The sequence below is a fragment of the Franzmannia pantelleriensis genome (assembly GCF_900102875.1).
Lineage (GTDB): Bacteria > Pseudomonadota > Gammaproteobacteria > Pseudomonadales > Halomonadaceae > Franzmannia > Franzmannia pantelleriensis.
The window spans coordinates 1-57,671 of sequence record NZ_FNGH01000015.1 but is presented as its reverse complement, the minus strand read 5'-3'; the positions used below and the strand labels follow the sequence as shown (position 1 = coordinate 57,671).

The 57,671-nt window shown below is 65.3% G+C and carries 50 protein-coding genes (1 of these 50 running past the window's edge); 14 read left to right on the top strand and 36 right to left on the bottom strand.

The window, feature by feature from the left end; genetic code table 11:
• From BLT16_RS17420 to BLT16_RS17405, 4 genes are all read left to right on the top strand, one after another.
• A protein-coding gene (locus BLT16_RS17420; RefSeq protein WP_089659865.1) for a bifunctional diguanylate cyclase/phosphodiesterase crosses the window boundary here: on the top strand, nucleotides 1-1,663 show its 3' portion. 635 nt of this gene lie to the left of the window's left edge; the window shows 1,663 of its 2,298 coding nt (coding positions 636-2,298); its start codon lies off the left edge, out of view; its stop codon occupies nucleotides 1,661-1,663.
• Between the two features lie 13 nt (nucleotides 1,664-1,676).
• Nucleotides 1,677-2,537, top strand: a complete 861-nt coding sequence (locus BLT16_RS17415) for a DUF3034 family protein (protein WP_089659863.1) — start codon at nucleotides 1,677-1,679, stop codon at nucleotides 2,535-2,537.
• A gap of 11 nt (nucleotides 2,538-2,548) precedes the next feature.
• Nucleotides 2,549-2,992 carry a group I truncated hemoglobin gene (locus BLT16_RS17410; protein WP_245701744.1) on the top strand — a complete coding sequence of 148 codons (444 nt, stop codon included), beginning with the start codon at nucleotides 2,549-2,551 and terminating at the stop codon, nucleotides 2,990-2,992.
• 80 nt (nucleotides 2,993-3,072) lie between these two features.
• Complete coding sequence (locus tag BLT16_RS17405) at nucleotides 3,073-5,130, top strand: putative bifunctional diguanylate cyclase/phosphodiesterase (RefSeq protein WP_089659859.1); 2,058 nt, start codon at nucleotides 3,073-3,075, stop codon at nucleotides 5,128-5,130.
• A gap of 85 nt (nucleotides 5,131-5,215) precedes the next feature.
• Here BLT16_RS17405 and ccoM read toward each other — a convergent pair whose 3' ends face one another.
• From ccoM to rfaH, 3 genes are all read right to left on the bottom strand, one after another.
• Nucleotides 5,216-5,359 carry a cytochrome c oxidase subunit CcoM gene (gene ccoM / locus BLT16_RS20865; RefSeq protein WP_176817267.1) on the bottom strand — a complete coding sequence of 48 codons (144 nt, stop codon included), beginning with the start codon at nucleotides 5,357-5,359 and terminating at the stop codon, nucleotides 5,216-5,218.
• 137 nt (nucleotides 5,360-5,496) lie between these two features.
• Entirely contained in the window at nucleotides 5,497-6,006 is a 510-nt protein-coding gene (locus BLT16_RS17400) for an FKBP-type peptidyl-prolyl cis-trans isomerase (protein WP_089659858.1), read from the bottom strand.
• 36 nt (nucleotides 6,007-6,042) lie between these two features.
• On the bottom strand, nucleotides 6,043-6,591 hold the full coding sequence (gene rfaH / locus BLT16_RS17395; protein WP_089659855.1) for a transcription/translation regulatory transformer protein RfaH: 549 nt from the start codon (nucleotides 6,589-6,591) through the stop codon (nucleotides 6,043-6,045).
• A gap of 154 nt (nucleotides 6,592-6,745) precedes the next feature.
• On the opposite strand from rfaH, the gene BLT16_RS17390 reads away from it, so the two are divergent.
• Nucleotides 6,746-8,113: an AmpG family muropeptide MFS transporter gene (locus BLT16_RS17390; protein WP_089659853.1), complete on the top strand. Its 1,368-nt coding sequence runs from the start codon at nucleotides 6,746-6,748 to the stop codon at nucleotides 8,111-8,113.
• 7 nt (nucleotides 8,114-8,120) lie between these two features.
• Here the strand turns inward: BLT16_RS17390 and BLT16_RS17385 are convergent, their stop codons facing one another.
• Nucleotides 8,121-9,941: an SEC-C domain-containing protein gene (locus BLT16_RS17385; RefSeq protein WP_089659850.1), complete on the bottom strand. Its 1,821-nt coding sequence runs from the start codon at nucleotides 9,939-9,941 to the stop codon at nucleotides 8,121-8,123.
• 54 nt (nucleotides 9,942-9,995) lie between these two features.
• The gene (locus BLT16_RS17380; protein ID WP_089659848.1) at nucleotides 9,996-11,255 is read right to left on the bottom strand and encodes an ABC1 kinase family protein; all 1,260 of its coding nucleotides are present in this window, start codon (nucleotides 11,253-11,255) and stop codon (nucleotides 9,996-9,998) included.
• Between the two features lie 98 nt (nucleotides 11,256-11,353).
• Here BLT16_RS17380 and BLT16_RS17375 point away from each other — a divergent pair, with 98 nt between their 5' ends.
• Nucleotides 11,354-13,291 (top strand): DNA topoisomerase III, encoded by a 1,938-nt coding sequence (locus BLT16_RS17375; protein WP_089659846.1) that lies wholly within the window; start codon nucleotides 11,354-11,356, stop codon nucleotides 13,289-13,291.
• On the top strand, nucleotides 13,288-14,166 hold the full coding sequence (locus tag BLT16_RS17370; protein ID WP_089659844.1) for a ketopantoate reductase family protein: 879 nt from the start codon (nucleotides 13,288-13,290) through the stop codon (nucleotides 14,164-14,166). Before BLT16_RS17375 ends, BLT16_RS17370 begins: the two co-directional genes overlap by 4 nt.
• On the opposite strand, the gene BLT16_RS17365 is transcribed toward BLT16_RS17370, so the two are convergent.
• Both BLT16_RS17365 and BLT16_RS17360 read right to left on the bottom strand, forming a co-directional pair.
• On the bottom strand, nucleotides 14,148-15,551 hold the full coding sequence (locus tag BLT16_RS17365) for an ATP-binding protein (RefSeq protein WP_089659842.1): 1,404 nt from the start codon (nucleotides 15,549-15,551) through the stop codon (nucleotides 14,148-14,150). The genes BLT16_RS17370 and BLT16_RS17365 overlap by 19 nt on opposite strands.
• Nucleotides 15,551-16,210 (bottom strand): response regulator, encoded by a 660-nt coding sequence (locus BLT16_RS17360; protein WP_089659841.1) that lies wholly within the window; start codon nucleotides 16,208-16,210, stop codon nucleotides 15,551-15,553. The genes BLT16_RS17365 and BLT16_RS17360 overlap by 1 nt, the downstream gene beginning before the upstream one ends.
• A gap of 128 nt (nucleotides 16,211-16,338) precedes the next feature.
• Between BLT16_RS17360 and BLT16_RS17355 the strand changes: the two genes are divergently transcribed.
• Entirely contained in the window at nucleotides 16,339-16,941 is a 603-nt protein-coding gene (locus BLT16_RS17355) for a CBS domain-containing protein (protein WP_176817266.1), read from the top strand.
• Nucleotides 16,942-16,944: 3 nt separating this feature from the next.
• Here BLT16_RS17355 and ppc read toward each other — a convergent pair whose 3' ends face one another.
• Genes ppc through cysM form a run of 5 tightly spaced genes read right to left on the bottom strand, consistent with a single transcriptional unit; the run spans nucleotide 16,945 to nucleotide 25,046 of the window.
• The gene (ppc, locus tag BLT16_RS17350; RefSeq protein WP_089659836.1) at nucleotides 16,945-19,593 is read right to left on the bottom strand and encodes a phosphoenolpyruvate carboxylase; all 2,649 of its coding nucleotides are present in this window, start codon (nucleotides 19,591-19,593) and stop codon (nucleotides 16,945-16,947) included.
• Complete coding sequence (mazG, locus tag BLT16_RS17345) at nucleotides 19,586-20,458, bottom strand: nucleoside triphosphate pyrophosphohydrolase (protein ID WP_089659834.1); 873 nt, start codon at nucleotides 20,456-20,458, stop codon at nucleotides 19,586-19,588. The genes ppc and mazG overlap by 8 nt, the downstream gene beginning before the upstream one ends.
• Nucleotides 20,455-22,734, bottom strand: a complete 2,280-nt coding sequence (gene relA / locus BLT16_RS17340) for a GTP diphosphokinase (RefSeq protein ID WP_089659832.1) — start codon at nucleotides 22,732-22,734, stop codon at nucleotides 20,455-20,457. Before relA ends, mazG begins: the two co-directional genes overlap by 4 nt.
• 27 nt (nucleotides 22,735-22,761) lie before the next feature.
• Nucleotides 22,762-24,150, bottom strand: coding sequence for a methyltransferase domain-containing protein (locus tag BLT16_RS17335; protein WP_089659829.1), 1,389 nt, complete (start codon nucleotides 24,148-24,150; stop codon nucleotides 22,762-22,764).
• A complete protein-coding gene (gene cysM / locus BLT16_RS17330) occupies nucleotides 24,150-25,046 on the bottom strand; it encodes a cysteine synthase CysM (RefSeq protein WP_089659827.1) in 897 nt (298 codons plus the stop codon). Before cysM ends, BLT16_RS17335 begins: the two co-directional genes overlap by 1 nt.
• 118 nt (nucleotides 25,047-25,164) lie before the next feature.
• On the opposite strand from cysM, the gene BLT16_RS17325 reads away from it, so the two are divergent.
• Complete coding sequence (locus BLT16_RS17325) at nucleotides 25,165-27,852, top strand: ATP-binding protein (RefSeq protein WP_089659965.1); 2,688 nt, start codon at nucleotides 25,165-25,167, stop codon at nucleotides 27,850-27,852.
• Here BLT16_RS17325 and acpS read toward each other — a convergent pair.
• From acpS to rpoE, 11 genes are all read right to left on the bottom strand, one after another.
• Nucleotides 27,792-28,169: a holo-ACP synthase gene (gene acpS / locus BLT16_RS17320; RefSeq protein ID WP_089659825.1), complete on the bottom strand. Its 378-nt coding sequence runs from the start codon at nucleotides 28,167-28,169 to the stop codon at nucleotides 27,792-27,794. The genes BLT16_RS17325 and acpS overlap by 61 nt on opposite strands.
• Nucleotides 28,170-28,175: 6 nt before the next feature.
• Entirely contained in the window at nucleotides 28,176-28,973 is a 798-nt protein-coding gene (gene pdxJ / locus BLT16_RS17315; protein ID WP_089659823.1) for a pyridoxine 5'-phosphate synthase, read from the bottom strand.
• A gap of 61 nt (nucleotides 28,974-29,034) precedes the next feature.
• A complete protein-coding gene (recO, locus tag BLT16_RS17310; RefSeq protein WP_089659821.1) occupies nucleotides 29,035-29,748 on the bottom strand; it encodes a DNA repair protein RecO in 714 nt (237 codons plus the stop codon).
• 50 nt (nucleotides 29,749-29,798) lie between these two features.
• Nucleotides 29,799-30,698 carry a GTPase Era gene (gene era, locus BLT16_RS17305; RefSeq protein ID WP_089659819.1) on the bottom strand — a complete coding sequence of 300 codons (900 nt, stop codon included), beginning with the start codon at nucleotides 30,696-30,698 and terminating at the stop codon, nucleotides 29,799-29,801.
• Entirely contained in the window at nucleotides 30,695-31,384 is a 690-nt protein-coding gene (rnc, locus tag BLT16_RS17300; RefSeq protein ID WP_089659817.1) for a ribonuclease III, read from the bottom strand. Before rnc ends, era begins: the two co-directional genes overlap by 4 nt.
• Before the next feature lie 101 nt (nucleotides 31,385-31,485).
• Nucleotides 31,486-32,289, bottom strand: a complete 804-nt coding sequence (gene lepB / locus BLT16_RS17295; protein WP_089659815.1) for a signal peptidase I — start codon at nucleotides 32,287-32,289, stop codon at nucleotides 31,486-31,488.
• Nucleotides 32,290-32,303: 14 nt separating this feature from the next.
• A complete protein-coding gene (gene lepA, locus BLT16_RS17290) occupies nucleotides 32,304-34,121 on the bottom strand; it encodes a translation elongation factor 4 (RefSeq protein ID WP_089659814.1) in 1,818 nt (605 codons plus the stop codon).
• Between the two features lie 182 nt (nucleotides 34,122-34,303).
• Nucleotides 34,304-35,731, bottom strand: a complete 1,428-nt coding sequence (locus tag BLT16_RS17285; protein ID WP_089659812.1) for a DegQ family serine endoprotease — start codon at nucleotides 35,729-35,731, stop codon at nucleotides 34,304-34,306.
• Between the two features lie 112 nt (nucleotides 35,732-35,843).
• A complete protein-coding gene (locus BLT16_RS17280) occupies nucleotides 35,844-36,944 on the bottom strand; it encodes a MucB/RseB C-terminal domain-containing protein (protein WP_089659810.1) in 1,101 nt (366 codons plus the stop codon).
• Nucleotides 36,945-36,956: 12 nt separating this feature from the next.
• The gene (locus BLT16_RS17275; protein ID WP_340148268.1) at nucleotides 36,957-37,631 is read right to left on the bottom strand and encodes a sigma-E factor negative regulatory protein; all 675 of its coding nucleotides are present in this window, start codon (nucleotides 37,629-37,631) and stop codon (nucleotides 36,957-36,959) included.
• A gap of 233 nt (nucleotides 37,632-37,864) precedes the next feature.
• Nucleotides 37,865-38,470: an RNA polymerase sigma factor RpoE gene (gene rpoE, locus BLT16_RS17270; RefSeq protein ID WP_089659806.1), complete on the bottom strand. Its 606-nt coding sequence runs from the start codon at nucleotides 38,468-38,470 to the stop codon at nucleotides 37,865-37,867.
• Between the two features lie 311 nt (nucleotides 38,471-38,781).
• Here rpoE and BLT16_RS17265 point away from each other — a divergent pair, with 311 nt between their 5' ends.
• Nucleotides 38,782-39,861: a 3-deoxy-7-phosphoheptulonate synthase gene (locus BLT16_RS17265; protein ID WP_089659804.1), complete on the top strand. Its 1,080-nt coding sequence runs from the start codon at nucleotides 38,782-38,784 to the stop codon at nucleotides 39,859-39,861.
• Nucleotides 39,862-39,927: 66 nt separating this feature from the next.
• On the opposite strand, the gene dinG is transcribed toward BLT16_RS17265, so the two are convergent.
• Entirely contained in the window at nucleotides 39,928-42,069 is a 2,142-nt protein-coding gene (dinG, locus tag BLT16_RS17260; protein WP_089659802.1) for an ATP-dependent DNA helicase DinG, read from the bottom strand.
• A 12-nt stretch (nucleotides 42,070-42,081) separates the two neighbouring features.
• A complete protein-coding gene (gene rhlB, locus BLT16_RS17255; protein ID WP_089659800.1) occupies nucleotides 42,082-43,356 on the bottom strand; it encodes an ATP-dependent RNA helicase RhlB in 1,275 nt (424 codons plus the stop codon).
• Nucleotides 43,357-43,525: 169 nt separating this feature from the next.
• Between rhlB and BLT16_RS17250 the strand changes: the two genes are divergently transcribed.
• Both BLT16_RS17250 and xthA read left to right on the top strand, forming a co-directional pair.
• Nucleotides 43,526-43,762, top strand: a complete 237-nt coding sequence (locus BLT16_RS17250) for a hypothetical protein (protein ID WP_089659798.1) — start codon at nucleotides 43,526-43,528, stop codon at nucleotides 43,760-43,762.
• Entirely contained in the window at nucleotides 43,762-44,577 is an 816-nt protein-coding gene (gene xthA, locus BLT16_RS17245) for an exodeoxyribonuclease III (RefSeq protein ID WP_089659796.1), read from the top strand. The genes BLT16_RS17250 and xthA overlap by 1 nt, the downstream gene beginning before the upstream one ends.
• On the opposite strand, the gene BLT16_RS17240 is transcribed toward xthA, so the two are convergent.
• From BLT16_RS17240 to BLT16_RS17195, 10 genes are all read right to left on the bottom strand, one after another.
• A complete protein-coding gene (locus BLT16_RS17240; RefSeq protein WP_089659794.1) occupies nucleotides 44,569-45,669 on the bottom strand; it encodes a tetratricopeptide repeat protein in 1,101 nt (366 codons plus the stop codon). The genes xthA and BLT16_RS17240 overlap by 9 nt on opposite strands.
• A 3-nt stretch (nucleotides 45,670-45,672) precedes the next feature.
• Complete coding sequence (locus BLT16_RS17235) at nucleotides 45,673-46,434, bottom strand: energy transducer TonB (RefSeq protein WP_089659792.1); 762 nt, start codon at nucleotides 46,432-46,434, stop codon at nucleotides 45,673-45,675.
• On the bottom strand, nucleotides 46,431-46,838 hold the full coding sequence (locus BLT16_RS17230; protein WP_089659790.1) for an ExbD/TolR family protein: 408 nt from the start codon (nucleotides 46,836-46,838) through the stop codon (nucleotides 46,431-46,433). The genes BLT16_RS17235 and BLT16_RS17230 overlap by 4 nt, the downstream gene beginning before the upstream one ends.
• Entirely contained in the window at nucleotides 46,831-47,367 is a 537-nt protein-coding gene (locus BLT16_RS17225; protein ID WP_089659788.1) for a MotA/TolQ/ExbB proton channel family protein, read from the bottom strand. Before BLT16_RS17225 ends, BLT16_RS17230 begins: the two co-directional genes overlap by 8 nt.
• Nucleotides 47,348-48,724, bottom strand: a complete 1,377-nt coding sequence (locus BLT16_RS17220) for a MotA/TolQ/ExbB proton channel family protein (RefSeq protein WP_089659786.1) — start codon at nucleotides 48,722-48,724, stop codon at nucleotides 47,348-47,350. The genes BLT16_RS17225 and BLT16_RS17220 overlap by 20 nt, the downstream gene beginning before the upstream one ends.
• Complete coding sequence (locus BLT16_RS17215; RefSeq protein ID WP_245701742.1) at nucleotides 48,721-49,530, bottom strand: DUF3450 domain-containing protein; 810 nt, start codon at nucleotides 49,528-49,530, stop codon at nucleotides 48,721-48,723. The genes BLT16_RS17220 and BLT16_RS17215 overlap by 4 nt, the downstream gene beginning before the upstream one ends.
• Nucleotides 49,531-49,647: 117 nt before the next feature.
• A complete protein-coding gene (locus BLT16_RS17210) occupies nucleotides 49,648-50,448 on the bottom strand; it encodes an ABC transporter ATP-binding protein (RefSeq protein ID WP_089659784.1) in 801 nt (266 codons plus the stop codon).
• A complete protein-coding gene (locus BLT16_RS17205) occupies nucleotides 50,445-51,557 on the bottom strand; it encodes a FecCD family ABC transporter permease (RefSeq protein ID WP_089659782.1) in 1,113 nt (370 codons plus the stop codon). The genes BLT16_RS17210 and BLT16_RS17205 overlap by 4 nt, the downstream gene beginning before the upstream one ends.
• 19 nt (nucleotides 51,558-51,576) lie before the next feature.
• Complete coding sequence (locus BLT16_RS17200; protein WP_281243321.1) at nucleotides 51,577-52,536, bottom strand: FecCD family ABC transporter permease; 960 nt, start codon at nucleotides 52,534-52,536, stop codon at nucleotides 51,577-51,579.
• A 53-nt stretch (nucleotides 52,537-52,589) separates the two neighbouring features.
• On the bottom strand, nucleotides 52,590-53,510 hold the full coding sequence (locus tag BLT16_RS17195) for an ABC transporter substrate-binding protein (RefSeq protein ID WP_089659777.1): 921 nt from the start codon (nucleotides 53,508-53,510) through the stop codon (nucleotides 52,590-52,592).
• 216 nt (nucleotides 53,511-53,726) lie between these two features.
• On the opposite strand from BLT16_RS17195, the gene BLT16_RS17190 reads away from it, so the two are divergent.
• Both BLT16_RS17190 and BLT16_RS17185 read left to right on the top strand, forming a co-directional pair.
• A complete protein-coding gene (locus BLT16_RS17190; RefSeq protein WP_089659775.1) occupies nucleotides 53,727-54,656 on the top strand; it encodes a LysR family transcriptional regulator in 930 nt (309 codons plus the stop codon).
• A gap of 114 nt (nucleotides 54,657-54,770) precedes the next feature.
• A complete protein-coding gene (locus BLT16_RS17185; protein ID WP_089659773.1) occupies nucleotides 54,771-56,930 on the top strand; it encodes a TonB-dependent receptor domain-containing protein in 2,160 nt (719 codons plus the stop codon).
• A 137-nt stretch (nucleotides 56,931-57,067) separates the two neighbouring features.
• Here BLT16_RS17185 and BLT16_RS17180 read toward each other — a convergent pair.
• Nucleotides 57,068-57,671: electron transfer flavoprotein subunit alpha/FixB family protein (locus BLT16_RS17180; protein WP_218124386.1), on the bottom strand; the 604-nt coding region annotated here is incomplete at its 5' end.

The following is a 57,671-nucleotide window of genomic DNA, read 5'->3' as shown; positions in this document are numbered from 1 at the left end:
GGTGCCAGACACCAACGCCATCACCAACGATCCTGACTACCTGACCCGTGAACTGGCTCTCAATGAGGCCGGCCCACAGCAGACGCTCGCCCTGGTTCAAGTATCGCGGGCGAGTCTCTTGGCCGCCTACCGCAACCTGCAGTGGCAACTGCTGGCCATTGTCGGATTGATCCTGCTGCTGACTACCGCTGCAGCGGCCTGGAGCGCCCGCAGCATGAGCCTGCCACTGACCCGACTGACCGATGCTGCGCGACGCATAGGCCTTGGCCAACGCCTCGAGACAATTGGTGTATCACCTCGCGGCGAGATAGGCTTGCTGGCCGGCACTTTACTGTCGATGCAGGCCGATATTGACGAGCGCGAACGCACGCTGCTACACCGTTCCCGCCACGACCCCTTGACCGACTTGCCCAATCGCAGCAGCGCACAGGAGTGCATCACGGCACTGATCGGGCAAGGGCAACCCTTCTCACTGTTGCGTCTCGCCATCGACCGGTTTCGCGATATCAACGACACCTTTGGCTATGCCCTCGGGGATAGAGCGTTGGTCACCTTGGCGCAACGGCTGGCAAACCTGCCATCTTCTGACTTCCAAGCGTTTCGTCTCAGCGATAACGAATTCTTGCTATTGGTACACAATGTGGCCCTGCCCGATGGTTGGGAGGACAGGCTACTGAACGACCTGAGCGATCCCATTGAACTGGACGCTTCGCCATTTCGCCCGTCGCTTTCGGCCGGCGAGGCGCATAGCCCTGCACACGGTGAAGACGCTCATCTGCTGCTGCGGCGTGCCGACATCGCCCTCGAGACGGCGCGTCGCCAGCGCAGCCCCTGGCAGTGCTACCAGCCGGGACAGGACGAGCAGCACTTCCGCCAGCTGACACTGATTCGAGACCTGCAGGAAGCGGCCAGAGAGTCCCAGCTGTGGATGGCCTATCAGCCCAAGATCGACGCCAGCACCGGGCGGGTATGTCAGTTCGAGGCGCTGATGCGCTGGCAGCATCCCAGCCTGGGATTCATCCCGCCGGATGAGTTCATTACCCTCGCCGAGCGCTCGGGCAACATCCGCCTGCTCACTCGCTGGATGATCGATAGCGTCTGCCACCAGCTTGCCGAATGGCGTCGCGCCGGGCAGCCCCATTCGGTCGCGATCAATCTCTCGGCCGAAGACGTTATCGATCCTCAGCTGGGGCAGCATCTGCTCAGCGTGCTGGACCATTATGGCCTCGACGTCGAGCAGCTGAGTCTCGAGGTAACAGAGAGCGCCGTAATGCAGGACCCTGCACTGGCCAACCGTTGCCTGAACGAGCTCAGACAAGCGGGGTTGACGGTGGCAATCGATGATTTCGGCACCGGCTACTCGTCGCTGGCCCAGCTCAAGCAGCTGCCGGTGGCCGCCTTGAAGATCGACAAGTCGTTCGTTATGTCGCTGGATACCCAGCCGGACGACGTTGTCATCGTGCGCTCCACCATCGAGCTGGGACATCGCCTGGGGCTGCGGGTTATCGCCGAGGGGGTAGAAACCGCTGCCATCGCCGCCATGCTGTGTGAGTTCGGCTGTGACGAGCTGCAGGGCTATTTGATTGCTAAACCGCTCCCGGGTCATGAGGTCGCCACCTGGCTCGCGCACTATCGTCCCCGCGACATCCTCCCCCTGGCATAGACTGGAGACTTTGATGCGCGTCATCCGCTCGCTACGACATATTCTATGGCGTTTCGTGTGCGCCGCTCTACTCGCCGCACTCTCTCTCAACGTTTCGGCCGGCAGCCGCTTGCTCGCCACCGGAGGCGTCACTCAGATCGAAGGCGCCGCAGGCGGTGGGCTCTCGCCCTGGGCGGTGCTTGCCGGCACGGCCAGTAGTGGCGAGGTGGGCCTGACCGCCATGGGGACCCGCGCCTGGTTGAACGACTATCGCCTCAGCGTCGGCGGCGTCGGACTAAACCTACATGACCATCTCGAGTTGTCACTGGCGCGGCAGCGGCTGGATTTAACCACCCTCGGGGGCGAACTCGAGCAGACTATCGTTGGCGGCAAACTGCGACTCTTTGGGGATCTGCTGTACCACCCCTGGGGCATCTGGAGTCTTGGCGTCCAGCACAAGTGGTTGGAGGATGGAGCCCTCCCCCGCGCGGTGGGAGCCACGGACACCCGCGGCACCGATCTCTATCTAAGCGGCAGCAAGCTGTGGTTTTCCGCCATCGCCGGCCGCAACCTGGTGACCAACCTCACCCTGAGACACTCGGCCGCCAATCAGGGTGGGCTGCTCGGCTACGGTGGTGATGCGAAGGATTCGGCCTCGCTGCTCGTCGAGGGCTCACTGGGGGTCTTCATTACACCGAACTGGATCATCGGGGCAGAGTACCGACAAAAACCCGATAACCTATCCTTTGCCGAAGAGGACGACTGGCAGAGTCTCTATAGCGCCTACTTTTTCAGCAAGCAAGTATCGCTCACCGCGGCCTGGCTGGAGCTCGGCTCCATCGCCGGTCTCGCCGATCAGCGCGGCGGATATGTGTCACTTCAGTTCGCCTACTGAGGAGAAATATCGTGCGTCACCGTTCTCGCGTCATGATGCTAGCAGCCCTCTTGAGCGCCATGCTGATGGCCGCAGGCTGCAGTCAGCGACAGTCGTCTCAAGCCCTTTTTGCCGAGTTGGGCGGCGAGCCTGGAATTTCGGCGGTGGTCGAGAACTTGATGTACCGGGTTGCCGATGACTCACATATCGTCGGCTTCTTCGCCAACACCAATATCGACCTCTTCGTTGCGTCACTGGAGCAGCAGCTATGCGACATTAGCGATGGTCCATGCGACTACCAGGGCCCACCCATGGATCGCGCGCATCAGCATATGGGCCTCGATGACAGCCACTTCAATCGCCTGGTGGAACACCTCGATGCCGCCATGATCGAAGAAGGCCTCCCATTACGGACACGCAATCGGTTATTTGCACGACTTGCCCCATTACACGCCGAGATAATGCGCTTGCAATAGACAGCACATTGGCAAAATCTCTCAGCGCACCTCTTGACGGCTAGCTACACTGAAGTTGCCGGGACGCTTCAGGATGCACCATGCCCGATCATTCCGATCAACACCGCTCTCGACGCCCGCTGGCCCAGCGCCGCCTGATGGGCTTGCTGTCAGGAGCCTTAGCCGTCGGTGCCACCCTGACCCTGGCCGTCAGTTGGCAGGTATCGCGTCACGCCGGTACGAGCACTGCTCTGGCTTGGCTAGCTGCCGGCGTGACCGTGCTGCTTGGCGTATCGTGGCTGCTGATCCGGGAGCTCGACCGCCAGCGCCATGAACACCGCCGCATGCAGCAAGCACTACATGATTCACGCCAGCGCCTGCTCGCCCAACAGCAAGCCTGGCACGAGTTACGCGATCTTCAGCATGAGGCGCGAGATAGTGATTTCTATACCAGTGTCCTGGCCTCTACCGCGCGTCTGATGAACGTGCCACGGGTCAGCATCTGGCTGCTGGACGATGACACCATGACCTGTCAGGCCAGCCTCGATGCAGCCCAGGTCGGCGAGCAGCTGCCCATCGCGGACCTCGACGGCTACCTTGGGGCACTCCGAGAATCCCCCAGCCTGGCCAGCGGCGAGGCGCAGCAGGACCCGCGCCTGGCCTGCCTCAATGACTACCTGTTAAAGCACGAGGTGGTCTCGATGCTCGATGCCGGTGTGTTCGTCGGCGGTGAGTTGCGCGGTATCCTGTGCTGCGAATCCCTGACCCCGCGTCGTTGGCAAGCCGAGGAAGTTAGCTGCCTACTGGCGGTCTCGGGATTGATCTCGCAGTTCGCAGAATCCCTCCGCCGCCGAGCGGCGGAGCAGGATCTGCACCGCTATCTGCACAACGACGATGTGACCGGCCTGCCGACCCTGCGCGGTCTCGACGCGCCATTGGAACGCCACCTCGACACCGGTCGCTTTTATCTGGGCGTGCTGCGCATCGGTGGCCTCAGTCAAATCAACGAAACCCTCGGCCAGCGCGGTGGCGACGAAGCGTTGAGCCTGATCGCCCAGCACCTGCAGCGCTACATGTCAGAGGCACTACCGGGTATCGATCTGGCACGCCTGCCCTCCAACCGTCTGGTGCTGGTCATACCGGATACCAGTCGCGATGTCGTGCACCAGCTGCTGGCCGAGCTGCTCGAGACCCTCAATGCCCACCCCTGGTGGGTGGCCAACCAGGCCTTTCAACTGCAGTTCGCCCTGGGCATTGCCAGCTATCCGGACCACTCTGACAGCGTCGAACAGCTGCTACAGCGCGCCGAGCTGGCACTCAAGGAGGCGCGCCATGATACCCGTCATTTCGTGGCCTTCTACGCCAGTGAGCTGAGTGAGTGGCAGCAACAGCAAAATCTGCTCGAGCGGGAGCTGCGCGAGGCCATCCGCAGCCAACAGTTCTGCGTCTACCTTCAGCCACAGTTCGACCATCACGGAACCCTCAGTGGGGCCGAGGTGCTGCTGCGCTGGCAGCACCCCGAGCGTGGCCTGCTCGTCCCCGGGGGCTTCATTCATGAGGCCGAGCGCAGCGGCCTGATTCGACCGATCGGCAACTGGGTACTGGAGCAGGCCGGGCAACTGCTGGCAGGCCCACTGGCCAATACCCCGCTTAGCCTGTCGGTCAACGTCTCGGTCCAGCAGCTACGCGACGAAGATTTCGTACCACGCATCGCCCGGCTGATGCACAGGCATGCCATTGCGCCGGGCCGGCTGACCCTCGAGGTAGTGGAATCGCTGCTGCTGGCACCTGGCATCAACCTGCAGCTCAAGGCGCTTCGCGATCTGGGGGTGGAACTGTCACTTGATGACTTCGGTACCGGCTACTCCTCGCTGCGCTATCTGCATGACTTCCGGGTCGACGAAGTCAAGCTCGACAAGGTGTTCATCGATGTGCTGCAGCATTGCGACGATGCCCCACTGGCGCGTTCTATCATCGCCTTGGCCAAGACGCTGGGACTCAAGCTGGTGGCAGAAGGCGTGGAAACCCCGTTCCAGCTAGACTATCTAAGCCGCCACGGCGTCGATCTGATTCAGGGCTACCATCTGGCCCGCCCCGAACCGGTCGCAGACTTCGTGGCACGACTCGAGTGTTCGCCGTCGCTGGTCGACCACGGCTGAGTCGAGGCGTAAAAAAGCCGGCCCAAGGGGCCGGCCACAGGGGGCAAGGCCCCCTACCCTGACGACGCGGTGAAGCGCGCGGCGGTTAGTCCGCGCGGCCTTGATCCGATTTACCGTGCTTGCCGTGACGCTTGTGATCATGAATCACGAAGCCCACCCAGCCGGCCATGAAAGCGACCATCAAGCCGACGGTCACCAGTCCGAAGATTACGGCGTCATCCCAGTACATGGCGTGTCTCCCGTGGCGTATGTGATGGCCTTACTGTAGCCAGCGAGAGAGGGAGCGGTTCTGATCTGGATCAAGTTTGCTCGGCCGCCAGGGCCGGGCGCGCAGCAGACTTGATCCAGATCAGTTTCAACGGCGAGTCAGGGCTGCTTGCGATCCTCGACCTGGGTGTGGTCGACGTCCTCGTCCAGCGGATGGCCCTTGGCTAGCTCGGCGCGACTGGCCTCGCGCACGCTAAGCACCTCGAGCTGGTAGCTGAGACGCTCGCCGGCCAGCGGATGGTTGGTATCGATGGTCACGCGCTCTGGGCCTACCTCGACCACGGTGACGACCTGCGGACCGGCATCGCCCTGGGTCTGGAAGCGCATCCCCGGGGCCAGATCGTCGACCGGAAACGCCCCTCGCGAGACCTCCTGGACCAGCTCCTCGCGGCGCACACCGTAGGCCTCGGCTGGCATCAGCGTGACACTCAACTCGGCGCCCACGGCCTGGCCATCGAGGGCACGCTCGAGGCCGGCGACGATATTGCCGTGGCCGTGCAGATACTCCAGTGGCGTGCCTCTGGCACGGGAATCGTCAAGCGCTTCGCCATTGGCATTCTTGAGCACGTAGTGCAGGCGAACCACACGCTGGGGGGCGATGGTGGTCATGGCGTCTCCTGTGAAGCGAAAAGTAAGCGTCGGCGTTCAGCCATCGCGGCGCAGTTGCCCAACCGGCATCTCCAGGCGCTGCTGCTTGTGCAACATGGTCAACAGCACGATGGCGCGCTCCTCGCCCTTGTGGGACTCGAACACCGCCTTGAGGTCACGGAAGGGGCCCTCGGTGATCTCGACGGTCTCGCCGGCGCGGAAGTAAACGTTGACCTGTGGTGCATCATCACCACTACGCGCTGCCTGATCGCGCAGCAGCTGCACCAGGGCGTCATCCACTGCCAGCGGCTCGTGACCGAAGCTGACCAGCTTGAGTACGCCGCGTGTGGAGCGAATTGGCCGCCAGTTGCTGGCCAGTCGATCGAGGCGAATGAACAGGTAGTAGGGGAACAGCGGCTCAGCCACCCAGACCAGCTTATCGCGGCGCTTCTTCTGCACCTCGAGAACCGGATGGAAGACCTCATAGCCCTGATTGTCGAGATGCTCGGCGGCGCGAAACGATTCACCGCCCTTGCACTGAATAATGTACCAGCGCGGAATAGCGTCAGTGGACACATCGCTAGGGGCATCGTTGGATTCGTGCATGGGACTCCTGGGATTACCGGCCGAATGTGGCTGGCGTCAACTCTGCGGCTCTGCAACAATCGCCGCTAGTGTTCGGCTGCCACAGCGTGAGTTTACCACTCCTAACAGCCGTCTTCCGCCCTGCACCGTGACCCATGGATCGGAGAGACTGCCCATGCCCACGCCCACCGCTCAGCGCAGCTGGCGCGCCGCCCTCGGCATCTTCCTGCGCGCCCCGGTCATCACCATGCTGTTTCTGGGTTTCTCCGCCGGGCTACCGTTCCTGCTGGTGTTTTCGACGCTGTCGGCCTGGCTGCGCAGCGATGGCGTGGAAGTGGCCGCCATCGGCTTCTTCTCGTGGATCGGTATTCTCTATTCGATCAAGTTCTTCTGGGCCCCGGTGGTCGACCGTCTGGCCCTGCCACTGTTGACGCGCACCTTCGGTCAGCGACGCGGCTGGATGCTGCTGGCCCAGGCGCTGATCGCCACTGGCCTGATCGGCCTGGCCAGCCTCGACCCTACACAGAATCTGGTGATCGTGGCTGCCTTTGCGCTGCTGGTGGCCTTCGGTTCGGCCACCCAGGACATCGCCATCGATGCCTTCCGCATCGAATCGGCGCCGGACGATGTCCAGGCCGCCATGGCCTCGACCTATATCATCGGCTATCGCGGCGGCCTGCTGGCCGCTGGCGCCGGTGCACTCTACGTCGCCTCGGCCTACTCCTGGGAGATCGCCTACCTGACCATGGCCGCATTGGTGGGTGTCGGTGTGATCACGGTGCTGCTACGCCCCGAGCCGGCCCGGCTATCGCTCAACACTCAACTCATTCATGAACCCCGGGTGCGCGCCTTCCTGCGTGCCAGCCGCGGCAAGCCCAAACCGCTGCGCCGTTTGGGTGCCTGGCTGATCGGCGCGGTGGTCTGCCCGTTCACCGACTTCTTCACTCGCCATCGCCTCAAGGCGCTATGGCTGCTGGTGTTCATCGCGGTATTCCGCATCAGCGACCTGGCCATGGCGTCGATGGCCAACCCGCTGTACATCGACCTGGGGTTTTCGCTGGCTACGATCGCCAACGTCACCAACGTGTTCGGCATCGCCATGAGCATCAGCGGCGGGATTCTCGGCGGACTGCTGGTGGCGCGCTATGGCATCGGCCCGATTCTGGTGCTTGGCGCCACGGCGGCGACCCTGACCAACCTGCTGTTCGCCGCCCTGGCACTGGCCGGCGAGAGCCTGCCCTTCCTGGTGATGGCGATCATCGGCGACAACCTGGCCAACGGCCTGGCCAGTGCGGTCTTTATCGCCTTTCTCTCGAGCCTGACCTCGAAGGCCTATACCGCCACCCAGTACGCGCTGTTCTCGTCGCTGATGACCCTGCCGGGCAAGTTCCTGAGCGGCTTCGGCGGCTTGGTAGTGGCCGCTGAGGGCTATGCCACCTTCTTCGTGATCGCCACTGCCCTGGGCCTGCCGGCGATCCTGCTGGCGATCTGGATCAGTCGCGACCGCGATCTGGTACCCAGGCCGACGCCCCGCGCCGCCTGACCCGAGCCTAGTCGCGCGGTGACTCGGGATCGCACAGCCAGACCAGTGCTCCGCGGGTATTGGCCCACTGGTCGCGCATCAGGGTGCGATACTGCCAGGCCTCGGCGCGACTGCCCGGCGCCGGCAGCCCCGAGGCCGGCAAACTGACCGCCCGGGCCTGCTCGTTGCAAAGCATCTCGAGCACATGGCCGTTGATCGCCTGTGCCTCGCGCAGCGCTTCCCGGGCTTCGTCAAAGCGCTCGAGACGATACAGCGCCAGCGCCCGCCCCATCATGACACCCAGCAAGGCTGTCTCCATGGGTTGGTAGCTGACCTCCAGGGCACGCTGGTCGCTGCCTTCGCGCAGTAGTTGGTCGAGCACCAGCTCGCGCAGCCCGAGGCTGTCCTGAGCATCGAGCGTCAGCAGCCGTTCGGCCAGCTCGCGGGAGTGCTCGCGGGCACCACGCTCCATGCCCACCACCAGCGCCAGGCCGGTACGCAGCAGCACGGCGTTGTCGGCAGCGTCCCACACGAAGGGGCCATCGCCCACGCCATCGAGCTGGGTCAGCCAGCGCTCGAGGCGCTGCGCCAGCGGCTCGAACAAGCTCGGCGCCATCCATGGGAGGCTGCCGAAACGGCTGGTCAGGGCCAGGGTCAGCGCCTGCATCACCTGCGGTGAGTCAAGCCACTCGGGGTGGGCACACAGCTCGGCGAGCCAGTCGCTGGCATGGGGCCAGGGGTCATCTTCGAAACCCAGCGCTGCGTCTTCGTCGACCAGCACCTGAAAGTGCTTCTGCCAGGCGGCAAACAGCGTGGCCTCGCGGGCACTGCGATGATATTCGCGGCTGCCATCCTCGGCGCTGACGAAGTCCAGCAGCGGCGCCGTAGGCAGCGCCTCGAGCAGCGCTTGAAGCGCTGCCAGCGGGTCGGCCAGATCCTCCTCGGAGTTGACCATCTGCTCGGCCAGGGTGGCGCCGGGGTTCTCGGCCAGATCGGCGAGGAACTGCAGCTGCTCGGGATCGAGATCACCCTGCCGCGACAGCCGCCGGAACCAGAACCGTGCACGCTCGCCGGCCTCTTCGACGTTGCCTTCGTGGAGCAGCAGCATGGCTTCGATATAGGCCAGGGTCGGCGAGTCGGGCAGCGCCTGCTGAGCGCGCACGAAGGCTTCGCGGGCGCTGGCCAGGTCGTCGTTGTCGAGGTGCATCAGACATAGCCGCTCCAGCGCCACGCCGCGCAGGAACAGTGGCCCACGGTCGAGCACCTCGTCGAGCAGCGCGGTACGCTTGCGATAGAAACCACGCTCCTGATAGAGATCGACCAGCAGTTCGAAGGCCGGCTCGGCCTGCTCCGGCATCCGCGCCCAGTCGGCGCCCTCGAACAGCGCCTCGAGAATCTGCTGGGCGCGGCCACGCTGCCCGCTCTCGGCAGCAATCAGGCCGGCCTCGAGCAGCGCCTGGGCCGGCGCATGGCCGCTGGCCAAGGCTGCCTTGAGGACGGGCCCCTTCCACTCGCGCAGCGACAGCATCCACATCAGGTGGCTGGGAATCGGCCCAGGAATCTCCACCGCGCCGCAGCAGTGCTTGGTCTTGCGCCCCGAATCGCACCAGCAGGGCTCATTGCGCCCCGGACGCGCCAGCGGCTCGCAGTTGAAATCAGCGCGCGCGAGTGGCGTTTGTGACCACAGCTCGGGCGCCAGCGCCTGGGCCAGCGCCAGGTCGTCACCGACCAGCGCACGGCCCTCATCCCGGGCCCAGGCCATGAACGACGGATAGTGCTCATTGTCACGAATCGCGCCGAGGGCTCCCGATGCAAAGCCCAGCAGCTGTTCTACCCATACCGCCAGCATCGCCATCTCCGCCGAAAAAAATCGCGATAGTCTAACACGCCGGCAAGCGCAGGCTCACCCTTCGACGCGTCGCCGACGCGCCCACTCCAGTAACGGCTGGCTACGCGCGTGCATGTCGAGCCGCGCACCGAGTCGCACCAGATTCCAGTAGTGGCCGTTGAGTGCCCGCGACAGCAGCAGGGTATCCGCCGGCGGCTGCAGGCGATCCATCGCCGCCCAGACCCGTGGGCTCAGTTCACGCAGGCGACGATGCACGCGCACATCGCCAAAGTCCTGCTCGCCAGGCGCGAACAGCGGCGCCACCGCCTCGGCGGATTCTCGATACAGCGCCAGCGGCGCGCCCTCGCCCTGGCGTCCGCCCATCTTGAGCAGCGCAGCATCCATCGCCAGCGGGTCGTGCACCAGGGTGGCATCGAGCAACTCAAGCATTTGCGCCAGCCGCTCCTCGGGTACCGCGATCACCGCCCCCAGGTCGTAGATCACCAGTCGGCCCTGGTCGTCGCAGGCGAAGTTGCCGGCGTGGGGATCGGCATGCAGTTCGCCGAAGCGAAACAGCTCCTCGGTCAGCCAGTCGGCAAGCGCCTCGGCGATGTGCTGACGACACGCCATGTCGGCCTGCTCCAGATCGCGCAGCGGCGTGCCCGACACATACTGCATGGCCAGCACTCGCGGGCCGCAGAAGTCCATCACCGGCGCGGGAATCACCACCTCCTCACGCTCGGCATAGCGCTGCCGATAGCGCGCCAGCGCCGCCGCCTCGGCGCGATAGTCGAGTTCGCCACGCAGGCTGTCAGCGAGCTCCTCGAACAGCGCATCGAGGCGCGCCTGGGGCACCTTGAACCAGCGCCCCAGGCGCATCATGCGACGCACCTGCGCCAGATCGCTCTCCAGCACCTCGGCCAACCCCGGATACTGCACCTTGAGTACCAGGGTCTCGCCGGCATGGGTCACGGCGCGGTGCACCTGGCCCATGGAGGCGCTGGCGAAGGGGCGCTCCTCGACCTCGCGGAAGTGGCTGTCGAGATCGCCGTACTCCTCGACCAGGGTGCGACGAATCTGCGCCCAGGGCATGGGTTCGGCCTGGCGCTGCAGCCGCGCCAGCTCGTCGGCCAGATCCGGTGGCAGCAGGTCGTCCCACTGCGACATGATCTGGGCCAGCTTCATGGCCGGCCCCTTGAGCTCTGAGAGCCCGGCAAACAGCGCCTCGCCCAGCGCCCGCCAGTCGCTGCTACCGCCCAGCCGACTCTTGAGCATAGCGCCGCCGGTGCGTGCCCCCAGGCCGAGTAGTCGTCGTGTTCGTCCGCGCTCGCGCATATCGATACAAACCTTATACATTCAAAACCAAGGGTACACCTGGCGAGACCGTCGCGATACTGGAAGAATATCCACTACCTACGACCATGAGTCACGCCATGCGCCTGATCATCGCCGAAAAACCCAGCCTGGCCAGGGCGATTGCCGACGCCCTGCCCGGCCAGCCGCGCCGCAGCGACGGCGCCATCGAGGTAGGCACCACTACCGTGACCTGGTGCCTCGGCCATCTGCTCGAGCAGGCACCGCCCGACGCCTACGACCCGCGCTACAAGCAGTGGCGGCTCGACCACCTGCCGATCGTGCCCGATCCCTGGCAGTTGATGCCTCGCCCCAAGGCCCGCGGCCAGCTGGCGGTAATCCGGCGGCTACTAAAAGCGGCCAGCGAGGTGGTGCATGCCGGCGACCCAGATCGCGAAGGCCAACTGCTGGTGCAGGAGGTGATCGAGCATCTGCGCTGGCGAGGCCCCGTCAAGCGGCTGTTGATCAACGACCTCAATCGCCCGGCGGTGGCCAGGGCGCTGGGTCGACTCGAGGATAACGCCCGCTACCAGGCGCTGTATCGTGCCGCGCAGACCCGCGCCCGGGCCGACTGGCTGTACGGCATCAATCTGACCCGTGCCTGGACCCTGACCGGTCGTCAAGCCGGCCACGACGGCGTGCTCTCGGTGGGCCGAGTGCAGACCCCGGTGCTCGGGTTGGTGGTGCGCCGCGACCTCGAGATCGCCAACTTTACGCCGCGCCCTTTCCATGTGCTATGGGCCGATTTCAGCGTCGCTCAGGGCCAGGTACGTGCCTGGTGGCAGCCCGGCGAGCAGCATCCCCTCGATGACCAGGGCCGGCTTCTGGCCCGCGCACCGGCAGCCGAGCTGGCTGCCCGGCTGCCGGACGCCGAGGGACGGCTCAGCGAACTCGACAGTCGCGACAAGCGCCAGGCGCCACCGCTGCCCTACTCGCTGTCGGCGCTGCAGGTCGATGCCGCACGGCGCTACAAGTACTCGGCCAAGCAGGTGCTGGATACCTGCCAGGCGCTCTACGAGCGGCATACACTGATCACCTACCCGCGTTCGGACTGCCGCTATCTGCCACGCGCGCATCACGCTCCTCTGGCCGACGCGCTGCCGAGACTATGTCAGGCCGATGCGACCCTCGCCGAATGGTGCAGCGGCGCCGATTTCACGCGCCGAGGCCGGGCCTTCGACGATGCCAAGGTTGGCGCCCACCACGCCCTGGCGCCTACCGGCAAGATACCCGACATGGCGCGACTCTCGGCGGTGGAGGCCAACGTCTTCCGCCTGGTGGTGCGCAACGTGCTGGCGCAGTTTCACGCCCACCTCGAAACCCGCGAGATCAAGGCGTGTTTCGAGGTCCTCGGCGAACGCTTCACGGCCAGCGGTAGCGAACTGCTGGTGGCCGGCTGGAAGCCGCTGTTCACCACCCGCGATGAGACCCCGCCGCTGCCGCCGCTGACGCGCGGCGAGCCGGCACGGGTCAGCGCTGCAGAGGTCGAGGATCGCGAGACGCGCCCCCCCGAGCCCTTCAACGACGCCAGCCTGATCAAGGCGATGATGAACGTCGCCCGCTATGTCGACGACCCGGACGTCAAGCGCACCCTGCGGGAATCGGACGGCCTGGGCACCGAAGCGACCCGTGCCGGCATCATCGAGACGCTGCTCGATCGCGGCTACCTGGTGCGCGCCAAGGCCGCACTGCACGCCTCCCGCACCGGCCATGCGCTGATCGCTTCGCTGCCCGATCCCGCCACGCGCCCCGAGCGCACCGCGCTGTGGGAGCAGCGCCTGAGTCGCATCAGCGAATCCGATGACAACGAACAGGCGTTTCTCGGCGCACTACTCGGCGACCTGCGCAGCCTGCTGAGTGCCGCCGACGCCGGGCGTATGCGCCAGGCCCTGGGCAGCGCCCAGGGCGTCGAGGCCGCCCCACCGCGACGCGGCACCGCTCGCAAGCAGAGCGCGCGAGGCAAGAAGCGCACCACTCAGCGGCGCCGGGCGGGCAAGCCCTCCGGGGGCAAGCCATGACCCAGCCTCAGCTGATCGTCGGGCCCGGTGCGCTGGGCCGTCTGCTCGCCGTGCGGCTCAGCGAGCTGGCACCGGTCACCCTGCTCGGGCGTCGTCCGCCGCCGACCAGGCTGGCCCTCACCGCCCCCGATGGTCACATCGTGCAGCGACGTTTGACCAGTGAGACGGCTGCCAGCCTCGCGGCACCCTTCCGCGGCACCCTGCACCTCACCACCAAGGCCTATCACGCACAGGCGGCGCTGGATGGCCTCGCACAGAAGCTGGCGCCCGATACCGCGCTGGTGCTGTGGCAGAACGGCTACGGGGTACAACGGACACTGACCCGCGACTGGTCAGGGCCTGTGCTGTGTGCCACCACCAGCGAAGGCGCCTATGTCACTGCGGACGGCGTGGTGCACGCCGGCCACGGCGAGACCTATCTCGGCCATCTCCACGGCGCATATGCCGATCTCGCCGAGCGGCTGGCCGCGCTGCTGAGCCGCGCCGGCCTGCACTGCCGGGCCGTCGGCGATATCGATACCCGGCTATGGCACAAGCTGGCCGTCAACGCCGCCATCAATCCGCTGGTGGCGCGCTGGCGGATCCGCAACGGCCAGCTCCGCGACCGGCCGTTTCGACCGCTGGTCGAGGCGCTCATCGATGAACTGGTGCTGGTCATGGAGGCCGAGGGCATTGCGCCGCCTGCGGAGGGCTGGCGAGCCCGGGTGTGGCGGGTCATCGAGGGCACCGCCAACAACCGCGCCTCGATGCTCCAAGACGTGCTCGCCGGGCGGCCTACCGAGCGCGACGCCATCCTCGGCCCGCTGCTCGACGCCGCGCGTCGCCACGGCCTTGAGGCACCGCAACTGAGCGCTCTTTACGACGCGGTAGGCTGAGACCAACGCAGCCACGCTGCCAACCCACCCTCGGGGCGATTGTTCAGCTGCAGCGTCACCCCCTGGCGGCGTGCGACCTGTCGCGCAATCGACAGCCCCAGGCCACTGCCTTCGACCTCGCGGTTGCTGCCACGTCGAAAGCGCTCGGTAACCAAGGCGAGCAGCGTCTCATCGATGCCCGGCCCGCTGTCGCATACCCTCAGCCAGGCCCGCCCGTCGGCGTAGCCCATCGAGACGCTCACCCAACCCCCCGGCGGCGTATAGCGCAGGGCATTATCGAGCAGGTTGCGAATCAACATGCCCAGCTCGGTGGCGTTGCCCTCGACCCAGACCGCTTCATCGGTATCGATGAACAGCTGCTGGTCACGGGCATGCGCCTGAGGCCAGGCCTCCGCAGCCAGTTCCTGGCTGAGCGCCAGCAGGTTGACCGACACCGGGCTGGTGTCGTTTTCCTGATCCAGGCGCACCAGCGCCAGCAGCTGCTCTACGACGCGTTGCAGCCGCTCGATACCGCCTTGGGCCCGCGGCAGGGCGTCCCGCTCGCCGGCTACGGCGTTATCCAGATGCACCCGCAGTGCCGCCAGAGGGGTGCGCAACTCATGGGCGGCATCGGCACTGAAGCGCCGCTCCCTTGCCAGCGCCTCCTCGAGTCTCGCCATGAAGTCGTTCAGGGCGTCACGCAGCGGCTGTAGCTCTCGTGGAACGGCGAGTTGGAGACGCCCCAGCTGGCCAGCGTCGCGTCCGGCGACCTGGCGCGACAGGCTCGCCAGCGGCCGCAAGCCGTAATGCACCACCAGGCCCACCAGCAGCAGTAGCGCCGGCAGCGCGATCAGCAGCGGCAGCAGGTTGCCCAACGCCAGCTGCCAGGAGAGATCGTCATGGAACCCCTCGCGCAGGCCGATGCTTAGCCAGCGCTGCTGATCGTCGAGAATCAGACTGAAGACCCGCCAGCGCTCGCCGTCATAGGTTTCCCAGCGATAGCCCTGGCGTTGCGGTGCCGGAAACGGGCCGGCGTCGTTCCACTCGGCGCCCATCAACCAGGGCGAGCCATCCGCCTCCCAGAAGCCCAGGGTGAGCATGCGTTCATCCTGATGATAGCGCGAGGGGGCGGCGGCCGGCGTCTGTGCTGCGTCCCCCTCATCACCGAACCAGCGCGACGGATGGCCCGGCTGGTCGAGGTGGCGGGCAATCCGCGCATACTCCTGCTCGGGGGTCCCCGGCGCCAGCAGCGAGGCGACGATCCGCCCCTGCAGACTCAGCTGCACATCGAGCACATCCTCGGCCTTGTGGTGAGTGACCTGATAGATGACGGCGATGATGATCAGCGTGGCAAGCGAGAGAACCAGGGCCAGGGTGACGATCAGATAGCGGCGAATCGACCTCATCAGGATGGCACCTCGAGGCGATAGCCGATGCCGCGTGTGGTTACGATCAGCGACTTGTCGAGCTTCTTGCGCAGATGATGAATATGCACTTCCAGGGCGTTCGACTCGACATCCTCGTCCCAGCCGTAGAGCAGGCTCTCCAGCCGTGAGCGAGGAATCACCTGGCCGGGGTGACGCGCCAACTCCAGCAGTAGGGCAAACTCGCGCCGCCCCAACTTCACTGCCTGGCCCTGCCATACCACGTCATGTCGCGCTTCATCGATCACTAGCTCGCCGAGCTGCAGCTGCGGAGAGCGACGCCCCTCCCCGCGGCGTGTCACCACGCGCAGCCTGGCCAGCAGTTCGGGCAGGTCGAAAGGTTTGAGCACGTAGTCGTCGGCGCCACCGTCCAGACCGCGCAGCCGATCGGCCAGGGCATCCCGCGCGGTAAGCACGATCACTGGCAGGGCATGGCGTCGGCGCAGTGCCGCGAGCACGTCGAGGCCATCCATATCAGGCAAGCCGAGGTCCAGTACCAAGGCGGAGAAGGTATCGCTGTCGAGCGCGGCCAGTGCGTCACCGCCTTGGCGCAGCCAGTCGACGGTATACCCCTCCCGATGCAGCGCCACGCGTATGCCCTCACCAAGCGACGGGTCATCCTCGACCAGGAGTATTCGCATATCAGCGTCCCGTAGCCACTGTTTGAGTTTCGCCATGCCTACTTAAGACTTTCTTAAGCCATGCTCGCCAAGCTAACACTAGCGAGGTGCCCCTCGCCCCTTCAACCGACCAAGCGAGGATGCTTGACATGACCCTATCACTGCACGCGCAACGCGGCCTGAGCTATCTGCAACAACACCCGGTAATCGAACGTCCAGAACCACCTGCTCCACTGTCATGGGACAGCCCAGCCCTCGATGTGATGATCGATCTGTCCCGTGTCGAGGTACCCGGCGTTGCCTATGACACGCCCATCGACGAGGCCCGTGCCACGATGGAGCAGCACAAGGTCCAGCAGCAGCTGGTCATGGATGCTGCCGGCCGACTGAGCGGCATCGTGACGCTACGCGAGGTTATCGGAGGACGTCGTATCACCATCGCCATGCACCAGCATGACATCGCCAGAAATGAGGTGACCGCAGGCATGGTGCAGACCCCCTGCGAGTCGCTGCACGCCATGCCGCTGGCCCAGTTGGAACGCTTGAGCGTTGGTCAACTGATCGAAACCCTGCGCGCCTCAGGCGACCAGTACCTGCTTGTCACCCAAGGCGACCGGGAGCAGCCACCACGGCTGCGCGGCCTGATCTCGGCTACCGACATCAGCCGCGCGCTGCGGTTGGACCTATCACTGCTGCCCGGGGCGCGCTCGTTTGCCGATATCTGCCAGGTGGTACTCGGCCACGAGCTATGAGGCTTAACCGGTATTGCGCAGCCCGGCGGCGATCCCCGCCATGGTCACCATCAACGCCCGTGACAATTCGGGGCTGATGGCCCCGTCGGCATCGCGGTTACGCTGCAACAGCTCGGCCTGCAGGCCATGCAGCGGGTCGATGTAGGGGTTACGCACGTCAATCGCCTGGCTAATCAGCGGCGTGTTCTCGAGCAGCGCCTGCTGATCGAGGATCTCGAGCAGCACGCCCTGAAGGCGGGTGAAGCGCTCGCGCAAATTCTTGCCCAGCGCCAGCAGTGCCGGCTCATCGACCAGCCGCCGCTCGTAGTAGGCGGTGATCTCGACATCCCCCTTAGCCAGCAGCATCTCGAGCATATCGAGGTAGGTGCCGAAGAACGGCCACTCACGGCGCATCTCGCGTAGCCGCTCGAGACCTCCCTCCTCTTCCAGGCGGGTAATGAAGGCGTCCCCGCTGCCCAGCCAGGCCGGCAGCATCAGACGTGTCTGGGTCCAGGCAAAGATCCATGGAATCGCCCGCAGGGTCTCGACCCCACCATCCTGGCGCCGTTTGGTGGGGCGGGAGCCCAGCGGCAGGCGGCCCAGCGCCCCTTCCGGCGTCACCGCGCGGAAATAGGGCACGAAGTCGGGGTCCTCGCGCACCACCCCGACGTAGCCGCGGTGGGCAATCTCGGCCAGGCGGTCCATCTCTTCGCGCCAGTGCGGCTTGGGTGCCGGCGGCGGCAGCAGGGTCGCTTCGAGCACTGCGCAGGCGTAGATCTCCATCGAGCGCAGCGCGATCTCCGGCTGGCCGAACTTGAAGCGGATCATCTCGCCCTGCTCGGTGACCCGCAGGCTGCCGTTCACCGAACCCGGCGGCTGGGAAAGGATCGCCGCGTGGGCCGGACCGCCGCCGCGGCCGACGGTGCCACCGCGGCCGTGGAACAGGGTCAGGTCCACGGCGTGTCGGTCGCATACCTCGACCAGGGTCTCCTGGGCGCGATACTGGGCCCAAGCGGCGGCCAGCTGGCCGGCATCCTTGGCCGAGTCGGAGTAGCCGATCATCACCTCCTGGCTATCGCCGACCAGGCGTCGATAGCCAGGCAGCGCCAATAACCGGTCGATCACGTCGCTGGCACGATTGAGGTCATCGAGCGTCTCGAACAGCGGCGCGATGGGCAACCGCACGTCGCCACCGACCTCCTGCATGAGCAGCGCCACGGCCAGCACGTCGGAGGGCTGCGCGGCCATCGAGATGATGTAGGTGCCGAGTGCCTCGCGCTGCTCGCGGGCAATGACCCGGAAGGTGTCGATCACCTCACGGGTCTCGGTGGAACACTCCCAGCGGCGCGGAATCAGCGGACGGCGGGATTCGAGCTCGGCGAGCAGGAAATCCTGGCGTTGCTGCTCGTCCCACTCGCGATAGTGGCCCAACTCGAGGAAGTCGGTGAGCTCCTCGAAGACCTGGCTGTGGCGGCTCGACTCCTGGCGCACATCCAGCTTGGTCAGGGTCACGCCAAACACCGCCACCCGGCGCAGGGTATCCAGCAGGGCGCCATTGGCAATGGTGTCGAGTCCGACATCGCATAGCGAGCGGTAGCACGCCAGCAGCGGCGCGTAGAGCTGGTCGCGGGTCTCGATGATCGGCCCACCCTCGTGGCTGCGGCCATCGAGGCACGCCTTGGCCCAGTCACGGGTCGCTTCGACCCGCGTGCTGAGACGCTTGAGCAGCGCCCGGTAGGGCTCGGGCTCATCGCCGACCTCGGCCTTCAGCGCGCTGTTGGCCTTCCACATCGACAGCTCGGCCTTGAGCTGTTCGAGGTCGCGCAGGTACAGATCGGCGGCCATCCAGCGCCCCAGCAGCAGCACCTCGCGGGTGACCTTGGCGGTCACGTTGGGGTTGCCGTCGCGATCGCCGCCCATCCACGACGCGAAACGCAGCGGCGCGGCGTCCAGCGGCAGACGCTCGCCGGCGGTCTCCAGCAGCAGGCTGTCGAGATCGCGATGGAAGTCTGGCACTGCCTGCCACAGGGAGTTCTCGATCACCGCAAAGCCCCACTTCGCCTCATCCACCGGCGTGGGGCGCTCGTGGCGGATCTCGTCGGTGTGCCAGGCCTGGCTGATCAACTCCTCGAGACGGCCGTGGGCACGGCTCGACTGCTCGGGATAATCGCCGGCGGCCTCGATGACCGACAGACAGTCGTCGATGGCGTCGTACTTCTGGATCAGGGTGCGCCGGATGACCTCGGTAGGGTGGGCAGTGAGTACCAGTTCGACACGCATCCCGGCGAGGGTCTCGACCAGCTTGCGCGGCGCATGCCCCTCGGACTCGGCACGCTGCAATAGCTCGCCGAGCACCGGCTGCGAGCCGGGCTTGTAGTCCTCGACCCGGCGGTAGCGGGCGCGGTAGTGCTGCTCGGCAATGTTGGCCAGGTTGAGAAACTGGTTGAAGGCGCGGGTCACCGGCAGCAGGTCGCGGTCGGGCAGCTTACGCAGGTACTCGATCAGCTCCCGACGGCTGGGCTGGTCGCCTTGACGGCCGCGCTTGGCGAAGCCGCGGATGGCCTCAATCTTGTCGACGAAGGCGCTACCCTGGTCGTCGGCAATGGTACGCCCCAGGCTATCACCGAGCACGCGTACGTTGTCGCGTAGCGATTCGTGCAGATCATCACTCATGGGCGGCGCCCTCCTTGCGATCATCAGGGGTGGCTTCATGGCGCTTGGCGTCTTGCCAGTGCGCCTCCATCTCATCGAGCGTCACCGACGCCGGCTGCTGGCCATACTCGGCCAGTGCGGACTCGACGTGGCGAAAGCGCCGCTCGAACTTGGCATTGGTGTTGCGCAGGCACTGCTCGGGGTCGGCCTTCAGCGTACGCGCTAGGTTGGTGACGGCAAACAGCAGATCGCCCACCTCGGCGGTGGCGTGGTCGCGGTCGCCGGCGTCCAGCGCCTCCTCGACCTCGGCCAGCTCCTCACGGATCTTGTCGATCACCCCGCGACTGTCGGGCCAGTCGAAGCCGACCCTGGCGGCGCGCTTGGAGAGCTTGGCGGCTCGCGACAGCGCCGGCAACGTGCGCGGCACGTCGTCGAGCACCGAGGCGCTGACGGAATCACTGCGCGCGGCGCGCTCCTCGGCCTTGAGCGACTCCCAGCGGCTGTTGACCTGGCGCGTCTGGACCTGCTCGGCGCTGACCCCGGCGGGCCGGCGCGAGGCCAGGCTGCCGTCGGGGAACACATGAGGATGGCGATGCAGCATTTTGGCGGTCAGGGTATGCACCACGTCGTGGAAGTCGAAGCGCCCCTCCTCGGCGCCGAAGCGTGCATAGTAGACGACCTGGAACAGCAGGTCGCCAAGCTCGCCGGGCAGCTCGTCGAAGGCGCGCCGCTCGATGGCATCGGCGACTTCGTAAGCCTCTTCCAGGGTGTGGGGGACGATGCTGTCCCAATCCTGTTTGAGATCCCACGGGCAGCCCTGCTGCGGGTCGCGCAGTACCGCCATCAGCGTCAGCAAGTCATCGAGGTCATAGCGAGGCTGGCTCATGGCTGCGGCCTCCGCTGACGAGCCTGGCGCGGCTTGCCGCCGCTGCGCAGGCGCTTGACGTCGATCACGTTGGGCAGCTGCTGAATGCGCGAGAACAACCGGCCGAGGGTCTCGAGGCCATCGACCTCCACGGTGATCGACATGCGAGCGATGCCGTCGTCCTGATCGGTGAGGGTATTCACCGACAGCACGTTGACGCGATCGTTGCTGAGCACGCCGGTCACGTCGCGCAGCAGCCCGGAGCGGTCCCAGGCCTCGATCTCGATATCCACCGGGTACTGGGTGCGCGCCCGCTCGCCCCACTCCACCTCGATCACCCGCTGCGGTTCGTCGAGGCGCAGCTGCAGGATATTGGCGCAGTCCTGGCGGTGCACGGTGACGCCGCGCCCCTGGGTGATGAAGCCCACGATGGGTTCTCCGGGCACCGGGTGGCAGCAGTTGGCCATGCTGGTCTTGAGGTTGCCGACCCCGAGTACGGTGATCGCGTCACCGTCACTCTTGCTCGGGGCACGCCGCGGCTTGGCCAGCAGCCGATCGAGCTGCTCCTGGTCATCTGACTCGCCAAACAGTTGCTGGGCCTGATGCAGCACCTGCCCGATGCGCAGATCGCCGGCGCCGAGCGCCGCGTACATGTCCTCGACGGTGGTGTAATTGACCTTGCGCGCCAGGGTCATGAGGTCCATGTCTTCGACGTCGAGGCGCTTCATCTCCTTGTCGAACAGCGCCTTGCCCTCTTCGAGATTCTGACTGCGCGCCTGCTGCTTGAACCAGGCCTGGATCTTGGCCCGCGCCCGCGAGGTTCGCACGAAGCCCAGCGAGGGGTTGATCCAGTCGCGACTGGGGCCGCCCTTGGTGGCGGTAAGGATCTCGACCTGCTGGCCGGTCTTGAGCTTGTAGGTGAGCGGCACGATGCGCCCGTTGACCTTGGCGCCGCGGCAGCGGTGGCCGATCTCGGTATGCACCCGGTAGGCAAAGTCGATGGGCGTGGCCACCTTGGGCAGGTCGATGACGTGGCCGTCGGGGGTAAACACATAGATGCGATCCGGGGCCACGTCGCTGTTGAGCCCTTCGCGCAGATCACCGAAGTCGCCGACCTCATCCTGCCACTCGAGCACCTGGCGCAGCCAGGCGATCTTCTCTTCGTAGCTGCGACTCTTGGCGTTGGTATCGTGGCCCTTGTAGCGCCAGTGGGCGCACACCCCCAACTCGGCCTCTTCATGCATGGCGAAGGTGCGAATCTGGATCTCCAGCACCTTGTTTTCCGGCCCCAGCACCGCGGTATGCAGTGACTGATAGCCGTTCTTCTTGGGGTTGGCGATGTAGTCGTCGAACTCGTTGGGTACGTGGTGCCAGCGTGAGTGCACGATACCCAGCGCGGTATAGCAGTCAGTCACCTCGGGTACCAGGATACGCACCGCACGTACGTCGTAGACCTGCGAGAAATCGATGCGCTTGCGCTTCATCTTGCGCCAGATCGAGTAGATGTGCTTGGCGCGACCGTCGACCTGGATGCGCGAGATGCCCTGGGCCTCGAGCAGTCCTTCGAGGGTCTGGACCACGTCGTGGATGTAGCGGTCGCGGTCGAGGCGTTTCTCGGCCAGCTGCTTGGCGATCGACTTGTAGTCGTCCTCGTGCAGGTAGCGGAAGGAGAGGTCCTCCAGCTCCCACTTGAGGTGGCCGATGCCCAGCCGATGCGCCAGCGGCGCGTAGATGTCGAATACCTCGCGGGCCACCCGCAGTCGCTTGTCGCGGGTCGCGTCCTTGACCTGGCGCAGCGCACAGGTGCGCTCGGCAATCTTGATCAGCGCCACACGCACGTCGTCGATCATGGTCACCAGCATCTTGCGCAAGTTGTCTTGCTGGTCATGCTGGGTCATGCCGTGGCTCGGCGTCTGGTGACTGATCGCCGCCATCTGCAAGACGCCGTCGATCAGCCCGGCCACTTCGCCACCAAAGCGCTTGGCCACCGCCTCGATGCCGATCAGCCCTTCACGGACAGCGCGGTAGAGCACCGCCGCTTCCAGCGCTTCCTGGTCGAGGGTGAGTTCACCGAGAATATCGGCCATCTCCAGGCCCATGCGAAAACTCGAGCCGTCGGCCAGCCAGGCCTTGTGCGGCTTATCGGCCTCCCTGGCCAGGCGATCGGCGAGTTCGCAGGCGTCGCGCATCTCGCCCTCGTCACGCAGCGTGACGTCCTCCTTCAGGCGTGCCAGCCATTGTGGTATATCGACCGCCCCGTCGGCGGTCAGCGGCTGATCCTCACGCACCTTAACCATGGGGTTGCGTTCCTCTTCTTGGGTGGCTCATCCGCCGCGTTCGAACAGCAGCATGGCTTCCAGATGAGCAGTCTGCGCGAACATGTCGGCCACGGCCGCGCGAGTGATTCGATAACCGCCTTGCACAAGGCGTGCCGCATCCCGCGCCAGGGTGGCCGGATCGCAGGCGATGTACAGCAACTGCGGAACCGCGCTTCCCGCCAGCTGGGTGCATACGATGTCGGCCCCGTCTCGCGGCGGGTCGAGCACCACCAGGCTCGGCGCCCAGTCCAGCACCTCGCACACCTCGGCGACCTGGGTCAGATCGGCCTGGCGCGCCTCGACGTTACCCAGGTCATTGCGTCTGGCATTGGCGGCGAGTCGCCCGACCATCGCCGGACTGCCCTCGACGCCCAACACCTCGCCGCCACGGCAGGCCAGCGCCAGACTCAAATTGCCCACGCCGGCGTAGAGGTCGAGCACGCGCGCAGCAGGATCAGGCGCAAGCCACGTCAGCGCGGTATCGATGAGACGCTGGTTGACCGTCGCATTGACCTGCACGAAGTCGCCAGGGGCAAACGTCAGCGTTACATCACGCCCGTCGGCGACAATGCGATAGCGCAGCTCGGGCTCGGCACTCAGCCACTCGAGCTGCGCCGCGTCGCGTCCCAGCCACCACGCCAGGCTGACGCCCTGCGCGGCTGCAAACGTCTGCCAGCGGACACGGTCGCCGGCGTGCTCGCGAAGCTGGCGCACCACCAGGGTAGCGCCCGCATCGCTGTCGATGAGTTCAATGTGTCCGACATGGCGCGGCGCCTCCAGGGCAGCCAGCTGATGGTGCATAGGCGCCAGCAGCGCCGTCAGCCGCGGCACCAGAATAGTGCACTGATGGATGTCGAGCAGATGATGGCTGCCCTTGGCGCGAAAGCCCAGGTGAATCCCCCCTTGGGCGTCGACCTTGACCCCCAGCCGGGCCCGCCGACGGTAGCCGTGGCCGTCTGCGGCCAGCACCTCGGGGGCTGCCGGCAGTGTGAGTGCTTCACGCGCCAGGTGCTCGCCGAGCACCGCCAGCTTGTGCTGACGCTGCCCCGCGTCGGCGAAGTGCTGCAGGTCGCAGCCGCCGCACTGGCCGAAGTGGCGGCACGCCGGCTCGACGCGCTGATCGGACGTCTCGATCAGCTCGCGCACATGGGCTTCGTCGTAGCGTTTACGCTGTCGATGTACCGCCGGCAGGACCCGTTCACCGGGCAGCGCACGCTCGATGAACAGCGCCTTGCCATCGGTGCGATGCGCCACCCCCCGTCCATCGTGGGCCAGGCGTTCGATCACTACGCTGTCGCCGTCGGCGAATTCGCGCACCGGCGCCTTGTCGCGCTGATGCAGCCCCGAGGTGCCCGAGGCCGGGCGCGCCGCACGGCGCCTGCCGAGCATCGCCATCAGACCTCCGGCGCGAACAGGCCAGTGGACAGATAGCGATCACCGCGATCACAGACGATGAAGACAATCACCGCATTCTCGACCTGTTCGGCAATACGCAGCGCACCGGCCAGCGCTCCTCCGGACGAGACACCGGCCAGGATGCCCTCCTCGCGAGCCAGGCGGCGCATGTGCTCTTCAGCTTCATGCTGGCCGATGTCAATGACGCGATCGACCCGGGCCGCATCGAAGATTTTCGGCAGGTAGGCGGCCGGCCAGCGGCGAATCCCGGCGATGCTGGCACCGTCTTCGGGCTGCAGGCCGACGATCTGTACCGCCGGGTTCTGCTGCTTGAGGTACTCGGAGACCCCCATGATGGTACCCGTGGTGCCCATCGAACTGATGAAGTGGGTGATGCTACCGTCGGTCTGCTGCCACAACTCCGGCCCGGTGGTACGAAAATGCGCCAGCGGGTTGTCGGGGTTGGCAAACTGATCCAACGCCTTGCCCTCGCTGCGGGCGATCATGGTATCGGCGAGGTCGCGGGCCCCCTCCATGCCGGCATCCTTCGATACCGTGATCAGCTTGGCACCAAACGCCGCCATGGCCTGCTTGCGTTCGCTGGAGGCACTCTCAGGCATGATCAGCGTCATGTTATAGCCCTTGATCGCGGCGGCCATGGCCAGGGCGATACCGGTATTGCCCGAGGTCGCCTCGATCAGGGTGTCGCCGGGGTTAATCTCACCGCGGGCCTCGGCCTGCTGAATCATCGACAGCGCCGGGCGGTCCTTGACCGAACCGGCCGGATTGTTGCCTTCGAGCTTGGCCAGCAGGGTATTGTTGCGCCCCGCGGCAATGCGTTTCAGGCGCACCAGTGGCGTGTTGCCGACCACATCCTCGAGCGTGGGGAAGTGCATGCGAAGCGTCCTTCTCAAAGCGTATACGACAATTATATCCGTGCCCGTCGGCAGGTGACAGGGATGCTCTCTCGGTGTGGCATAATGAATGGATCGAATGCCGCGCGGATCCAAGGCCATGCCGATCAGAACCCGACTGCTGCTGTTGGCGGTCGTCGTGCCGCTGGCACTGATGCTGACCCTGACCCTGCTCGCCCTGCAGCACGACAGCCAGGTGCGACGCGACGCGCTCGAACAGCGCACCCTGGGCAGTGCCCTGCTGCTGCGTCCCTCTCTCGAACATGCCCTGCTCGACCACCACCAGACCTGGCTGCCCGAACTGCTCCAGCGGCTGCAGGACATCCCCGAGATACGCGCCGTCAGCCTGCGCGACGCCGCCGGCACAGCCACCCTCGAGCTGGGGCAGCAGCAGTCGGTGCTGGACGACTACGCGGCAGCCCCACGCCTGGATGAGCGCGACGGCGGCTGGCGCCTGGTGCTTCCTCTCGAGGGTGCCAACCAGACGAACTATCTCGACCTCAGCGTCGACACCACCGTGCTCCAGCTCGCCTTTTACCGCCATCTGACCGCCGCCGCGCTGGTGTGGCTGGTCTCGGGACTGCTGCTGTTCCTGTTGACCTATATCGTCTATCGCCGCATCGACCGCCCCATCGAAGAGCTCCAGGAGCTGCTGCGCCGACTCAACGCCGGCGACTACCAACTGCGCCTGGCACGACATGGCCCACCCGAGCTGGGAGGCCTGGCAGCCAGCGTTAATACCCTCTCGGACCATCTCGAGAATGCCCACGAGGACATGCAGCGTCACATCGATCAGACGACCCGCGACCTGCAGGAGTCGATGGAGACCATCGAGATTCAGAACATCGAGCTCGACATGGCTCACCGCCGGGCACTAGAGGCCAACCGTATCAAGTCCGAGTTTCTGGCCAACATGAGTCATGAAATCCGCACGCCGCTCAACGGTATCATCGGCTTTTGCCAGCTGCTCTCACGCTCGCCTCTCGACGCGCGTCAGCGCGAGTGGCTCGAACACGTCAGCAAGGCCTCGGACAGCCTGCTGGCACTGATCAACGACATCCTCGACTTCTCCAAGCTCGAGGCCGGCAAGATGCAGCTCGAGAGCGTCAATCTCGACATCCAGGTGCTGGTCGACGAGGTACTCGGCTTGCAGGGGCCACAGGCTCATCACAAGCAACTGCACCTGCTGGGCCTGGTCTATGACGACGTGCCCGAACAGCTGCAGGGCGATCCGCTACGCATCAAGCAGGTGCTCACCAACCTGATTCACAACGCCATCAAGTTCACCCAGCGCGGCGAGGTGATCGTCAGGGTGATGCTTGACGACACTGACACCCAGCGCGTCACCCTGAGGATCAGCGTCAGTGATACCGGCATCGGCCTCAGCGAGACTGCCTGCCAGCGGCTGTTTCAGGCGTTCAGCCAGGCGAGCGCCAGCGACAGCCGACATTATGGTGGCACCGGCCTGGGGCTGATGATCTGCCGTCAGTTGGTCGAACAGATGGGCGGTGAGATCGGCGTCGCGAGCGAACTCGGGCATGGATCGACCTTCAGCTTTACGCTGCCACTTCAGGCCCAGCGACTCGACCCCCGCGCTCCTGAGCTGGCCCTCGGTGGGCTACGCGTGGCCTTCGACGAGGCCCACCCGGCCACCCACCATGCCATTGCCCACCTGCTCGACCAGTGGGGCGCCTCCGTCATCCCCATGGATGCCGAGGGTCCCCCTGACTTGCTGATTGCCGGGCTACAGTACGAAGATCTGGCGCCGGCTCGCTTGGCCAGCTGGCAGAAGTGTCTCGACGCCAGCCACTGCCCCTGCATCCTGCTGGTACAGGCTGGCCCAATGGAGCTCCCCGAGCTGCGGCTTCCTCACGGCGGAGAGCTGCTAAGCCGTCCTCTGTCACGCCAGACACTGGCTGCCAGTATCGAGCGGCTGATCTCGCCTCGCGCGCTGCCGGCGCCACCGTTCGAATCCCACTCGCCACGGCTGCTGGTGGTCGACGACAACAGCGCCAACCGCCGGCTGCTCGAGGCCATACTCGACGACCTCGGCCTCTCGGCCCAATTGGCCGCCAGCGGCGAGGAAGCACTGGCCCTGGCGCAGGGCGAGCATTTCGACCTGGTGCTGATGGATATTCGTCTGCCGGGCATGGACGGTATTGCCACGACCCAAGCACTGCGGCGTCTCGATGCACGCTGGCGCAACTGCCCGGTGATTGCGGTCACCGCTCACGCCATGCAAGAGGAGCGCCAGCAGTTGCTGAACAGCGGCCTGCAGGAGGTGCTGATCAAGCCGGTGGACCATGCCGCGCTGCGCGATCTGCTCACACGTCGCCTGGCTATCGGCGAACCGTCGAGTGAAGCGAGGCCAGCGGCGGAACAGGACGAACTCGCGGTGGTCGACCTCACCCTTGGCACGCAGCTGGCCGCCGGACGCGAGTCGCTCGCCTGGGACACCCTGCTGCTGCTGATCGACAGTCTCGATACCAGCGAAGCCGAACTGCGCAGCGCCTGGCAGGCCGGCGACGAGGAAGCCTTCCTGGATGCCATCCATGCGCTCAACGGTGCCTGTCGCTACTGCGGTGTGCCGCAGCTGGCGCTGCTAGCCGAAACCCTCGAGACGCGCCTGCGCAGCCGGGGTCTGCACGGCGTGGCCCCGCTGCTCGACGACCTCTATGCCGCCATGGCGCGCCTCGCCGACTGGCGTCGGCAGCACGCGCCGGCCGCTCAGCCCTCGAGCACCACGAATGCCAACGCCAGTCCGTCGTCATCGGATAACGACAGGTGAAGGGTCGCCACGCCGGCGGCCTGGGCCTGCTCGTGGGCTCGACCGACCAGCACCAGCGAGGGGCGGCCAAGCGCATCGTTGACCACCTCGATCTCGGTCCAGCGCATGCCGTGGCGAAGCCCGGTACCCAGCGCCTTGAGAAAGGCCTCCTTGGCGGCGAAGCGTTTGGCCAAAAAGGCCGCCGGCTGAGGATGATGGTAATAGCGAGTCAGCTCGGAAGGTCCCAGCAGGCGCTGCGCAAAGCGTTCACCGTGGCGCGCTATACCCGCCGTAAAGCGGTCGATGCGTGCCAGGTCGTTGCCGATCCCCAGTATCATCGCCAATCAGCCGTGCTGGTGACCATGGGCATGGTCATGATCGTACTCGTCCAGCGCCGCCAACAGCCCCGCTTCCTGACCGGCAATCACCAGGCGCTTCATCTCGGCTACCGCCTCCTTTAGCCCCACGAACATCGCACGGGCAATGATCGCATGGCCGATGTTGAGCTCATGAATGCCGCCGATGGCGGCGATGGCCTCGACGTTGTGGTAGTGCAGGCCATGGCCGGCATTGACCGTCAGGCCCAGCTCGAGGGCCATCTCGGTCGCTGCGGCGATGCGCGCATGTTCATCTCTGGCCGCCTGTCCGCTGGCCTCGGCGTAGGCGCCGGTATGCAGCTCGATGACCGGTGCACCGGCCCTGGCGGCGGCCTCGATCTGAGCCGGCTCCGGATCGATGAACAGCGACACCTCGCTGCCCGCAGCCGCCAGCCGCCGGCAGGCGGCCTGCACCGCCTCGAACCCGCCGACCACGTCCAGCCCACCTTCAGTGGTCAACTCCTCACGCTTCTCCGGCACCAGGCAGACATGCGCCGGGCGCACCTCCTCGGCCAGTCGTATCATCGCCTCGGTGACCGCCATCTCGAGATTCATGCGCGTATTGAGGGTTTCAGCCAGCAGCCGAATATCGCGCTCCTGAATGTGCCGACGGTCCTCGCGCAGGTGCACGGTGATACCGTCAGCGCCGGCCTCTTCTGCCAACAGCGCGGCCTGGACGGGGTCCGGATAGCGGGTACCGCGGGCCTGGCGCAGGGTCGCGACATGATCGATATTGACGCCGAGCTGGATACGGGGCGCATGCATGATGGGTCTCCAGGGGATGGAAGGTTGAGCATCTGCCGCCGTACGCGGCAGCGCTTGGCTATCAGGATGGCGCGCCATGGCGACGCGCCGCAAGACGCTGCATCAGCTCACGCGAGCGCAGTGGTCGAGCGCCCAGCAGCGGCATCAGTGCCGCTCGGGTCAAGGCCTTGGCGGGACCGGCCAGTCCCGGCGCCTCCCACTGGCCGCTGGCCAGCAAACGCAGGGTGCGGCCATCGAGCCCTTGACTGGCACCTGGCGGCAGCGTCTCGAAGGCGCGCGCCTCACCGCGATACACATAGCGACGCTGCGGGTCGAGCTCGCCGTCATTCAGGTCACGAAACCGCGGCTCGGCATCGAGCAGTTCAAGCAGCGCCAGCTCCAGCCGGCGCAGCGCGCTGGCTCTTGCCTCCGGTCGCGGCAGGGCCTCGAGGGTAGCGCTGTAGAAGGCGAACACCTCGCGCCCCGGCAGCTCCAGCGGCAACACCCGCGCCAGCAGCTCGTTGGCATACAAGCCACACAGCAGACCCTCGCCGGCCAGCAGCGCCGCACTACCGGTACTCTCCATCAGCCGCAGGCGCTTGAGTTCACCGCTACCCACCCAGGTCACGTGCAACGGTGCAAACGGCTGCAGACGGCCCCGCGAGCGGCTACCGGGACGCTGCACGCCCTGCGCCACCGCCCTCACCCGCCCATGACCCAAGGTCAGCAGATCGACCAGCGCACTGGTCTCGCGGTAGGGGCGCTTATGGAGCAGGAAAGCAGGTTCGGGCTGCATGATCGATCCTTGGAAGCGTCAGGCGACGCGTGGCGCCCGACGCGCGGCGCCTAATCCAGATGGTATCCCAGGCTCTTCAGTGCGCGCTCGTCGTCCGACCAGCCTCGCTTGACCTTGACCCACAGGTTGAGCATCACCTTGCCGCCCAGCGCGCGCTCCATATCGAGACGCGCCTCGCGGCCGATGCTCTTGATGCGCTCGCCGTTCTCACCGATCAGGATCTTCTTCTGGCCCTGGCGCTCGACCAGGATCAACGCGCTGATATGGGTGACGCGGTCGGTTTCGCGAAACTCCTCGATCTCCACGGTCATCTGGTACGGCAGCTCGTCGCCGAGTTGGCGCATGACCTTCTCGCGCACCAGCTCGGCTACCAGGAAGCGCTGAGTACGGTCGGTAACCTGGTCATCCGGGTAGTAGTGGATACTCTCCGGCAAATGCTTGGCGACCTCGGCCTCGAGCTCCGGCACATTGGTGCCGTGCTTGGCCGACAGTGGCAGGATCGCCGCAAAGTCGCGCTTGGCACCTACCTGCTCGAGCCACGGCAGCAAGCTGGCCTTGTCCTCCAGCCAGTCGACCTTGTTGACGGCCAGAATCACCGGCGCCTTGACGTGGGTCAGCTTGTCGAGCACCACCTGATCTTCAGGCATCCAGCGCGTGCGGTCGATGATGAACACCACACAGTCGACGTCGCGCAGCGCCTGACTGGCGGCCTGGTTCATGAAGCGGTTGATCGCCTTGTTACGATCCTTGGACATGATGTGCATGCCCGGGGTATCGACATAGATGATCTGGTTGTCATCCTCGGTCTTGATGCCCATTACCTGGTGGCGCGTGGTCTGCGGACGCCGCGAGGTGATGGAAATCTTCTGACCGAGTATACGGTTCATCAGCGTCGACTTGCCGACGTTGGGGCGGCCGACGATGGCTACGAATCCACAGCGTTGGGTCATGTCCGCCCTCCTCGCGGTTCGAGCAGCGCCAGTGCCTTATCGGCGGCCTGCTGCTCGGCATGGCGGCGGCTTGAGCCGACGCCGACAGTGGCGGCCTCGAGCATCTCCACCTGACATTCGATGGTGAACGTCTGAGAATGTGCCTCGCCCTCCACCGATAGCACCTCATAGCGCGGCAGCGGCGACTGCCGCGACTGCAGAAACTCCTGTAGCCGGGTCTTGGGATCCTTCTGGGTATCCTGCAGGTCGATGGCCTCCAGACGCTGCGCATACCACGACAGCACCCGCGCCTTGGCCACGTCCATGCCGGCATCCAGGTAGATGGCACCGATCACCGCCTCGACGGCATCGGCCAGGATCGAGTCGCGACGATGACCGCCGCTCTTCATTTCGCCGGAGCCCAGCCGTAGGCATTCGCCGAGCTCGAACTCACGGGCCAGCTCGGCCAGGGTCTGGCCCTTGACCAGTTGAGCGCGCAGCCGCGACAGCTGGCCCTCACGGGCATCTGGGAAGCGCCGGAACAGCGCCTCGGCAATGACGAAATTGACAATCGAGTCGCCGAGAAACTCGAGACGCTCGTTGTTCTGCCCGCCATAGCTGCGATGGGTCATGGCCAGCTCCAGCAGGCCGATGTCGGCGAACGCGTGGCCGACCCGACGGCTGAAACCATTCAAGGGGTTACTCACGAAACTCCTGCACTTTGTTGTGTCCTGTTAACAATGAATAGCCTGATGCGCGGCATATTGCCATGCATCAGGCCTTGTTGCGGTCGCCGGCGGGCCCGGCGTCAATGAATGCGGCGCACCGAGCCGAAGCTCGGCAGGCCGCCGTCCCAGTGCATCCACACCGCAAACGCCCGACCGACGATGTTCTCCTCAGGCACGAAGCCCCAGTAGCGGCTATCGTTGGAGTGGTCGCGGTTGTCGCCCATGGTGAAAAAGTGACCCTCCGGCACTTCCAGCTCGCGCATCTGCGGGCCTGGGTCGCGGGGGTTGTTATAGATCTGGTGAGCCTGGGCACCGAGCAGCTCTTCAAGCAACTCCTCGCCGGGCTGCGCCAGGGGATCGGTCTCGATCAGGCTGCTCGGCACCGCCTCGCCATTCACGTAGAGCTGTTTGCCTTCGTAGCGGATGCGGTCACCCGGCAGCCCTACGACACGCTTGATGAAGTTGATCGAGGGTTCCTGCGGGAAGCGGAACACCATCACGTCACCACGCTCGGGATCGTTCATCTCCACCACACGGGTGTTGACCACCGGCAGACGCAGCCCATAGGTGAACTTGTTGACGAGGATGAAATCGCCCACTTCCAGGGTCGGACGCATCGAGCCCGAGGGGATCTGAAACGGCTCGACCACGAAGCTTCTCAGTAGCAGTACCACCAGCAGTACCGGAAAGAACGAGCGCGAGTAATCCACCGGCCACGGCTCGCGCGCCAGCTTGCGCCGCGTGGCATCGTCAAGGCCATCACCGCGCTCGGCTTCCACCGCTGCCAGGCGTGCACGCCGCGCACGCCCCCACCACACCACATCCAACAACCAGACCAGACCGGTGACCGCGACGGCCACCACCAGCAACAGCGAAAAGTCCATGCCAATCCTCGTCCCTAGTCATTCACCTTGAGCACGGCGAGGAAGGCATCTTGGGGAATTTCCACCTTGCCGACCTGCTTCATGCGTTTCTTGCCCGCCTTCTGCTTCTCGAGCAGCTTCTTCTTGCGGGTCACGTCGCCGCCGTAGCACTTGGCAGTCACGTTCTTGCGCAGCGCCTTGACGGTGGAGCGTGCCACCACCTGGCCACCGATGGCGGCCTGAATGGCCACGTCGAACATCTGCCTGGGAATCAGCTCCTTCATCTTCTCAACCAGGATGCGCCCGCGACTATGGGCATGATCACGGTGAATGATCGCCGCCAGGGCATCGACCTTGTCACCGTTGATCAGGACGTCGAGGCGCACCAACTTGGCAGCCTCGAAGCGCTCGAAATTGTAGTCCAGCGACGCATAGCCCTTGGAGATCGACTTGAGGCGGTCGAAGAAGTCCATCACCACCTCGGACATCGGCAGCTCATAGGTGAGCTGGATCTGATTGCCCAGGAACTGCATGTCGAGCTGGGTGCCGCGACGCTGCTCGCACTCGGCAATGACGTTACCGACGAACTCCTGGGGCACCAGGATACTGGCTCGCACGATCGGCTCGCGCATCTCCTCGACGTTGGCCATGTCGGGCAGCTTGGACGGATTGGAGACGTAGTTCACCTCGCCACTGTCCATGACCAGCTCGTAGACCACCGTCGGCGCCGTGGTCAGCAGATCGAGATCGTACTCGCGCTCGAGGCGCTCTTGAATGATCTCCATATGCAGGGTGCCGAGGAAGCCGACCCGGAAACCGAAGCCCAGGGCGTCGGAGTTCTCCGGCTCGTAGGCCAGCGAAGCATCATTGAGCGCCAGCTTCTCGAGGGCATCGCGGAAGTCCTCGTAGTCGTCGGCACTGACCGGGAACATGCCGGCATAGACCTGCGGCTTGACCTTCTGGAAGCCGGGCAGGCGCGGCACGTCGGGCGTCTTGGTATGGGTGATGGTATCGCCCACCGGCGCGCCCTGGATCTCCTTGATGCCAGCCACCACGAAGCCCACCTCACCGGCACGCAGCACGCCGGTCTCACGGCGCAGCGGAGTGAAGATCCCTACTTCATTGACCTGCCAGTCACGGCCGGTGGAGTTGATGCGAATCTTCTCGCCCTTCTTCAGGGTTCCGTCGAACAGCCGCACCAGCGAGACCACGCCGAGGTAGTTGTCGAACCAGGAATCGACGATCAACGCCTGCAGCGGTGCCTCGGGATCCCCCTTGGGCGGTGGAATGTCGCGCACCAGGCGCTCGAGCAGTGCTTCCATGCCTAGCCCGCTCTTGGCCGAGACCTGGCAGGCATCGGTGGCATCCAGCCCGATGATCTCCTCGATCTCCTGGGCCACCTTGTCAGGGTCGGCCTGGGGCAGATCCATCTTGTTGAGTACCGGCAGCACCTCGAGGCCCTGCTCCACGGCGGTATAGCAGTTAGCTACCGACTGAGCCTCGACGCCCTGGGCGGCGTCCACTACCAACAGCGCGCCTTCACAAGCGTAGAGCGAACGCGACACCTCGTAAGAGAAATCCACGTGGCCGGGGGTGTCGATGAAGTTGAGCTGGTAGGTGTTGCCATCCTCGGCGTGGTAATCGAGGGTCACCGACTGCGCTTTGATGGTAATGCCACGCTCGCGCTCGATATCCATCGAATCGAGCACCTGCTCCTTGAGCTCACGGTCACTGAGCCCACCACAGATCTGGATGATCCGATCAGAAAGCGTCGATTTACCGTGGTCGATATGGGCGATGATCGAGAAATTGCGGATATGCTTGAGCTTGTCGTGGGACACGTCGTTGGCCATCGAGTCAATTCTGCCTTTCAAGAAGTCGGCGTAGCGCGCCAGGACGTCACTATCGAAACCGCTATCACATCTAGGGAGGGTCGACAGGAGGGCAGCAGGCGCATGCCGGTGAGCAAATTGCGCTCATTGTACCGGCATGCGCCTGGCAGGAACAGCGAAGCCGAGCCGGCTTCGCAGTTGACTTACTCGCTGGCGTCGAGACGCAGCGCCACGAACAGTGAACGGCCGTCACGATAGAGACGCACCGGCACGGCACGATCCCCGTCGATGGCCTCGACGACCTCGAGCAGCCGCTGCGGCGAATCGATGGCCTGCTGGTCCAGCGAGACGATCACGTCTCCCGAACGGATACCCGCCGCGGCGGCGGCTCCCGTGGGGTCGACGTCACGCACCTGCACGCCACCCTCGATCCCGAGGCGTTCACGCTCGGCTGCATCGAGTTCGACCACGCTAAGCCCGAGCCGCGCCTGACGGTCGCTGGTATCCTGCTCGTCGGCAGCCTCGTCGCCGTTGGCATCCGGCCAGCGCCCCACGGTGACGTCCTGCGAGCGCTGTTCGCCATCCCGCATCAGGGTCAACTCGACGTCGTTGCCCGGACTGACGCGACCGATCAGGCGTGGCAGTGTGGTCGACGACTCGACCTCCTCGCCATCGACTTCGAGAATCACGTCGCCGGCGCGCAGGCCACTCTGGGCAGCCGGGCCTTCCGGGTCGAGATCGGCAATCAGCGCACCGCTTGGGCTATCCATGCCGAACGATTCGGCCAGATCCCGCGACACCGGCTGAATCACCACGCCCAGCCAGCCGCGACTCACTCGGCCATCGTCGCGCAGCTGATCGGCGATATCCATCGCTACGCTGATCGGTATCGCAAACGAGAGCCCCATGAAACCGCCACTGCGGGTGAATATCTGCGAGTTGATGCCCACCACCTCGCCGTCGAGGTTGAACAGCGGACCGCCGGAATTCCCCGGATTGATCGCCACGTCGGTTTGTATGAATGGCACGTAGGCGTCACGCGGCAGAGTACGATTGATGGCGCTGACGATGCCCGCCGTCACCGAGTGGTCGAAACCAAACGGCGAACCGATGGCGGCCACCCACTCACCGACGCGCAGGTGATCGGAGTTGCCCAGGGTCAATGTTGGCAAGCCCTCACCGTCGACCTTGAGCAGCGCCACGTCGGTACGACTGTCGGCACCGATCAGCTCGGCCTCGAGCTCGCGTCGATCATTGAGCCGCACCAGAATCTCGTCGGCGCCTTCGACCACGTGGGCATTGGTCAGAATGTAGCCGTCTTCGCTGATGATGAAGCCCGACCCCAGCGACTGGCGTTCTTGGCTGCGACCACGCCCCTGACCCGGCGGGCTCGGGAACTGGTCGCCGAAGAAGTGGCGGAATATCTCGGGGATGTCCTGCCCCCCGGGGCCACCGAACTGCTGGCTACGCGACGCAACCTCGCGGGTGCTGGCGATATTGACCACCGCAGGCGCGGCCTCCTCCACTAGCTCGGTAAAATCAGGTAAGCCGCGAGCCTGGGCTGACTGCCAGGCGAAGGCGGCGATCATCAACAGCAACCACAGCGATAGATGTCGTGTCGTGCGTTCCATAAGGTGCTCCTGCGACGGCGTTGAGACACTCAGTGCGGGGATAATGAACGCAGCACCTGGCACGGCGCTGCGCCGGGGAGTAACAAGATCTGCGAGCGGACGCTGCGCGGCATCATGGCGTCGACTCCTGCGCGGCATCCTCGGCGTCGACCGCCAAGCGCTCGGGCTGCCACTCGATATGCTCGACGATCCGCAGCAGCACCTGCGGCGGCAGCTCACCCAGGGCCACGATCTGCATGGGCTGACCGCCGACGTCATCGTGACGCACCGCTGCATAGGAGATCCCCAAACGGTGCATGCCCGGCGAGAGTGCCTGACCATCGGCATCGAGCGGCTCGACAAACAGGCTCAGGCTCGACAAGCCATCGCTGAACAAGCGATGCCCCACGGCATCATCATGCACGCTGCTGCGGGTCGAAACCGGCTGCGGCGCATAGCCCGGCGGCAGCCAGCCTGGCGTCCAGGGATCGGGCGGCGCCTGGCGCAGCTCGTCGAGGCGCACGTGGCCATCGTAAAGATAGGCGCGCTCGAGGTCGGTAATCTGGAAGGTCTCGAGCACGCGGCCGTTGTCATCCAACAACAGCTGCTTGAGTGGCAGCGCCGTGGCGCGATCCAGCCATACTCGATGCCCGTAGCGCATGCTATCCAGCGGCTCGATGTCCAGCCGCACGGCATGGCGGCCGGCAATACGCTCCTCGCCATCGAGCCGCAGACGGTAGTGATCGCTGAGGTGGGTCATGATGGCAGTGGGCGACGCCGGCACATCGCTGCCCTCTTCGGCCCAGCCACCGCGACCGATACGGCCACGGCGCTCGAAGACCAGCGGCGGGCCATCGAGGAAGTGCGCCACCTCACGCTCGACGCCATCTTCCACTTCATGGGATAGCGCCAGGGATCTCACGCCATCACTGCTGATCCGCACTGCCCTGGCGTGAAACACATAGCAATGGTTGGCCCACAGACTGAACTCGAACCATCCCTCCGGCGAGTCCGGGGCTGCCACACCATCCAGCACGGTGCAATCGAAGCCGGCTTCACTGTCCCAGGCGGCAGAGAGTCCTTCCTGGCCAGAGGGCACGTCAGCCGCAACAGGCCCGGACAGCCCTGTCAACACGAACACCGCCGCGGCCAAAAGCGGGCCACAGCGGCGAAGGAAAGATGGTGGCTGCTTATGCTGCGACGCGCGCAGCGGATGACGAAAATACGCGGTCATCCCTGCCCTCATTTAGCGCTGGCCCAGGGTCTCGAGTCCCGAGGCGCGCAGCAGCGGCATCCAGGCATCGCCACTGCGATAGGCTGCGCCTTCGGCGTGACGGTCGAGATAGGACTGCAGTAACTGAGCCTGTTCCGGGTCGCCACGTTGGGACTGCCGTGAGCTGGGGGACATGAACATCGGCATCTCCGCAGCAGCACCAACGGTCATCACGCCACTACTGCTGCCCTGTGCAGGGGATTGAAACATCGGCAGGTCGACCAGTGACGGACGCGATGCATTACTGGCGGTGGCGGGCACCGCCTGGGCAGCACCTTCGGCGCCGCTGCCACCGGCCAGGGTTGGCTGGCTCGCCGTCCCCCCCGCATCGCTGCCGTGATACACCTGCACCCCGGTAATCACCATCAGCGATACGGCAGCGGCAATCGCCGCGCTACCGGTAAACGACAAGCCGCTACGCTTGCGCGCCAACGGCTTCTCGAGTGCGGGCAGCGGCTCTTCGGCGATCCTGGCCATGATGCCGGCCGAGAGATCGGTGCTGACATCGACATCACGGTCGCGCTGCATGAGGCTACGGGCAAGATGATAGCGACGCCAAGCGTCTGCATCATCGCTCTGTCCTTCAAGCGACTTGAGTACGCGACGCAGCTCGAGCTCATCACCCTCATCATCCATTAGAGCAGACAACGACTCTCGTGCATGTTGATTCATTACTTACACCCTCATCCTCGACAGGGCTCTAGCCCATTAGTCCGTAGAATCTTGTAGCCATGCGACAGCGATCATGCCAGTACCCGTCTTTCCTCGCTGCCATTGGCGAAGCCGCTGTCCCGTTACGACACTGTTTCCAGGGAGCGCCAGCGGCGACCACCCTTGTGACGTCATCGGGCGCCAACAGTTCAGCGGCGAACGCGAAAATCTCACTCATGGATCATGTCCTGGGTACGCGCCGTAGTGACCAGCGGCTGGATATGCTTATCCACTGCTTCGCGAGCGCGAAAGATCCGCGAGCGCACTGTACCCACCGGACAGTTCATGATGTTGGCAATGTCTTCATAAGAAAGTCCATCGAGCTCGCGCAGGGTGATTGCAGTGCGCAGATCCTCAGGCAGCTTCTCGATGGCCTCGAACACGGCAGCCTCCAACTGGTCGCGCGCAATCGCCGCCTCGGGCGTTTCCGTATCGGAGAGTCGACCACTGTGATCGACGATCTCGGCATCAACGATATCGAGATCACTTCCCGGGGGACGCCGCCCGCGCGACACCAAATGGTTCTTGGCCGTATTGATGGCGATGCGATACATCCAAGTATAAAAGGCGCTCTCGGCGCGAAACTTGCCCAGCGCACGGTAAGCCTTGATGAACGCCTCCTGGGCCACGTCATGCACTTCGGCATGGTCGTGAACATAGCGTCCGATCAGACCGATGATCTTGTGCTGATATTTCTTTACCAGCAGGTCGAAGGCCCGATTATCCCCCTGCTGGGCACGCTCGACGAGTTGCTGATCGGTTTCCCTCGTGCCCATTCAACCCCTCCCCGACCGGGAGAGTATTGCGGTGGGCGTAGCAGGCAGTGCCAGCACAGCGGCAACATAAGCGAATCTGGTAGTCATGGCGTCAACCTGGGCCCTGTCAGGCAATAATGTGATGGTTACCCGTAAGTGTTCCTGTTTATTGGCATTCCATCAAGCAGGGTCTGTCGACCTCAACGACCCGCTGTGACCGGATCGACCCGCGGGAGTTCCATGCCGGCGTTGATTTTTCAGGCCTCGCCGGGCGATAGTAGTGGTACGACTCTTCCCTTTTTTCACGCGCGAATCACGTCACAGGTAGCGGCATGTCACAACAGCAGGTCAACAACCTTAACGTCCTCGCTCAGGACGTCTTGATCACCCCCGATGCACTGAAGCAGGAAATCCCCCTGACCGAAGATGCTGAACGCACCGTCATCGAAGGGCGTAACACCATTCAGCGTATTCTCGACGGTGATGACCCGCGCCTGCTGGTCGTCGTTGGCCCCTGCTCCATCCATGACGTCGACGCCGCGCTGGATTACGCCCGCCGCCTGCGCCGACTGGCCGACCAGGTCAAGGATAGCCTGTACATCGTGATGCGCGTCTACTTCGAGAAGCCTCGCACCACGGTGGGCTGGAAGGGACTGATCAATGACCCCCACCTCAACGGCTCGTTCGAGATCGAAGAGGGACTGCATATCTCCCGCAGACTGCTGGTGGAATTGGCCGAGATGGGGCTGCCGTTGGCCACCGAGGCGCTCGACCCGATCTCACCGCAGTACCTTCAGGACTGCATCAGCTGGTCGGCGATCGGCGCACGCACCACCGAATCTCAGACCCATCGCGAGATGGCCTCGGGCCTGTCATGCCCGGTGGGGTTCAAGAACGGCACCGACGGCAGCCTCGATGTCGCGGTCAACGCCCTGCAATCGGTGGCTCACCCGCACAACTTCCTGGGTATCGACCAGGCCGGTCAGGTCGCTATCATTCGCACCCGCGGCAACGCCTACGGCCACGTGGTGCTGCGTGGCGGTAACGGCAAGCCCAACTACGACAGTGTCAGCGTTGCGCTGGCCGAGCAGGAACTGACCCGCGCCGGCGTCAAGCCCAACATCATGGTCGACTGCTCGCATGCCAACTCCAACAAGGACCCGGCCCTACAGCCGCTGGTGATGGAGAACGTCACCAACCAGATCCTCGAGGGCAACCGCTCGATCATCGGCCTGATGGTCGAGTCGCATATCGGCTGGGGCAACCAGAAGATCCCCGATGATCGCAGTCAGCTCAAATACGGCGTTTCGATCACCGATGCCTGCATCGACTGGGACGCCACCGTCGAAGCCTTCACGGCGATGAACGACAAGCTCAAGCCCGTGCTGGCGGCGCGCACCCAAGCCGCCTGAGTGGCCCCTTGCACGTACTGCGCCCGCCATCTGGCGGGCGCAGTACGTTAGTGGCAACGCAGACGTTCAGGGCAGCGACGCCACGCCGTCGATTTCGCGACTGAAGGGCGGTAGCGCATCGAGCAGTGCGCGGCCATAGCGACGCGTCAATACCCGGCGATCGAGTAGCGTGATGCGACCGCTGTCCTGCTCCTTGCGGATCAGTCGCCCGCACGCCTGCACCAGCTTGATCGAGGCGTCGGGAACGCTGATGCGCATGAAGGGGTTGCCGCCGCGGCTTTCGATCCACTCGGCCAGCGTCGCACCTACCGGGTCATCGGGCACCGAGAACGGCAGCCGGGTGATCACCACGTGGGTCAGATAGTCGCCGGGCAGGTCGATACCCTCGGCGAAGCTTGCCAGGCCGAAGATGATACTGCCTTGCGCCGCATCAATCCGCGCCCGATGGCGCTCGATCAACTCGCGCTTGGGCAAGCGGTCCTGGGCCAGCACCCGCTCGGCCAGCGTCTTGGGTAGCGCTTTCTCCACCGCTCGCAGCTGCGCCCGCGACGAAAACAGCATCAGCACTGCCTCACGGCTGTCCAAGCCCTCGATGAAATCGACGATGGCCCGCTCATGGGCATCGCGATTGCTGGGGTCGACCGCCTCGCGGGGCACGCTGAGCACTGCCCGCGAGTAGTCGAAGGGGCTCGGCAAGCGCTGGTAACGGTAGCGATTGGCCAACCCCGCACGCTCCTGCAGCCGCTCGAAGCGCCCCAGCGCCGTCAGCGTGGCCGAGGTCACCACCGCACCATAGCAGCTGCCCCATAGCGTCCTCGCCAGGGTGTGGGCGGCGGACACCGGGCTTGCCGAATAGATCAGCTCCGGCTCGCCGGCCACCGGCTCGAAGGTCAGCCAGCGCGCCCTCGGCGGCTCGGCCGGATCGTCCTCTTCGCTGAACGCCAGCCACAGTGCATGCGCCTCCAGGGCGCGACCGTGCAGCAGCGCGATCAGCGGCAGCCAGGGCTCGGCCTGCTCCTTGGGGAGGCCGGTGTGCTTGTCCGGATCGAGGCTCTCGCGCAGGATATCGGCCATGCTCTCGAGGTTGCGCGCCAGGCTGGCGAACACCACCACCAGGGCGCTGGCCTGCTCGCGCAGCGGCCCCGGCGCGCGCCCCATCTCGAAGCGGTGATGGCGGCTCTCCCCGCCGCTGCCCTGGGGCAACTCGGCGAGTTGGTGGCCCAGCGCCATCACCTCGCCCAGCCGCGGCTCGATGGCTGCGATGGCCTCGGGAAACCCGGCCAACAGCCGCGCCAGCGTGGGCTGAACGGCAAGCGCCGCATTCAGTTCGGTGAGCGATTTCTTCAGCGTCCGCAACCAGCGCAGCGCGCCGTTGACGGCAAAGCGGTGAGTGAAGTGCTCTACCGCCTTGTCCGGCAAGTGGTGCCCCTCGTCGAAGACGTAGATGCAGTCGGCAGGCTTGGGCAGCACCATGCCGCCGCCCAGCGACAGGTCGGCCAGCACCAGGTCGTGGTTGGCGACAATGATATCGGCGCTGTCGAGGTAACGGCGGGCGCGAAAGAAGGCGCAGGCGTTGAAGTGACCGCAGCGGCGATTGGTGCACTGCCGGTGGTCGGTGGTCAAGCGACGCCAGTGGGGATCGGCGATGGTCACCGGCCAGCTGTCGCGGTCGCCGGCCCATCGCCCACTACCGTAGGCCTCGGCCAGCTCCTTGACCAGGGCATGGAAGTCGTCGCCGTCACGCGATTCGATGGCCTGTTCGAACATCGACAGGGTCGGGTTTTCCTCGGCGCCGTCGAGGGCCTTCTCGAGATTGGCCACGCACAGGTAGCGACCGCGCCCCTTGGCCAGGGCATAGTCGAAGCTCAGTCCGCTGTGCGCCTTGAGCGCCGGCAGATCCTGATGCAGCACCTGCTCCTGCAGTGCCACCGTGGCGGTGGAAATCACCAGTCGCTTGCCGCGTGCCTGGGCCACCGGCAAGGCGGCCAATAGATAGGCCAGGGTCTTGCCGGTGCCGGTACCCGCCTCCAGTACGCAGACGTGCTCGTCGCTGGTCCGCTTGCCGCTGTCGTCGGCCTCGATACCCGCCAGCGTGCGAGCGATCTCGGCGATCATCAGCCGCTGACCGTAGCGCGGCGTCAGCTCGAGGCCCTCGAGCACGCGGCGGTAGGCGGTCTGGATATCGCCCTTCAGGGCCTCATCGAGCATGGGGGGGCGCCCCTACAGCAGACCTTCAGGGGGGTGTTCACAGGGCAACTTGTCGTTGATATAGCGCTCGATCTCGGGCAGCGAGAAGGCGTCCTCTTCGCCGACGAAGCTGATCGATACCCCCTTGGCGCCGGCGCGACCGGTGCGACCGATACGGTGCACGTAGTCTTCCGGGTCCTCCGGCAGGGTGTAGTTGATCACGTGGCTGACGTCGTCGATATGGATGCCGCGCCCGGCCACGTCGGTGGCCACCAGCACCTGCACCTCGCCCTCGCGGAACCGCTCGAGGGTCTTGATGCGTTGGGCCTGAGGCACATCGCCGGAGAGCATCGCCACATTGACGTCGGCCTTCCTGAGCAGCTCGTCGAGCTTGCGCACCAGATCGCGGCGGTTGCCGAACACCATCACCCGCTCGAAGCTCTCCTGCTTGAGCAGATTGATCAGCAGGCGCTGCTTGTCATCGTCGCCGACCATGTAGACGCGCTGGTCGATGTCAGCGGCGTTCTCCACCGTGACCTCGATCTCGACGTGGGCCGGATTCTCGGTCCACTGGCTGGCCAGGTTGAGAATGTCGTCGGTGAAGGTCGCCGAGAACAGGAAGGTCTGGCGCTCCTCCTTCTTGGGCGTATGCCGGATGATGCGCTTGACGTCGGGAATGAACCCCATCGACAGCATGCGATCGGCCTCGTCGAGCACCAGCACCTCTACCTGGGTCAGATCAACGTCGCGCTTTTCGTGAAAATCGAGCAGCCGGCCCGGCGTGGCCACCAGGATATCCAGGTTCTTGCCCAGATTGTCGCGCTGCTTCTGGTAGTCCATCCCACCGACCACACTGGCAACATTGAGCTGAGTGAAACGCGCCAGTGCCTTGGCATCCTTCTCGATCTGCAGCGCCAGTTCACGTGTCGGCGCGACGATCAACGCCCGCGGTGCACCGGGTTTCTGGGCATTGGGCGCCTCTTCCTCCAGGAAGTAGGCCAGGATCGACATCAAGAAGGCCGCGGTCTTGCCGGTGCCGGTCTGCGCCTTGCCGACGATATCGCCACCGAGCAGGGTCTGGGCCAGCGCTTCGGCCTGGATCGGCGTGCAATATTCGAAGCCCAGGGCATGAATCGCGCGCATCAGCGGCAGCGGCAGATCGAAGTCGTGGAAGCGCCACTTTCCCGCCACCGGCGGGACCTGGAACTGACGCAGATCCCAGTTGGATTGCGACTTGCGCGGCTTGCGGCGACGACGCTTGGGCTTGCGGTTCTGGGCCGGTGCGGTGGTCTTTTCCGACTCGCTCATAGGCTGTGATTCTGTCCGTAATATCTGTGGATGTGATGCCAGTCCAAACCTACCTGGACGTTTTCAGGCGACCTATTGTAGCAGCCATTGACGACGAGGGCGCCCCCGGCTGTGTGGCACACGCCGCGCCTGCTAGAATGGCGCCACATGCAACAGGAGGTCAGGCGTCATGACACGCAGGAAGAAGACCCGCTCGCTGGCCGACAAGGTGACGCTACGCACCGGCAAGCGCAAGGATTTCAAGAAATGGCGTCACGAGAACCCCGATCAGGTCACCTCGTCGCGCCGCTTCACCGAGAAGAAGCGCCAGCAGCGCAAGCTGCAGGCCGCCCGCAAGCTGGCGCGCCAGCAGCAGGCCCCGACCATCGAGGTACATCCCGAGCCTGGACCGAGGAGCGACGACTAATGCGCCTGGTCTCGTTCAATATCAACGGCATCCGCGCCCGCCTGCATCAGTTGGAGGCGCTGATCGAGACGCACCGCCCGGCGCTGATCGGCCTGCAGGAAACCAAGGTACAGGACAGCGAGTTTCCCCGCGAGGCCGTCGAGGCGATGGGCTATCGGGTCTATTGTCACGGCCAGAAGGGCCATTATGGCGTGGCAATGCTATGCCGCGATGAACCCGAGGCGGTCTACTACGGGTTTCCCGACGATGAAGACGACGCCCAGCGGCGCATGATCGGCGTGCGGCTGGGCGTGGCAGGCGGCGAGCCGCTCACGGTCTGGAACGGCTACTTTCCCCAGGGCGAGAACGTCGAGCACCCCACCAAATTCCCGCACAAGCAGCGCTTCTACGCCCAGCTGTCGCGTCTTCTCGAAGAGGATCATCGTCCCGAGCAGCACCTGGCGGTGATGGGTGACTTCAATATCTCACCGGAAGATATCGACATCGGCATCGGCGAGGCCAATCGCAAGCGCTGGCTACGCGACGGCAAGACCAGCTTTCAGCCTATCGAGCGCGAATGGCTAGGACGCGTCAAGGGCTGGGGCCTGCGCGACAGCTACCGGCTGCGTTACCCTGAAGTCGACGATCGCTTCAGCTGGTTCGACTACCGCTCGCGGGGCTTCGAGCGAGACCCCAAGCGCGGCCTGCGCATCGACCACATCCTGGTCACCGCGCCGCTGGCCGAGCAGGTGGTCGACGCCGGTATCGACTACGACCTGCGTGGCATACACAAGCCCTCTGACCACGCCCCGGTGTGGACCGAGCTATCACTCTGAGAGCGGTGACTGATCCAGGCCGGTGAGCCACGCCTCGGCCTGCTCGACACCCAGTGAGGCGGCGCGCTGCCAGGCCGCCCTGGCAGCCTCCGCCCGCCCCCACTCATAGGCCAGCTGCCCCAACCGTAGCCAGTCGTCGGCCTCACCGCTACGCTCGGCCAGTTGCTGCCATGCCGCCAGTGCCGCCTGGCGGTCTCGCGCCGCCTGCCAGGCCTGAGCCAGTAGACGGCGATGCGCCAGACTGTCTGCCACCTCGCCCGCCTCCAGAGCAGCCTGCAGCAGCTCGGCGCCTCGTGCAGGCGTGCCAGCCGCCATATGCAGGCGCACCAGGGTCGATAGATCTTCATCAGCGGAAAACACCCCCAGGCGCCAGGCGGTATCCCAGAATACCGCCGCTTGCTCATCGAGCCCTGCCTGCTGCGCCAGCGCCGCGGCGCGGCGCCACTCCTGGGCGGGAGAGTTGACGTCCAGCTCGCCATCGAGCAGTGCCAACGCCTGATCCTCGGCGCCGCTGCGCTGATAGACGCCGATGGCAAGACGGCGCTGGCTTGGCGTAAGAGACTCGGCCTCGGACGTGGCTCGGGATACCCATTCGAGGGCATCGCCCCAGCGCTCGAGCTCTGCCAGGGTCCTGGCCATGCGCCAGTAGTCGTCGCCCTCTCCCGAATGTCGCGCCAGCCAGTCGCCCAGCAGCTCGGCGCCCTGCTCGCGCTGGCCAGCCGACAGCCGCAGGCCGACCTCCTGATACTGCCAGCGATCTCGCTGGCTCGATGACGCCTCGCCGCTGCTTCTGGCTTGCTCGAGATAGTCGGCGGCCTCGGCAAAGCGCTCCAGCCTGGCAGCGGCGTGTGCCGCCAGTTGCAGATACAGCGCGCTGGCCCAGCGGTCAGCGGCATTGCCGCCCGCCAGCCGCCGTGACTGCGACTCGGCGCGCTGCAGCACCTCATTGGCCGCGCCCTGCTGAAGCTGCTGCTGCAAACGCTCGAGATCGCTTATGAACTCCCCCGGCAACGGCGGCTCGGCCAGCACTGTCAGTGGCGTGGCGACCAGCCAGACACAAACGAGACCCACCAAGTGACGTTTAAGGCGCATCACTCACCTCAACTGAAATTCGAGACGTTGCTGGGCCCGCCGCAGCCCCCCGGCAGGCTCGAACTGCCAGTGCTGCACCGCCTCTATCGCGGCGCGGTCGAAGACATTACGCGGCTGCGCGCTAGTGACCTGGACGGAAGACGGATCCACGCTGCCATCCGGCCGAATCACGAAACGCAGCTCGACGAAGCCCTCCAATCCTCGCCGCTGTGCCCGCGAAGGATACTCCGGCGGCACTCGACTGGTCGGCGAGACTTGGCCGACGTCCACCGGCGCCTGGCTGTCCGCCTGGACATCGCTCTGGCTGGTCGCGGTGGTCTCCTGCGCCATCTCAGAAGGCTGTGTCGACTCGGGCACGGGAGACGGCTCGGGCTGCGGTTCCGGCTGAGGTTCCGGCTGAGGTTCCGGCTCGGGTGGAGGCGGCTCGGGCGTTACCTCACTCATCTCGGGCAGCGTCTCATCCAGTTCAAGCGGCACGTCGTCCTCCGGCAGCGGCTCCGGATCCGGCAGCGCGATGGGACTCTCCTGGGGCGGTAGCTCGGGGGCGGGTGGCGGCACCGCGGCAGGCGGCGGAGGTGGTGCCTGCGCCGCTGGCTCGGCCGCCTCCTCCTGGGCCACCTCCGGTGCCTCCACCATGGTCATCGCCAGCGTAGTGTCGAGCATTTCGACCTCGGCCTCGGGGGGCGCCACCAGCAGCGCCAGCAGCCAGAACAGCGCCAATGCCAGCACGATGCCGCCAAGCGCCGATACGGGCACTCGCGTCATGACCCGCTCCGGCTGGCTGCCACCGCCACCTGCTCGACCCCGGTACTGCGGATGCTGTCCATGACCTCAATCAGGATGCCGGTCGCCGCTTGGCGATCCGCTTGGATCACCACGCTGCCATCATCGCTGACCAGGGCGGCCACTGCCTCGCCGACGCGATGCAGATCGATGGCCTGGCCATCCACCCACACCGCCCCTTCCGGGGTGATGGCAACCATCACCTGCGCCTCCGGCTGGGGCGTCGCCGAACTCGACTCGGGGCGCTCGATCTCTACGCCGCTCTCGCGAATGAAACTGGTGGTCACGATAAAGAAGATCAGCATGATGAAGACCACATCGAGCATCGGCGTCAGGTTGACTTCACTGGCCTCGCCGCTGTCGGCCGTCATTCGGCGCCTACGCATGGGATTCCTCCACGGCACGCGCCAGACGGTCATGTAGCCGCTGGTCTTCGCGCCGGATGATGTGTTCCAAACGACTGGTGAAAAGCAGGCCGACCACCGCCACCGCCATGCCGGTCAAGGTCGGCAGCGTGGCACGCGCCACGCCGTCCGCCATCGAGCGTGCCTGACCGCTGCCGCTAAGCGCCAGACTATCGAATACCGCGATCATCCCTGTCACGGTGCCCAGCAGCCCCAGCAGGGGACACAGAGCGACCAGCAGCTTGAGCCACGGCAGTGGGCGGCGTAGCCGCGCGATCAGTTCGCGCGTCCAGGTCTCACGAAGCGTGCGGGCGCTCCAGCTAAGGTGGTCACTGCGCTGCATCCAGCGCTCGATAAGCTGTCGACGATGGTGGCGATAGGTCACGCGAAAATACCACCAGCGCTCCAGCGACAGGGTGAACAGCAGCATGGCCACGACGGCGATGACGACCAGTACCACACCGCCTGACTCGACCAGCCGCTCCAGCGGCTCAAGCCAGCGCGGAATCATGCGACCTGCGCTCCTGTGATGCCGACACATCCTGCGGCGAGCCCGCCTCGAGGTGCCGCGCCAGCGCCGCGCTGGCCTGGCCTTCGACGACACCGGTCAGATGTCGGCTGCGACCGGACAGCGCCGTATGCATGAACAGCAGCGGCACGGCAGTCACCAGGCCCAATACCGTGGTTACCAGCGCCTGGCTGATGCCACCTGCCATCAGCTGAGGGTCACCGGTGCCGTAAACGGTGATCGCCTGGAAGGTCACGATCATCCCCGTCACGGTACCCAGCAAGCCCAGCAGGGGCGCGATGGCCGCCAGCAGCTTGACCAGTGGCTGGCCGCGCTCCAGCCGCGGCAGCTCGGCCAGCACCGCCTCATCGAGCCGCGCTTCCAGCGCCTCGGGGACCTGGTTGGCTTGCAGCTCACGAAAGCGCTGCAGCACCCTGCCCAACGGGTTGTCACTGCGCAGTTGAGACAGCTGGGAAAGCTGGCGGCGCATGGTCAACGTAACGCGCAACAGATAGCCATACTGCAACAGTCCCACCAGCAGGCCGAAGCCACCCAGGGCGACCACCACGTAGCCAACCACACCGCCTTGATGGAAGCGTTCCAGCAGCGTGGGGCGCTGGGCGAGTGCCGCGATGACCTCGCCATGGGTCGGATCCAGGGCGACGTCACGGCGCTCACCGGCATGAAATTCGGCCAGACCCTCGGCCACGCCACGCGGCGTGCGCTCGACCACCGCTAGACCGGCATCCCCAACGCCGCGGCGCAGTAACGCAGCATCGGTAAAGGCCGCAAAGTCGCCCAGGCGTACCACATTACGCGGCACTATCTCGCCGTCCGCGCCGGCCACCGGCGCCTCGAATTGCACCACACGCCCGGTCTCTTGCGTCAGGGCCAGCAACGTGTCGGCAAAGTCTTCCAGGTGGCCCAGCTCGAGCACGGCAACATTGTCCAACCGTTCGGGAAGCTTCTCCTCGCCAAGGGCCACCCAGCTGTCGCTGAGTGCATCACGCAATTCTCCCGTGTGACGCGAAACCAGGTCGAGGATCGCAGCCAGGTCACTGCCCTGCTCTTGCTGCCGCGCGTCGAGCTCGGCACGTTGCTGGGCCTGGATCTCGCGCTGATCGCTCAGCGCCGCATGGCGCTCCTGAGCCGCGCGATGTGCTTCCCGGCTCTGCTCCAACTCCGCCTCGAGGGCTTGGCGATCATCGAGCAGTTCACCCAGGCGCACCCGATCGCGCGCCTCGGCCGCCTCGCGCTCGGCGCGCAGGCTGCTCAGCGTCTCGGGATCGCCCTGCGCCAGTGCGCTAACGCTGAACAGTAGGCCCAGCATCACGACCGCCATTAGCCTGAGCGTACTCATGCGCCACCCTCCCCTGACAGTGGACCATTCTCACGTTCGAGGGGCTGAGAGACCGGTAGCTGCAACAGCTCAGGGGCGCGCTGGTCACGTGCCATGCGCAAGCCCTTGCGCACCTCTCGACGCTGCTGGTCATCGAGTGGCGCCCAGTCAGCCTCTTCCGCCAACCAAGCCCCCCCCTCACGTCCATCCGGCGTGAGGTAATAAAGCCCTATACGCCCCAGGCGCAGATAGTCCACTTCACGCCGCGTCGGCCGAGAATCATCTGCCACGACCAGATGGTCGCGCCAGGCATCCATCTCCATCCCATAGGCCAGCTCAAGGCGCCAGACATCGAGGATCCTCTCCATCCGTTCGGCATCATCGAGGTCGGGATCACCAAGCGCCCTCTCCAGGCTGGCCACTCGGGCACGCCGCTGTTCTTGCATGAACGGTAGGTCGTCCTCGACCCAGGTATCCAACCGCGCCACCAGACTCGCCTGCAAGGAAGGCAGCGCCTGTCGCGTCGCATCCAGCGTATCCAGTGCCGCTTCACGACGGCGCAGCTGCTCCGCCTGCTCGACCAGATGGGGGACAAGGCGCGCATTCTCCTGCTCAAGCCGCCGCGTTTCGCTTTCGCGTTCTCGCAGCTCGGCGAGCATCGCGCGACTTTCGTCATCCGCAGCGTCGATCTGAGCCTGAAGTTCAGCCTGCTGACGCTGAGCGTCTCCCGCCTCCGACGTCAGCGAGGCAGCGTTGGCCGTTGCGGCCAACAGCAGGACGCCTAGCGCAGCGCCTGGGCGAAGATAGTCTAAGCCTTTACCACGCACCGTTGTCTCCCGTTCGAATAGAAGGTATCGCCATGCAGGGTACCATCCTGAGCGCGAATGACAATGACTTTCATTATCAAGGGAGTATCTCATCACAGGACGAACCCTTCCACATCGCTATGAAAAGCGGCGCAGATCAGTGAGTAGCGGCGTGCCGGTGGCCGGGTCATGCAGTAACGTGCAGTCGATATCGTATAGCTCGGCGACCAGTTCGCGGGTGACCACCTCGCGGGGCACCCCCTGGGCGACGATGCGACCGGCGCGCATCGCCACCAGGTGGTCGGCATAGCGGCAGGCACTGGCCAGGTCGTGCAGCACCATCGCCAGGGTACGCCCTTCGGCGGCAAGACCCCGCACCAACTCGAAGACCTCCAACTGATGCCCCAGATCGAGCGCCGAGGTCGGCTCATCGAGCAGCAGCAGCGGCGTCTGCTGGGCGATGCTCATGGCGATCCAGGCGCGCTGCCGCTGTCCGCCAGACAGTGCCTCCAGCGGCCGCTCGGCCAACGCTTGCAGGTCCGCCGCCGCCAGTGCCGCCTCGACGGCCCGATGATCCTCCCATGACCACTGGCGCAAGAAACCCTGATGAGGCTGGCGACCGAAGCGAATAAGATCCCGCACCGTCAGCCCCTCGGGAGCAACGGCCTCCTGCGGCAGCAGCGCCAGGCGGCGCGCCAGCTCACGCGCCGGCAGTCGCTGGATATCCGTGCCATCAAGCAGCACACAGCCGCCGCCAGGCGCGTGGAGCCGCGCCAAGCCAGCCAGCAGGGTCGACTTGCCGCAGCCGTTGGGCCCGACGATAGCCGTGACCTGGCCCGGGGGCAGACGCAGGTCCAAGCCCTCGATCACACGCCGCTGACCGTGGGCCAGGTCGAGTCGGCGCGCCTCCAGCGCGCTGCTCTCAGCCACTTCACTCATGCCAGACTCCTTTGAGGGCATAGTAAGATCCAAAGCAACCAGGGTCCGCCGACCACCGCCGTGACGATGCCGACCGGCAGTTCGACGGGTGCTAGCAGCACTCGCCCCACCAGGTCGGCCAGGACCATTACCAGGGCCCCTGCCAGCGCCGAGGCGATGATCGGCACGCCGCGCCGGCAGGCTAGCGAACGGGCCACCTCCGGGCCGATCAGGCCCACCATGCCGACCGGCCCGGCCACGGCAACCGCCAGCCCGGTGAGCAGTACCGCCACCGCCAGTACCTGCCAGCGTCGCCGCCCGACCATCGACCCCAACCCTTGGGCGATGGCGTCGCTGAACCGCATCAACGACAGCGCGCGGGATAGCCTCAGCGCCATGACCAGTCCCACCGCCAGCCCCATGGCAAGTACCAGCAGCGCCCCCGGTGGGCGCGCATTGAGGGTCCCCACCGTCCAGGGGTAAGCGGCATTGGCGGTGTCCATATCGACCCGTGCCAGCAGCAGCTGAGTGATGGCACCGAATACCGCCCCAACCCCGATACCGGCGACGATAAAGCGATAGCCGCGGCTGCCACCGCCGGCGGTCAGCCCAAAGGTGATGGCGGCGGCGGTCGCTGCTCCCACCAACGCCATCGCTGGCGGCGCCAGCGATACGCCAAGCCCCACTACCGAGGCCACCGCAAACGCCGTGGCCCCATTGTCGATCCCGATGATGCCCGGCGTGGCCAAGCGATTGCGGGCCAGGGTCTGCATCAGGCAGCCCGCCACCGCGAACGCCGCACCGGTCAGGCAGGCGGCCACCAGCCGCGGCAGGCGCAGCTCGACCACCATGAAGCGAGCCACGGCGTCCCCCTCGCCGAGCAGCACGGCCCCCAGCGCCTGGGGCGCCAGATGGACGCTACCCAGTGCCAGATAGACAGCGCTGGCGGCGAGCAAGGCCAGCAGCAGGCCAAAATGGGCCAGCGCGCTACGCCGGCTGAACAGCAGGCTCGCCTCGCCGCCGCTCGGCCAACGCCAGGCCAGCCGCCAGTAGCCGCCCGGGGAGGGCAGATCAACGAGCGGTGAACCCTTGGGGGTCACCCCATCACGTGCGGCAGGAAATAACGACATCAACGTCAAGGCTCCGCGATTACAGGGTTGGCAGGCGTCTGGCCCGCACGACCGCCACCAGCACGGGAGCACCGCATAGTGCGGTAAGCACCCCCAAGGGCATTTCCGAAGGCGCCACCAGCAGTCGCGAGAGGATGTCCGCAGAGATCACCATCAGTGGCCCCAGCGGCAGGCACAGCCACAGCACCCGGCGGATATCGGGCCCTACCAGCGCACGCGCCGCAAACGGCACCACCAGCCCCACGAAAGCGATAGGGCCTGCAATCGCCGTGGCCGCCCCGACCAGCAGCGCCACCGCCACGATGACCAGCAGCCGTACCCGGCCCGGGCGATGCCCCAACCCCGAGGCCACCCGCTCGCCCAGCGACAGGGCCGCCAGCGGGCGTGCAACCCCCAGTACGATCACCGCAGCCAGCGCCAGGCCGGGCAGCACGGCCAGCAGGTCCTCTAGGCGCCGCCCCGACAGGCTGCCAATTACCCAGAAGCGAATCTCGTCGGCGGCACGCTGATCGAACAGCAGCAGCAGAGCGGTCAGCGATGCCAACAATCCCGAGAACGCTGCGCCGGCCAGCACCAGCCGCACGGGATCGCTGCCCACCCCGCGCAGCCGGGTCACGCTGAGCACGCACAGGCAGCCGGCAAGGGCGCCCAACTGGGCCGCCGAGACGCGCAGGGTCGTGGCACTGGCGCCCAGCAGCAACGCTATTGCCACGGCAAAGGCGCTGCCAGCGCTGACACCCAGCAGGCCCGGCTCGGCCAGCGGGTTACGCGTCACGGCCTGCAGCAGGGCCCCGGCCACGCCCAGCGACACGCCTACGGCAACAGCGATCAGGGTGCGCGGCAGGCGCAGCGAGCCGACCACGAAGCGTGATTCCGCATCCCCGCCACCGGCCAGTACCGCCAACGCCCGTACCGGGCCGACCTCCCCCGCCCCCAGCAGCACGCTGAGCAGCATCACGCCCAACAGCAGCAGCGCCAGCCCCCACCCGGTCACGGCCAGCCGCGGTGATGACGCCACGAGCGCGACGTGTTTCACGGCAGCAGCACGCGCTCGAGATCGTCGAGAATGGCCTGGGCCGCCAACGGCCCTTGGGCGCTGCTCCATAGCTGGCCGTCGACGCTCACCACCCGCTCGCGCTGCACCACGTCGAGGCGCTCGAAGGCCGGAGATCGACGCGCACTGGCAAGGGCTTCCTCACCGTCCTCGTTAAGCGTCGCCAGGAACAGCCAGTCATCATCGATGCGCGACAGGTTCTCCAGACTCAGCGGGTCACTATGGCCGGCGTGTTCCGGCACCAGACCGCCGTCGTGAACCTCGAGACCGGCCGCCGCCAGGATGCCGGTACTGAACAGCTGCGACGACATCACCAGTGGCCCCTGGGGCATCCAGCGCACCAGCGTCGCGCCGGTATCGACCCCACGCTCCTCGATGGCCTGGGCCATGTCGGCAGCGCGCCGCTCGACGTCGGCGATGGCCTCGTCCACCCGATCTTCACGACCCAGCGCTCGAGCATAGAGTCGTGCATCCTCCTTCCATGCCTCGCGGACAAATCCCTGGGCCGGTGGTACCACGGTCGGTGCGATACGCGACAGCAGCGCATACTGTTCATCACTGAGCTGCGGCGATGCCAGGATCAGATCCGGCTGCTGGCTCAACACCGCCTCGATATTGATCTCGCGCACCACCCCAACGATGGCAATTTCGTCCAGATAGCCGTCGAGGTAGCGCGCCACACCGTCTCCGCCGCGGGTGGTCACCGCGCCCAGCGGCGTGACGCCGGCGGCCAGGGCGGTATCCAGCGCCCCTTCATGAAGCGTTACCACCCGCTGCGGGTCGACGTCGACCTCGACCGGTCCATGGGCGGTTTCGACGCTATGCGCATGGGCAGCCGTGGTCAGCAGCGCCATCATCAGAGCCATTAGCGGCCGGCGCGACAGCAGGGACAAGGACATCCAGCATCTCCTAGGTAGATGGCGAAAGATTATGAGGACCACTGATAATAATGATTCTCATAAACCAGCGCATCAACCTGGCATGCAACGCCATGTTTCGTATTCAGCAACGCGTCTCACACACCAATAGTAAATGTAATCATTTATATTATTCCCGACACTCATGGCATACTGGTGCTGCCCGTCAGACCGAGGAACCTCCTGGATGCAATTGCTATGCACGACCTCGATGAACTGACCGCCTTCGATGCGGTCATGCAATCCGGCAACCTGACCCGCAGTGCCACTCGGCTAGGTCTATCGAAATCAACCTTGAGCCGACGTATCAGCCAGCTCGAGGCACGTCTCGGCTACCCGCTACTGCGGCGTCAATCCAACCGCCTGCTACCCACCGAGGCTGGCGCGCTATTCCATGGCTACTGCCTGCGCATGCTGGAGCTGGCACAGCAGAGCCAGGCGGCTCTCGAAGCGCTGCATCACGAGATCAGCGGCGAGCTGGTGATCGATGTGCACGCTGCCTTGGCACGCCCCTGGATGACCCAGGTGCTGCATGCCTTTATGGAGCGCCATCGACGCGTCGACGTGACGCTGAAGACCCACGAGCGCTTTCACGCCAGCGCAGACAGCAGCGCCATTCACGTTACCCTGGGCGCGGTGATTGACGAGACCTTGCGCTGCGAGCAGCTGACGCTGCTGCATCGCGGCATATACGCCCATCCAGACTATCTGGCACGCCACGGTCGGCCGCAGCAGCCCGACGAACTGCTCGACCACCACTGGATTGACCTGCTCGGCGATGCCGCAGGCGGCCTACTGCTGCGTCAAGACAATGGCGCCCAATTTCTGTTCCAGCCGCCGCGTTCTCGCCTGCGGCTCGACCAGCCCATGCTTCAGGCCGACGCCATTGCCCGCGGGCAGGGGCTCGGCATCATGCCATGCTGGCTCGCAGAGCGCCGTGAACGCGCCCACCCCGGTGAGCTCGAGGCCTGCCTGCCCGACTGGCAGCTCCCCACCTTGCCAGTCAACCTGCTCTACGCCCACGGCCATCAGGCCGGCAAGGTCAGCGCCATGCTCACCTTCCTGCGCCGGCATCTCCCGCCGGAGTGGCGCGCCAACGCCGACTCGACCTTCAGTGTTGCATCCTGAGCAACATGTCGTTTCCCCTCTTCCCCTTCCCTCTCATCGTTGGCTATCGATAGAATTCACCCGCACTTGATAATTAATATCATTCAATAATCAGCATCATTCAAAGGTGAACTCATGACCCACGCGTCTCGACGCGCCCTGGCTGTCGCGATTGCCGCGGCCAGCGCTTCCCTGACGGCTGTCGCCGACGATACGCCGCGCCTCGACAATATCGTGGTCACCGCCGCAGGCTTCGAACAGGCACTAGCCGACGCACCGGCAAGCATATCGGTGGTGACCCGCGAGGAACTCGAACGCAAGCGCTTCTCCAACGTCGCCGAGGCCATCGCCGATGTGCCCGGTGTCGATGTACGCAGCGGTACCGGCAAGACTGGCGGCCTGAACATCGGCATCCGCGGCATGCCCAGTGCCTATACCTTGATCCTGGTCGACGGTCGCCGCCAGAACGCCGCCGGCGACGTCACTCCCAACGGATTTGGTGAGACCAGCACCAGCTTTATGCCACCGCTGTCGAGCATCGAGCGTATCGAGGTCATCCGTGGACCGATGTCGACGCTCTACGGCTCCGACGCCATGGGCGGGGTCATCAATATCATTACGCGTCAGGTCAGCGACAGCTGGACCGGCAACCTGTCGGTCGACAGCACCTTCCAGCAGGACCGCAGCGCAGGAAACAGCCAGACCCTCAATCTGTATACCTCGGGGCCGCTGATCGAGGACACACTCGGCCTGCAGCTACGTGGTCGGCTGTTCGATCGTGATAGCTCGGAGCGTCTGATCGAGGACGGTAGCGGTCGCGACCCAAGGCCCAGCGAGGGGCGCATCACCTCGCTGGGCGGTCGTCTGACCCTGACCCCGGACGACACCAACGCGCTATGGCTCGATCTGGAACGCTCGCGCCAGGTGTACTCCAACGACGACAACCGGCTGGGTACCCGCGACGGCACCGACCGCAGCGGCAACCCGGATCCCGGAACGGCATCCGGCTATGGTGACGAATTGCGCTTCCAGCGCGATCAGGTCGCCATCGGTCATCGCGGACGCTTCACCGCCGGCACCCTGGAATCGAGCCTCACACGCAGCACCACCGAAACATTGGGTCGGACCATTCCGGGCGATGAGATCGGCCAGCCCTATGAGGGCTTTCCCGCCATCGTGGTGGGGGACGATCGCACGCTGGAAACCACCTCGACCATTCTCGACAGCAAGTTCGTCATGCCCCTCGGCGAACATATGGTGACGCTTGGCGGCCAGTGGCACGAGGCCGAGCTCACCGACGGCCTGGCCACTGAGGATTTCGATCAAACCAGTTGGGCACTGTTCGTCGAGGACGAGTGGTGGCTTCGCAACGACCTGGCGCTGACCCTTGGCGGGCGCTACGAGCATCACGACGCCTTCGGTGGCAATGTCAGCCCGCGCGGCTATCTGGTCTGGAACACCACCGACCACTGGACGCTAAAAGGTGGCATCAGCAGGGGGTATAGGACGCCTTCGCTCAATGATCTGCACCCAGGCATCAATGGCGTGACGGGTCAGGGAGACACCCTAACCATTGGCTCCCCCGACCTCCAGCCTGAAAAAAGCACCAACTACGAAGTTGGCGCCCTGTACGACAGTCTCGACGGCTTCTCGGTCAATGCCACCCTGTTCTACAACCAGTTCGATGACAAGATCGCGAGTACCGAGCCGACCTTCATCAGCGGCCGGCCCGGCGTGCCGGACGGCGAATACTCCCAGCAGATCAATGTCGATGAGGCGCGCACCCAGGGGCTCGAGCTTTCAACCCGCTATCAGTTTGCCCCGGCCTGGTCGCTGAGCGGCGGCTACACCTACACCGATACCGAGATCACCTCCGGTGAGAGCCAAGGCCTGGTGCTCAGCAACACGCCCAAGCACAAGCTCACCACTAGCCTCACCTGGGACGTCAACGAGCGCTTGACCACCACCCTGGAGGGCGAGTACTACGCCTCACGTGAGCGTTTTCCAGGCGGCCTGCCGGACTCGGGCCAGAACCTGGCGCTCTATGAGCAGGTCGGCAACAAGCTGGACGGCTATGCGCTGTTCAACCTGCGCGCCTCCTACCAGGCCGCCGATAACGTGCGCCTGACCGGCACCGTCTACAACCTGCTCGATAAGGATTTCGGCAAGGCCGACGCCTACGATCACGAAGGCGAAACCTATCAAGCCTACCGCTTCACTCAGACCGGTCGTTCTACCGACGGTATCTACCTCGACGGCCGCAGCCTGTGGCTCTCGGCCAGCTACGAGTTCTGATCGCGCCAAGCTTGCTGACGTTTCGACTCGCTTTCGCCCCGCCGCCACGGTGGGGCTTTTTCGTGGCTGCGACCCCAGACACGACAACGCCCCGCACGGGGCGAGGCGTTGTCAGGTGAGGCTTGAAGCGTCCGTGGTTACAGCTTGCTCTCCAGCTCGGGCAGGACCTCGAACAAATCGCCAACGAGACCGTAATCCGCAACCTGGAAGATCGGCGCCTCCTCGTCCTTGTTGATCGCCACGATCACCTTGGAGTCCTTCATCCCCGCCAGGTGCTGGATGGCACCCGAGATGCCCACCGCGATATACAGGTCCGGCGCGACGATCTTGCCGGTCTGGCCGACCTGCATGTCGTTGGGCACGAAGCCGGCGTCCACCGCCGCCCTGGAGGCGCCAATCGCTGCCCCCAGCTTGTCGGCGATGCCGTCGAGCAGCTTGAAGTTGTCGCCGTTGCCCATGCCGCGGCCGCCGGAGATGACGATCTTGGCACCGCCCAGCTCGGGACGGTCGGACTGCGCAAGCGCTTCCGTGACGAAGCGCGACTGGGCGTTGTCGGCGACATGATCGACGGTTTCGATGGCGGCGCTACCGGTGGTACTGACGGCGTCGAAAGCGGTGGTGCGCACGCTGATCACCTTGAGCGGGTCGTCGCTCTTGACCGTGGCGATGGCGTTGCCGGCGTAGATCGGCCGCTGGAAGGTGTCGGCGCTCTCTACGGCGATGATCTCGGAGAGCTGGCTG

Bases quoted from the DNA above. Each gene is read 5' to 3' on its own strand.
- relA (WP_089659832.1), bottom strand. From the start codon at position 22,734: ATGGTTAAGGTGCGTGAGGATCAGCCGCTGACCGCCGACGGGGCGGTC.
- BLT16_RS17225 (WP_089659788.1), bottom strand. From the start codon at position 47,367: ATGATTCCGCGCTGGCTTGAGCCGCTGGAGCGGCTGGTCGAGTCAGGC.
- pdxJ (WP_089659823.1), bottom strand. From the start codon at position 28,973: ATGCATGCGCCCCGTATCCAGCTCGGCGTCAATATCGATCATGTCGCG.
- BLT16_RS17285 (WP_089659812.1), bottom strand. From the start codon at position 35,731: ATGGAACGCACGACACGACATCTATCGCTGTGGTTGCTGTTGATGATC.
- mazG (WP_089659834.1), bottom strand. From the start codon at position 20,458: ATGAGCCAGCCTCGCTATGACCTCGATGACTTGCTGACGCTGATGGCG.
- recO (WP_089659821.1), bottom strand. From the start codon at position 29,748: ATGCAGCCCGAACCTGCTTTCCTGCTCCATAAGCGCCCCTACCGCGAG.
- acpS (WP_089659825.1), bottom strand. From the start codon at position 28,169: ATGATACTGGGGATCGGCAACGACCTGGCACGCATCGACCGCTTTACG.
- rhlB (WP_089659800.1), bottom strand. From the start codon at position 43,356: ATGAGCGAGTCGGAAAAGACCACCGCACCGGCCCAGAACCGCAAGCCC.
- BLT16_RS17265 (WP_089659804.1), top strand. From the start codon at position 38,782: ATGTCACAACAGCAGGTCAACAACCTTAACGTCCTCGCTCAGGACGTC.
- BLT16_RS17190 (WP_089659775.1), top strand. From the start codon at position 53,727: ATGCACGACCTCGATGAACTGACCGCCTTCGATGCGGTCATGCAATCC.
- lepB (WP_089659815.1), bottom strand. From the start codon at position 32,289: ATGGACTTTTCGCTGTTGCTGGTGGTGGCCGTCGCGGTCACCGGTCTG.
- BLT16_RS17370 (WP_089659844.1), top strand. From the start codon at position 13,288: ATGACCCAGCCTCAGCTGATCGTCGGGCCCGGTGCGCTGGGCCGTCTG.
- xthA (WP_089659796.1), top strand. From the start codon at position 43,762: ATGCGCCTGGTCTCGTTCAATATCAACGGCATCCGCGCCCGCCTGCAT.
- rfaH (WP_089659855.1), bottom strand. From the start codon at position 6,591: ATGCACGAATCCAACGATGCCCCTAGCGATGTGTCCACTGACGCTATT.
- BLT16_RS17390 (WP_089659853.1), top strand. From the start codon at position 6,746: ATGCCCACGCCCACCGCTCAGCGCAGCTGGCGCGCCGCCCTCGGCATC.
- era (WP_089659819.1), bottom strand. From the start codon at position 30,698: ATGACCCAACGCTGTGGATTCGTAGCCATCGTCGGCCGCCCCAACGTC.
- BLT16_RS17230 (WP_089659790.1), bottom strand. From the start codon at position 46,838: ATGCGTAGGCGCCGAATGACGGCCGACAGCGGCGAGGCCAGTGAAGTC.
- BLT16_RS17365 (WP_089659842.1), bottom strand. From the start codon at position 15,551: ATGAGGTCGATTCGCCGCTATCTGATCGTCACCCTGGCCCTGGTTCTC.
- BLT16_RS17185 (WP_089659773.1), top strand. From the start codon at position 54,771: ATGACCCACGCGTCTCGACGCGCCCTGGCTGTCGCGATTGCCGCGGCC.
- BLT16_RS17235 (WP_089659792.1), bottom strand. From the start codon at position 46,434: ATGACGCGAGTGCCCGTATCGGCGCTTGGCGGCATCGTGCTGGCATTG.
- BLT16_RS17250 (WP_089659798.1), top strand. From the start codon at position 43,526: ATGACACGCAGGAAGAAGACCCGCTCGCTGGCCGACAAGGTGACGCTA.
- BLT16_RS17415 (WP_089659863.1), top strand. From the start codon at position 1,677: ATGCGCGTCATCCGCTCGCTACGACATATTCTATGGCGTTTCGTGTGC.
- BLT16_RS17205 (WP_089659782.1), bottom strand. From the start codon at position 51,557: ATGTCGTTATTTCCTGCCGCACGTGATGGGGTGACCCCCAAGGGTTCA.
- lepA (WP_089659814.1), bottom strand. From the start codon at position 34,121: ATGGCCAACGACGTGTCCCACGACAAGCTCAAGCATATCCGCAATTTC.
- BLT16_RS17405 (WP_089659859.1), top strand. From the start codon at position 3,073: ATGCCCGATCATTCCGATCAACACCGCTCTCGACGCCCGCTGGCCCAG.
- BLT16_RS17360 (WP_089659841.1), bottom strand. From the start codon at position 16,210: ATGCGAATACTCCTGGTCGAGGATGACCCGTCGCTTGGTGAGGGCATA.
- ppc (WP_089659836.1), bottom strand. From the start codon at position 19,593: ATGAGTGATGATCTGCACGAATCGCTACGCGACAACGTACGCGTGCTC.
- rpoE (WP_089659806.1), bottom strand. From the start codon at position 38,470: ATGGGCACGAGGGAAACCGATCAGCAACTCGTCGAGCGTGCCCAGCAG.
- cysM (WP_089659827.1), bottom strand. From the start codon at position 25,046: ATGCACTTCCCCACGCTCGAGGATGTGGTCGGCAACACGCCACTGGTG.
- BLT16_RS17210 (WP_089659784.1), bottom strand. From the start codon at position 50,448: ATGAGTGAAGTGGCTGAGAGCAGCGCGCTGGAGGCGCGCCGACTCGAC.
- BLT16_RS17325 (WP_089659965.1), top strand. From the start codon at position 25,165: ATGCCGATCAGAACCCGACTGCTGCTGTTGGCGGTCGTCGTGCCGCTG.
- BLT16_RS17335 (WP_089659829.1), bottom strand. From the start codon at position 24,150: ATGGCGATGCTCGGCAGGCGCCGTGCGGCGCGCCCGGCCTCGGGCACC.
- BLT16_RS17355 (WP_176817266.1), top strand. From the start codon at position 16,339: ATGACCCTATCACTGCACGCGCAACGCGGCCTGAGCTATCTGCAACAA.
- dinG (WP_089659802.1), bottom strand. From the start codon at position 42,069: ATGCTCGATGAGGCCCTGAAGGGCGATATCCAGACCGCCTACCGCCGC.
- BLT16_RS17400 (WP_089659858.1), bottom strand. From the start codon at position 6,006: ATGACCACCATCGCCCCCCAGCGTGTGGTTCGCCTGCACTACGTGCTC.
- BLT16_RS17280 (WP_089659810.1), bottom strand. From the start codon at position 36,944: ATGACCGCGTATTTTCGTCATCCGCTGCGCGCGTCGCAGCATAAGCAG.
- BLT16_RS17375 (WP_089659846.1), top strand. From the start codon at position 11,354: ATGCGCCTGATCATCGCCGAAAAACCCAGCCTGGCCAGGGCGATTGCC.
- BLT16_RS17220 (WP_089659786.1), bottom strand. From the start codon at position 48,724: ATGAGTACGCTCAGGCTAATGGCGGTCGTGATGCTGGGCCTACTGTTC.
- BLT16_RS17385 (WP_089659850.1), bottom strand. From the start codon at position 9,941: ATGCTGGCGGTATGGGTAGAACAGCTGCTGGGCTTTGCATCGGGAGCC.
- BLT16_RS17240 (WP_089659794.1), bottom strand. From the start codon at position 45,669: ATGCGCCTTAAACGTCACTTGGTGGGTCTCGTTTGTGTCTGGCTGGTC.
- BLT16_RS17380 (WP_089659848.1), bottom strand. From the start codon at position 11,255: ATGCGCGAGCGCGGACGAACACGACGACTACTCGGCCTGGGGGCACGC.
- BLT16_RS17195 (WP_089659777.1), bottom strand. From the start codon at position 53,510: ATGTCCTTGTCCCTGCTGTCGCGCCGGCCGCTAATGGCTCTGATGATG.
- ccoM (WP_176817267.1), bottom strand. From the start codon at position 5,359: ATGTACTGGGATGACGCCGTAATCTTCGGACTGGTGACCGTCGGCTTG.